Origin of the sequence: Pseudomonas tehranensis (assembly GCF_014268615.1) — a bacterium.
GTDB classification, from domain to species: Bacteria; Pseudomonadota; Gammaproteobacteria; order Pseudomonadales; family Pseudomonadaceae; genus Aquipseudomonas; species Aquipseudomonas tehranensis.
The window spans coordinates 1-41111 of the sequence record NZ_JABWQV010000024.1 but is presented as its reverse complement, the minus strand read 5'-3'; the positions used below and the strand labels follow the sequence as shown (position 1 = coordinate 41111).

General features: G+C 59.5%; 36 protein-coding genes, 2 tRNA genes and 2 pseudogenes. 21 read left to right on the top strand and 19 right to left on the bottom strand.

Translation table 11 applies throughout. The features are described 5' to 3' along the window. Window positions 1-36: 36 nt before the first annotated feature. Together hemH and HU811_RS07365 are read right to left on the bottom strand one after the other, a co-directional pair. Window positions 37-1062, bottom strand: a complete 1026-nt coding sequence (gene hemH / locus HU811_RS07370) for a ferrochelatase (protein WP_186654979.1) — start codon at window positions 1060-1062, stop codon at window positions 37-39. Window positions 1063-1075: 13 nt separating this feature from the next. Then, window positions 1076-1975, bottom strand: a complete 900-nt coding sequence (locus tag HU811_RS07365) for a TIGR01777 family oxidoreductase (protein WP_186654977.1) — start codon at window positions 1973-1975, stop codon at window positions 1076-1078. Window positions 1976-2171: 196 nt separating this feature from the next. Between HU811_RS07365 and HU811_RS07360 the strand changes: the two genes are divergently transcribed. The 6 genes from HU811_RS07360 to HU811_RS07335 all read left to right on the top strand — a co-directional run bounded on the left by HU811_RS07360 (window position 2172) and on the right by HU811_RS07335 (window position 7907). After that, complete coding sequence (locus HU811_RS07360) at window positions 2172-3158, top strand: NAD(P)/FAD-dependent oxidoreductase (RefSeq protein WP_186654975.1); 987 nt, start codon at window positions 2172-2174, stop codon at window positions 3156-3158. A gap of 171 nt (window positions 3159-3329) precedes the next feature. Beyond that, entirely contained in the window at window positions 3330-4292 is a 963-nt protein-coding gene (locus tag HU811_RS07355) for a 2-thiouracil desulfurase family protein (RefSeq protein WP_186654973.1), read from the top strand. Next, entirely contained in the window at window positions 4292-5230 is a 939-nt protein-coding gene (locus HU811_RS07350; RefSeq protein ID WP_186654971.1) for a MerR family transcriptional regulator, read from the top strand. Before HU811_RS07355 ends, HU811_RS07350 begins: the two co-directional genes overlap by 1 nt. After that, window positions 5231-6676, top strand: a complete 1446-nt coding sequence (gene phrB / locus HU811_RS07345) for a deoxyribodipyrimidine photo-lyase (RefSeq protein WP_186654970.1) — start codon at window positions 5231-5233, stop codon at window positions 6674-6676. Between the two features lie 123 nt (window positions 6677-6799). Further along, entirely contained in the window at window positions 6800-7573 is a 774-nt protein-coding gene (locus HU811_RS07340) for an SDR family oxidoreductase (protein ID WP_186654967.1), read from the top strand. 28 nt (window positions 7574-7601) lie between these two features. Next, window positions 7602-7907, top strand: a complete 306-nt coding sequence (locus HU811_RS07335; protein WP_092402501.1) for a YkgJ family cysteine cluster protein — start codon at window positions 7602-7604, stop codon at window positions 7905-7907. A 117-nt stretch (window positions 7908-8024) separates the two neighbouring features. On the opposite strand, the gene HU811_RS07330 is transcribed toward HU811_RS07335, so the two are convergent. The 6 genes from HU811_RS07330 to hemA all read right to left on the bottom strand — a co-directional run bounded on the left by HU811_RS07330 (window position 8025) and on the right by hemA (window position 13406). Next, complete coding sequence (locus HU811_RS07330; RefSeq protein WP_092402503.1) at window positions 8025-8543, bottom strand: acyloxyacyl hydrolase; 519 nt, start codon at window positions 8541-8543, stop codon at window positions 8025-8027. A 113-nt stretch (window positions 8544-8656) separates the two neighbouring features. Beyond that, entirely contained in the window at window positions 8657-9448 is a 792-nt protein-coding gene (gene murI / locus HU811_RS07325) for a glutamate racemase (protein WP_186654965.1), read from the bottom strand. Then, on the bottom strand, window positions 9441-10199 hold the full coding sequence (locus tag HU811_RS07320; RefSeq protein ID WP_186654962.1) for a molybdopterin-synthase adenylyltransferase MoeB: 759 nt from the start codon (window positions 10197-10199) through the stop codon (window positions 9441-9443). The genes murI and HU811_RS07320 overlap by 8 nt, the downstream gene beginning before the upstream one ends. Continuing rightward, a complete protein-coding gene (prmC, locus tag HU811_RS07315) occupies window positions 10193-11023 on the bottom strand; it encodes a peptide chain release factor N(5)-glutamine methyltransferase (protein WP_186654960.1) in 831 nt (276 codons plus the stop codon). The genes HU811_RS07320 and prmC overlap by 7 nt, the downstream gene beginning before the upstream one ends. Window positions 11024-11037: 14 nt before the next feature. Next, on the bottom strand, window positions 11038-12120 hold the full coding sequence (gene prfA / locus HU811_RS07310) for a peptide chain release factor 1 (RefSeq protein WP_047229398.1): 1083 nt from the start codon (window positions 12118-12120) through the stop codon (window positions 11038-11040). Then, a complete protein-coding gene (hemA, locus tag HU811_RS07305; RefSeq protein WP_092453938.1) occupies window positions 12117-13406 on the bottom strand; it encodes a glutamyl-tRNA reductase in 1290 nt (429 codons plus the stop codon). Before hemA ends, prfA begins: the two co-directional genes overlap by 4 nt. Before the next feature lie 172 nt (window positions 13407-13578). On the opposite strand from hemA, the gene HU811_RS07300 reads away from it, so the two are divergent. From HU811_RS07300 to ychF, 8 genes are all read left to right on the top strand, one after another. Further along, window positions 13579-15303, top strand: coding sequence for a tetratricopeptide repeat protein (locus tag HU811_RS07300; protein ID WP_186654958.1), 1725 nt, complete (start codon window positions 13579-13581; stop codon window positions 15301-15303). Between the two features lie 4 nt (window positions 15304-15307). Beyond that, window positions 15308-15925 carry a lipoprotein insertase outer membrane protein LolB gene (gene lolB, locus HU811_RS07295; RefSeq protein WP_186654956.1) on the top strand — a complete coding sequence of 206 codons (618 nt, stop codon included), beginning with the start codon at window positions 15308-15310 and terminating at the stop codon, window positions 15923-15925. Window position 15926: 1 nt separating this feature from the next. Further along, the gene (ispE, locus tag HU811_RS07290; protein ID WP_047229394.1) at window positions 15927-16778 is read left to right on the top strand and encodes a 4-(cytidine 5'-diphospho)-2-C-methyl-D-erythritol kinase; all 852 of its coding nucleotides are present in this window, start codon (window positions 15927-15929) and stop codon (window positions 16776-16778) included. Between the two features lie 37 nt (window positions 16779-16815). Then, window positions 16816-16890 (top strand) — tRNA-Gln (locus HU811_RS07285). 47 nt (window positions 16891-16937) lie between these two features. Then, on the top strand, window positions 16938-17879 hold the full coding sequence (locus tag HU811_RS07280; RefSeq protein ID WP_003171603.1) for a ribose-phosphate pyrophosphokinase: 942 nt from the start codon (window positions 16938-16940) through the stop codon (window positions 17877-17879). Between the two features lie 143 nt (window positions 17880-18022). Then, window positions 18023-18625, top strand: coding sequence for a 50S ribosomal protein L25/general stress protein Ctc (locus HU811_RS07275; RefSeq protein ID WP_092453932.1), 603 nt, complete (start codon window positions 18023-18025; stop codon window positions 18623-18625). 167 nt (window positions 18626-18792) lie between these two features. Continuing rightward, a complete protein-coding gene (gene pth / locus HU811_RS07270) occupies window positions 18793-19377 on the top strand; it encodes an aminoacyl-tRNA hydrolase (protein WP_003185374.1) in 585 nt (194 codons plus the stop codon). Window positions 19378-19399: 22 nt separating this feature from the next. Then, window positions 19400-20500, top strand: a complete 1101-nt coding sequence (ychF, locus tag HU811_RS07265) for a redox-regulated ATPase YchF (protein ID WP_092402520.1) — start codon at window positions 19400-19402, stop codon at window positions 20498-20500. A 97-nt stretch (window positions 20501-20597) separates the two neighbouring features. On the opposite strand, the gene HU811_RS07260 is transcribed toward ychF, so the two are convergent. The 6 genes from HU811_RS07260 to HU811_RS07235 form a co-directional block, all read right to left on the bottom strand. Continuing rightward, a complete protein-coding gene (locus HU811_RS07260; protein WP_186654953.1) occupies window positions 20598-22151 on the bottom strand; it encodes a TerC family protein in 1554 nt (517 codons plus the stop codon). Window positions 22152-22418: 267 nt separating this feature from the next. After that, window positions 22419-23444: a sensor histidine kinase gene (locus HU811_RS07255; RefSeq protein ID WP_186654952.1), complete on the bottom strand. Its 1026-nt coding sequence runs from the start codon at window positions 23442-23444 to the stop codon at window positions 22419-22421. Between the two features lie 9 nt (window positions 23445-23453). Then, window positions 23454-24914: an ATPase domain-containing protein gene (locus tag HU811_RS07250; protein WP_186654950.1), complete on the bottom strand. Its 1461-nt coding sequence runs from the start codon at window positions 24912-24914 to the stop codon at window positions 23454-23456. Further along, window positions 24911-25345 (bottom strand): hypothetical protein, encoded by a 435-nt coding sequence (locus HU811_RS07245; RefSeq protein ID WP_189674028.1) that lies wholly within the window; start codon window positions 25343-25345, stop codon window positions 24911-24913. The genes HU811_RS07250 and HU811_RS07245 overlap by 4 nt, the downstream gene beginning before the upstream one ends. A 176-nt stretch (window positions 25346-25521) precedes the next feature. Next, a complete protein-coding gene (locus tag HU811_RS07240; protein WP_092402524.1) occupies window positions 25522-27684 on the bottom strand; it encodes a methyl-accepting chemotaxis protein in 2163 nt (720 codons plus the stop codon). Window positions 27685-28217: 533 nt separating this feature from the next. Further along, on the bottom strand, window positions 28218-29435 hold the full coding sequence (locus HU811_RS07235) for an MFS transporter (RefSeq protein WP_186654948.1): 1218 nt from the start codon (window positions 29433-29435) through the stop codon (window positions 28218-28220). Between the two features lie 327 nt (window positions 29436-29762). Between HU811_RS07235 and HU811_RS07230 the strand changes: the two genes are divergently transcribed. The 3 genes from HU811_RS07230 (at window position 29763) to ggt (ending at window position 33985) form a co-directional block, all read left to right on the top strand. Beyond that, a complete protein-coding gene (locus HU811_RS07230; RefSeq protein ID WP_186654947.1) occupies window positions 29763-31820 on the top strand; it encodes a methyl-accepting chemotaxis protein in 2058 nt (685 codons plus the stop codon). Between the two features lie 103 nt (window positions 31821-31923). Next, window positions 31924-32000 (top strand) — tRNA-Met (locus tag HU811_RS07225). A 143-nt stretch (window positions 32001-32143) separates the two neighbouring features. Then, the gene (gene ggt / locus HU811_RS07220; RefSeq protein ID WP_186654946.1) at window positions 32144-33985 is read left to right on the top strand and encodes a gamma-glutamyltransferase; all 1842 of its coding nucleotides are present in this window, start codon (window positions 32144-32146) and stop codon (window positions 33983-33985) included. 72 nt (window positions 33986-34057) lie between these two features. Here ggt and HU811_RS07215 read toward each other — a convergent pair whose 3' ends face one another. From HU811_RS07215 to HU811_RS27740, 4 genes and pseudogenes are all read right to left on the bottom strand, one after another. After that, complete coding sequence (locus tag HU811_RS07215; RefSeq protein WP_186654944.1) at window positions 34058-34282, bottom strand: helix-turn-helix domain-containing protein; 225 nt, start codon at window positions 34280-34282, stop codon at window positions 34058-34060. Window positions 34283-34289: 7 nt separating this feature from the next. Further along, window positions 34290-34844: a DUF2975 domain-containing protein gene (locus HU811_RS07210; protein WP_092402534.1), complete on the bottom strand. Its 555-nt coding sequence runs from the start codon at window positions 34842-34844 to the stop codon at window positions 34290-34292. Between the two features lie 91 nt (window positions 34845-34935). Further along, window positions 34936-35367, bottom strand: a pseudogene (locus HU811_RS27745) (methyl-accepting chemotaxis protein); the annotation flags it as partial. 108 nt (window positions 35368-35475) lie between these two features. After that, window positions 35476-36162 (bottom strand): annotated as a pseudogene (locus HU811_RS27740) (PAS domain-containing protein); the annotation flags it as partial. 310 nt (window positions 36163-36472) lie between these two features. Here HU811_RS27740 and HU811_RS07200 point away from each other — a divergent pair. The 3 genes from HU811_RS07200 to HU811_RS07190 all read left to right on the top strand — a co-directional run bounded on the left by HU811_RS07200 (window position 36473) and on the right by HU811_RS07190 (window position 39867). Beyond that, window positions 36473-37891 carry a short-chain fatty acid transporter gene (locus HU811_RS07200; protein WP_076386741.1) on the top strand — a complete coding sequence of 473 codons (1419 nt, stop codon included), beginning with the start codon at window positions 36473-36475 and terminating at the stop codon, window positions 37889-37891. Window positions 37892-38002: 111 nt separating this feature from the next. Then, window positions 38003-39163, top strand: a complete 1161-nt coding sequence (locus HU811_RS07195; protein WP_186654942.1) for a hypothetical protein — start codon at window positions 38003-38005, stop codon at window positions 39161-39163. 176 nt (window positions 39164-39339) lie between these two features. Continuing rightward, window positions 39340-39867, top strand: a complete 528-nt coding sequence (locus tag HU811_RS07190; protein WP_092402540.1) for an SET domain-containing protein — start codon at window positions 39340-39342, stop codon at window positions 39865-39867. A gap of 10 nt (window positions 39868-39877) precedes the next feature. Here HU811_RS07190 and can read toward each other — a convergent pair whose 3' ends face one another. Beyond that, a complete protein-coding gene (can, locus tag HU811_RS07185) occupies window positions 39878-40522 on the bottom strand; it encodes a carbonate dehydratase (RefSeq protein ID WP_092402542.1) in 645 nt (214 codons plus the stop codon). Window positions 40523-40654: 132 nt separating this feature from the next. Between can and HU811_RS07180 the strand changes: the two genes are divergently transcribed. Further along, window positions 40655-41059, top strand: coding sequence for a serine kinase/phosphatase (locus HU811_RS07180; protein ID WP_186654941.1), 405 nt, complete (start codon window positions 40655-40657; stop codon window positions 41057-41059). Window positions 41060-41111 lie beyond the last annotated feature (52 nt).

Sequence of the window (41111 nt, the reverse complement as noted above, 5' to 3'; positions counted from 1 at the left end):
CCCAGCGGGAGCAAGCTCCCTCGCCACAGGCTGGTATTACAACGCGATCGGCGCCCGCTCGCACAGGGTGCTCAACGCCTGCGCCCACTGCGCATCATCATTGAGACACGGCACCAGCACTAACTCCTCCCCGCCCGCCTCACGAAATTGCTCGCGCCCGCGATCACCGATTTCTTCCAGGGTTTCGATGCAGTCGGCCACGAACGCCGGGCACATCACCAATACTTTTTTCACGCCACTTTTAGCCAGTTCATCCAGACGCGCTTCGGTGTAGGGTTCGATCCACTTGGCGCGCCCCAGTCGCGACTGGAACGACACCGACCACTGCCCATCCTTGAGTCCCATGCGCTGGGCGAACAGGTCGGCGGTGCGAATGCATTGTGCGCGGTAACACGTCGCCATGACCTCAGGCGGCGCATTTTTGCAGCAGTCGGCGTCCTTGAAGCAATGGAAACCCGTGGGGTCGAGCTTGGTCAGGTGCCGCTCCGGCAAGCCATGGAAGCTCAACAGCAGATGGTCGTAATCCTGCATCAGATACGGCTTGGCGCTGGCAACCAGGGCGTCGAGGTATTCCGGCTGATCGTAGAACGGCTGGAGAATCGAGAACTGCACATCAAGCTTCTTCTCGCGCACCACCCGCTTGGCTTCTTCGATCACCGTGGTGACCGTGCTGTCGGCAAATTGCGGATACAACGGCGCCAACGTGATCTTCTTGTGACCCTGGCTTGCCAGGCGCACCAGGGTCGACTCAATGGACGGCTCGCCATAACGCATCGCCAACTCAACCGGCCCCTGGGTCCATTGCGCAGTCATGGCTTGTTGCAAGCGACGGCTGAGCACCACCAGCGGCGAGCCTTCGTCCCACCAGATCGACGCATAGGCATGGGCCGATTGCTCGGGGCGCTTGATCAGGATCAGCGATACCAGCAAGCGCCGCACCGGCCACGGCAGGTCGATGACGTAAGGGTCCATCAGAAACTGATTGAGGTAGCGGCGCACATCGGCCACCGAAGTAGAAGCAGGCGAACCCAGATTCACCAGAAGCAACGCGTGATCGGTCATGCAACGTCCTATTTCAAAGGCGGTCCGACAAATCGTCGAGAGCCGCATGCAAATCAGTGAACCGGAAAGTGAAACCCGCCGCCTGTAATCGGGCCGGCGTTGCGCGCTGGCCGCCCAGCAACAACAGTGACAATTCGCCGAGTGCAACCTTCAGCACCAGCTCCGGCATCGGCACCACGGCCGGCCGATGCAACACGCCCCCCAGGGCCTTGGCAAAATCGCGATTACGCACCGGGTTCGGCGCGCAGGCATTATAAGGACCGCTGGCCTCATCGCGGTGTAGAAGAAAATCAATCAGAGCGATTTGATCGGCAATGTGAATCCACGGCATCCACTGCCGGCCATTGCCAATACGCCCGCCCAACCCCACTTTGAACGGCAGCAGCAGCCGCGACAAAAAGCCGCCCTCGGCCGACAGGACCAGACCGGTGCGAACCAGCACCACCCGTATGCCCATGGCCTCGGCGCGCTGCGCGGTCTCCTCCCAGGCAATGCACAACTGACTGGCAAAGTCCTCGCTCACCGGTCCCGAGTCCTCGCTCAGCTCACGCTCGCCACCGTCGCCGTACCACCCCACCGCAGAACCGGAAATCAATACCCCGGGTTTGTGCTCGCAACGCTCCAGCCATGCCAACAACACTTCTGTCAGGGTGATGCGACTGCTCCACAACAACATTTTGCGTTTGTGGCTCCAGGGTCGATCCGCAATCGGCGCCCCCGCGAGGTTGACCACCGCATCCACCGGCTCGGCAATCTCCTCGAGCCTGGCGATACCCCGCACTTGCGCGCCGCAGATCTTCGCCACTTCTTCGGGGCGACGACTCCACACCGTCAAGCGATGGCCCTGCTCCAACCAGTGGCGGCAGAGCTGACGTCCGATCAAACCAGTACCGCCGGTCAGCAATATGTGCATGAAGTGTTCCTCGCATCGCGTTTTACCCAGCCCATTAGTCTATTTTTATAAGCAGGGATTTTTCGTATCAGGCAGGGTCTGTGTTTAACAATAGGTCACCCTGTCAAAACGCGAACGGTAAAACTTATACCAAAAACCCTAATTGTACAGGTTTAAACGACGGCGTAGTCTGTACAGAAAGGTAAACGAGGCCCTCATGACTGTACCTATCGCAATCATCGGCACCGGCATCGCCGGACTTTCAGCCGCCCAGGCCCTGACGGAGGCCGGGCATGTCGTTCAACTCTTCGATAAAAGCCATGGCAGTGGCGGACGCATGTCCAGCAAGCGCAGTGATGCCGGCGCACTGGACATGGGCGCGCAGTATTTCACCGCCCGCGATCGCCGCTTCGTGATGGAAGTCCAGCGCTGGCAAGCCCAGGGCTGGGCGGCGGAATGGACACCTCAGCTTTATCATTTCAAGGATGGGCAACTGAGCCCGTCGCCGGATGAGCAGACTCGCTGGGTCGGCACCCCGCGCATGAGCGCCATCACCCGCGCCCTGCTTGGCGAGTTGCAGGTGCAGTTCTCCTGCCGCATCACCGAGGTGTACCGTGGTCAGGAACATTGGCACTTGCAGGACGCGGAAGGCTTCACCCACGGCCCCTTCGGCCAGGTGGTGATCGCCACGCCCGCGCCCCAGGCCACTGCATTGCTGGCGGCCGTGCCAAAGCTGGCCGCAGTGGCGGCGGGCGTGAAGATGGACCCCACCTGGGCCGTGGCCCTGGCCTTCGAAACAGCGCTGGATACCTCCATGGAAGGCTGCTTCGTCCAGGACAGCCCCCTCGACTGGCTGGCTCGCAACCGCAGCAAACCGGGGCGCGACAGCACGCTCGACACCTGGGTGCTGCACGCCACCAGCGACTGGAGTCGCCAACACATCGACATGGCCAAGGAGGCGGTGATCGAGCACCTGCACGGTGCCTTCGCCGAGTTGCTGCACAGTGCGATGCCTGCTCCCAGCTTCAGCGTGGCCCACCGTTGGCTTTACGCACGCCCCGCAGGCACCCACGAGTGGGGCGCCCTGGCCGATGCCGACCTGGGTATGTATGTCTGTGGCGACTGGTGCCTGTCCGGCCGCGTAGAAGGTGCTTGGCTAAGCGGTCAGGAAGCCGCCCGCCGTCTGCACGCCAGCCTGCAATAAAACCTGCGATCGCGCGTCACCCGCTGCTGTCGAACCAGGCAGCAGCCTGTCTGCGACAAAACCACATCGCCTCCACACGCAAAAGCGGTTGACTTGTGCTCGTTCGGATCTATGATGAAAATATTGTACACAAATGTTATTTTGTACAAGATTTGAAATCAGAGGTCGCCCATGCCCCAGGATGCCGTCGCCAAACCGAAAATCGCTATCAGCGCCTGCCTGATGGGCGCTGAAGTTCGCTTCAACGGCGGACACAAGCAATCGCAGCTATGCAGCCGCACCTTGGTCGAATACTTCGACTTCGTGCCGGTCTGCCCTGAAGTCGCCATTGGCCTGGGCATCCCTCGCGAGCCGATCCGACTGGTGGGCAATCCCGAACGACCCGACGCGGTTGGTACGGTCAGGCACACCCTCAATGTAACCCGGCCATTGGCCGACTACGGACACCAGATGGCCGAGGAACTGGATGACATCTGCGGCTACATCTTCATGCAGAAGTCGCCGTCCTGCGGACTGGAACGGGTCAAGGTCTACGATCACAACAGCGTGCCACAGGACGGCGGCGGACGCGGCATCTATGCCCAGGCGTTTTGCGAGCGCCATCCCGACTTGCCGGTGGAGGAAGACGGGCGCCTGAACGACCCGGTGCTGCGGGAAAATTTCCTGACCCGGGTATTTGCCTACGCGGCGTGGCAACCGCTACGCCGCCAAGGCCTGACACGCCATGACCTGATCCACTTCCACTCGCGCTACAAATATCTGTTGATGGCCCATAACCCGGTGCAATACAAGGCCTTGGGCAATCTGCTGGGTAATATGGGCAAGGCCGACCCTGACGAACTGGGCGCGCGCTACTTCAGCGCCCTGATGGCTGCCTTGAAGAAATGCGCCACCCGGCGCACTCACACCAATGTGCTGCAACACCTGAGCGGTTACCTCAAACGCGCCATCAACGCTGGGGACAAACAGGAAGTGCAGCACCTCATCGGGCAATACCGCCTCGGCATCGTACCGTTGGTGGTGCCACTGACCTTGCTCAAGCATCACTTGCGCCTGCATCCCGATCCCTATTTGGCGCAGCAGGTCTACCTGCAGCCGCACCCGGAAAACCTCAGTCTGCGAAATGCCATTTAATGAAAAGCGAACCTGATTCCAGCGCCAGCGAAGACCTGGGGGCCGACTTCGCCCAAGCCCTGGCGCAGGGCTGGCTGCCCATACGCGAAGTCGCCCGCCAAACCGGCGTCAATGCCGTCACGCTAAGAGCCTGGGAGCGCCGCTACGGCCTGATCGTGCCGCACCGTACACCCAAGGGCCACCGGCTGTTCAACGCCGAACATGTGCAACGCATTTTGAGCATCCTCACCTGGATTGATCGCGGGGTGGCGGTGAGCAAGATAAAACCGCTGCTCGACACGCCGCAGCCACCCAGCGAACCGTTGGAAAACGATTGGCAGCGCCAGCGCCACGCCCTGGTGCTGGCAGTCACGCAACTGGCCGAGCGTCAGGTCGATGACTTGGTCAACCAGGCCATGGCGCTTTATCCACCCTGGACGGTGTGCGAACAGTTGCTGCTGCCGTTGCTGGCCGAGCTGCAATTGCGCTGGCAAGGTCAGTTCGGTGCGCAGTTGGAGCGGGTGTTTTTATACTCCTGGCTGCGCAGCAAATTCGGCAGTCGGATCTACCACAACAATCGTCAGTTGCGCGGTGCGCCATTGCTTCTGGTCAACCATTCGGACCTGCCCCTGGAGCCCCAATTGTGGCTTAGCGCCTGGCTGGCCAGCAGCGCCGATTGCCCCGTGGAAGTGTTCGATGGGCCGATACCTGCAGGCGAACTGGCCTTGGCCGTCGAACGCCTCAAAGCCCGCGGGGTGCTGCTGTATTCCAGTAACGCGCTGAACCTGTCCCAACTGCCCAAGCTGATCAGTGGGGTGGATTGCCCGATCATCATCGCCGGTCCGGCCGCATCGATCCATCACGCTCGGTTATCCACAGGCATCTCGACCGATAACCTGACGTGGGCCGAAGATCCGTTATCGGCTTACCGCGAACTGAGTCGCAGAGAACTTATTTGAATGAAAAACCCCACGCAACTGATCTGGCTGCGCAGCGACCTGCGCCTGCACGACAACACCGCCCTCGCCACCGCAGCAGCCCGTGGGCCATGTGTGGCGGTGTACCTGCCGAGCCCGGAACAATGGCGGGCCCATGACGATGCGCCATGCAAGATCGATTTTTGGCTGCGTAACCTCACCTCGTTGAGCACTGCCCTGGGGGCGTTGAACATCCCGCTGCTGATCCGCCACGCTACGCGCTGGGATCAGGCACCGCAGATTCTGCTCTCGCTGTGTCGCGAACTGAAAATCGACGCCGTCCATGTCAATGAAGAATACGGCTTGAACGAAACCCACCGAGATGCCGAAGTTGCCCGGACGTTACAGGGCCAGGGCATCGAATTTCATAGCCATCTCGACCAGTTGCTGTTCAAGCCCGGCAGTGTGCTGACCAAAACCGGCACCTATTTCCAGGTGTTCAGCCAGTTCCGCAAGGTCTGTTACAACCGCTTGCACGTGTCCCTGCCAAGCCTGGTCGCCAAACCGGCCCGGCAGGCACCCACCGGCATTGTCAGCGACCCGGTGCCCACGCAAGTCGAAGGCTTCTCGCCAGCGAGTGAAGCGCTACGCGCCCTCTGGCCAGCCGGTGAAAACGAAGCCCAGCGGCGCCTGGACACCTTCGCTGAGCAACACCTCGATGATTACCAGAGCGAACGCGACTTTCCCGCCAGGCCTGGCACCAGCCAGCTCTCGGCGTATCTGGTGGCGGGTGTGATCTCGCCCCGCCAATGCCTGCACGCGGCGCTGCAGGCCAACCAGGGTGAATTCGAAAGCGGAAGCGTCGGAGTTGTGACATGGATCAACGAATTGCTCTGGCGTGAGTTCTATAAACACATTCTGGTGGGCTATCCACGTGTGTCTCGCCATCGCGCGTTCCGCCCGGAAACCGAAGCACTGGCCTGGCGCAACGCCCCCGAAGAACTGGAAGCCTGGAAACAGGCACGCACTGGCTTGCCAATCATCGACGCGGCCATGCGCCAATTGCTGGAAACCGGGTGGATGCACAACCGTTTGCGGATGGTGGTGGCAATGTTTCTGACCAAGAACCTGCTGATCGACTGGCGCGAGGGTGAGCGCTTTTTCATGCAACACCTGATCGACGGCGACCTGGCCGCCAACAACGGCGGCTGGCAGTGGAGCGCCTCGACCGGGACGGACGCGGCGCCCTGGTTCCGGATCTTCAACCCCTTGAGTCAATCGGAAAAATTCGACAGCCAGGGATTGTTCATCAAACGCTGGTTACCTGAACTGAACGATCTCGACAAGCAACAGGTCCATAACCCAAACATGCAGGGCGGATTGTTTGGTGTGGCGGATTATCCTCCCGCGATTGTCGACTTGAGTCAGTCCCGGGCGCGCGCACTGCAAGCGTTCAGAAACCTGCCAACCCGACAAGCATGCAATTGATCAGTTGAGCAGTTGGGCGATCAGCGAACATGAAATTACTGACCGCCCGATGCAATTTCAAACCTTCGGCCATACAGTCTTACATCATGCTCGCGCGCGTTACTCGGTCAAAAGGGGTGTGGAATGGGTCTAGAAACTCGAAAACGATACTGGCTGACCGGTGCCGGCAATGGCGTCGGCGCTTCATTGGCAGAAGCAATACTCAAAACCGGTGCATATCTGGCCGTGAGTTCGCGCTCAGTGCAATCGTGTGAAGACCTTTCGGCGCGTTATCCGGGACAAGTACTGGCGGTGCCTGGCAACTTGACCGACAGCCAGACCGTACGCGAGATCGGCGAACAGATTGCCCGGCAGTGGGGCTCGCTGGATACCGTGATTCTCAATGCCGGAACAGCCGAATACATCGACGGCCAACCCGCCGACCCGCTGATCATCGAACACATCGTGCGCAGCAACCTGATGGCGGCCAGCCTCTGCATTCGTACCGCCTTGCCACTGCTGCGCGCAGGCAACCTGTCCCATCTGGTGGGCATTGCCAGCCCGGTGACTTACCTGCCGCCGTCGTATACCGAAGCCGACGGCAAAGGGATGCGTTTTGTGTTCGAGTCGGCTCGCGTCGACCTGGCGGCCGAAGGCATCGACGTGACGCTGGTTCACCCCGGCTTGGACAGCCCTTCGCGCAGCCCCGACGATTGTTTTCCGGCCCCAGTCCAGTGGACGGCCGAAACGGCGGCACATCACGTGCTGACACAACTGGTCGAGCGCCCCCCTGAAGTGGCACTCGCCGTTTCATCCATGACCGCACTCTGGCCGCTACCTTCATCGACCGAGTCGATGCCCACTGACGTCGACTCGCATAAAGCGGGTAACGGGTGCCCGATCAAGGGACAACCCTGAGGGGCCCGGTTGACTTACACTGCGCGCCATGAAAACCATCCCTGTCCATCAAATCCCCCAGCCTGCCGTCACTTGTTCGACGTGCGCGGCGTGCTGTTGCCAGCTGGAAGTGATGCTGATCACTGACACTGGCGTGCCCGAACGCTTTATCGACACGGACGAATGGGGCGGGGAAGTGATGTTGCGGCTCGATGATGGCTGGTGCGCGGCGCTGGATCGCGACAGCATGATGTGCACGATCTACGAAAAGCGTCCGCTGATCTGCCGCGAGTTTGAGATGGGCGCACCGGAATGTATTGAGGAACGCAAAGGGATTGCGACGGCGTATCAGTAGCCAATCAAGGCACTGACTGTGGGAGCGGGCTTGCTCGCGAAAACGTTGGGTCAGGCACGTTCCTATTGACTGACCCACCGCTTTCGCGAGCAAGCCCGCTCTCACAGGACTTAGGTGTTACAGCGGCATCGTGTAGTGCAGCGCGTAACTTTCGACACCGTCGTTGGTCGACTTGATGCCAGCGTTGGAGTAATGAGTGGCGCGAATACCCACTTCATGTCCACCGTTGAAGCGCAGGCCCAGGCCAATGCGATCCTCGAACTGGAAAGCAGTCCCCAGTTGGTTGTTTTCCACTTGGGTGTTCTCGAATAACGCCACACCGATACCCGCTTCGATGTAGGGTCTTACGTTCTGACCGGCAAACTCATACACAAACACGGGCGAGAATGAGAGGCTGTGGTTGCTGGACGCCTCATCCCCTTCCCAGTACGTATAGGCACCACTCCAGTAGCCGGTCAGGCGACCGACGTCACTCTGCCACCAGCTCTTGTCCCAATCGAACTGCATGCCCAAGCGATAGGTCATGGTCGACTCGCCGGTCTGCCCTACCCCAAACTCCACACCTGCCGCTTGTGCGGTGTAAGTGTGCCCCAACAATGCAGCCGCAAGTGCAGCCAAACAGAATAAACGCTTCATTAGAAACATCCTTTTCCGAACAGACTTAGTTAGTTTTGTTACAAACAGACAAAGCTATAGAAATCCGCGTTAAAACAGAAGTTCAGCCCGATTTAGGCATTTTTTATGTTTTTTTACAGACTGAAGCTTCGCACAATGCCAGACGAATTCCATAGCGCGGGTAGGATATTTCTTAAATGTATCGGATCAGCGCTACTCCAGAACCGCGTTTCGCTGGCGGGCCCCGCAGCCAGGAGCCTGCGCTCAGCGAGCAGGCGTTGAAGTTGCCGGGCAACGGCGGCACCGGTGTCGATCAGACTGATGTGCGCGGGGACCATTTGCTTGAGCAATGGTTTGAGGAAGGGATAGTGCGTACAACCCAGGATCAACGTGTCGCAGCCGGCGGCCAGCAGCGGTTCGACATAGCTCAGCAGCAATTGACGCAGCGCCGGACTATCGAGATCGCCGGCTTCAATCAGCTCAACCAGCCCGGGACATGGTTGGGTGATCACCTGCACATCGGTGGCAAAGCGATCCAGTAATGCTGCGAATTTGGCGCTTTGTAATGTGCCGGTGGTCGCCAGCACACCGACAATGCCGCTACGGGTGGCGGCGGCCGCCGGTTTGACCGCCGGCTCCATGCCGACAATGGGCCAGTGGGGATAATCGCGACGCAAATCGGCGACGCCGGCGACCGTCGCGGTATTGCAAGCCACCACCAGCGCCTTGGCGCCTTGATGATGGAGAAAGTCGGCGATGATTGCACACCGCTGCCGGATGAACTCCGGGGTTTTCTCGCCGTAGGGAATATGCCCACAGTCTGCAACGTAGAGCAGTGACTCATTGGGTAACAACCGGCGGATCTCGCCCAGTACCGACAGGCCGCCGACACCCGAATCGAACACACCGACCGGCGCTTCACTCATGCTGGCTGCCACCACAGACGCTGCACCCCGGATCACGCTTGACCCTCAGCTCACGAAAACGGCTGCCCAGGGCGTCGATCAACAGCAGGCGGCCCACCAATGGCTCGCCGAAACCGGCCAACAGTTTCAAGGCTTCAAGGGCTTGCAGACTGCCTACCAACCCCACCAGCGGCCCGAGCACGCCGGCTTCGCTGCAGGTCAATTCGGCTTCACTGCCGTGGCCGTAGAGACAGTGATAGCAGGGGCTTTCCGAGCGGCGCGGATCAAACACGGATAACTGCCCTTCCAGGCGAATTGCCGCACCGCTGACCAGCGGTTTGCCCGCTGCGACACACGCCGCGTTTACCGCTTCGCGGGTGGAGAAATTGTCGGAACAGTCCAGCACCACATCCACCGCCGCGACGGCAGCAGTCAGGCTGTCTTCGTCCATGGCCTGTGGGTGAGGCACCAGCGTGATCTCGGGGTTGAGTGCCGTCAGGCGGCGCATCGCCGAATCGACCTTGCTCAGGCCCACACTGTCGGTGTCGTGGATGATCTGGCGTTGCAGGTTGGTCAGGTCGACCGTGTCGAAATCCGCCAGGTGCAACTCACCGACGCCAGCAGCAGCCAGGTACAGCGCCACCGGAGCGCCGAGTCCGCCGAGGCCGACGATCAATGCACGGCTGTGCTTGAGTCGCAGTTGCCCGTCGATGTCGACGTGCTGCAACAGAATTTGCCGGCTATAACGCAACAGCTCCTGATCGTTCAGCACGGCAGACGCCCCAGGCTGATACGCTCATGCCCGCCCAGGTCCTTGCGGCTGTGGACTTCAGTAAACCCTTGGGTTTGCAGCAGATCACGCACCGCGTCAGCCTGATCGTAACCGTGCTCGAGCATCAACCAGCCACCCGCTTTTAGATGATCGGGGGCCTGGGCGATGATCGTGCGCAAATCATCAAGCCCGTCGTGTCCTGCCACCAGGGCACTGGCCGGCTCGAACCGCACGTCGCCCTCGGCCAGGTGAGGATCGGTCGCGGCTATATAGGGTGGGTTGCTGATGATCAGCTCAAAACGCTCGCCGTCCAAAGCGCTGAACCAGTGGCTGCTCAGTACCGTGACGTTGCGCAGGTCCAGGCGCTGGCGATTGCGTTCAGCCAGGGCCACCGCCTCCAGCACACGGTCGACCGCGGTGACTGTCCAGGCCGGGCGCTCGCTGGCCAATGCCAGGGCAATCGCGCCGCTGCCGGTGCCCAAATCCAGAACCCTGGCCGGTGTGGCCGGCAGCAAGGCCAGCGCGGTTTCCACCAGCAGTTCGGTGTCGGGGCGCGGAATCAAGGTGTGGGGCGCCACTTCCAGGTCGAGGTTCCAGAAGCCTTGCTGCCCGAGGATATAAGCCACTGGTTCGCCAGAACGACGGCGGCGCAGGTATTCAGAGAACAACAACGCCGCTTCGCTTGGCACGATTCGCTCGGGCCAGGTGTGCAGGAAGCTGCGGGACTTGCCCAGTGCCGCGGCCAGCAGCAATTCGGAATCCAGTCGGGACGTGGGCGAATCCGGCAGCTCGGCGGCGCGTAACAAACTGGCGATGATGGTCATATGTTCACCTGTGCTTACTCGCCAATCGCGGCCAACTGGTCGGCCTGGTATTCGGCCAGCAACGGTTCGATGACCGCATCGACGCCGCCGGCGAGAATTTCGTCGAGCGAATACAACGTCAGATTGACGCGATGGTCGGTGACCCGGCCCTGGGCGAAGTTGTAGGTACGAATCCGCTCCGAGCGATCTCCCGAGCCCACCAATAGCTTGCGTTCGCTGGCGATGGCGTTGGCCGCAGCGCTGGTCTGTTGATCGTTGAGCTTGGCCGACAACCAGGACATGGCGCGCGCACGGTTCTTGTGCTGGGAACGTTCTTCCTGGCACTCGACCACAATGCCCGAAGGCAGGTGAGTGATACGGATCGCCGAATCGGTCTTGTTGACGTGTTGACCGCCCGCCCCCGAGGAACGGTAGGTGTCGACCCGCAGGTCCGCCGGGTTGATCTCGATGGCTTCCTGCTCGTCGGGCTCAGGCAAAACCGCCACGGTGCAGGCCGACGTGTGGATACGCCCTTGGGATTCAGTGGCCGGGACACGCTGCACGCGGTGGGCGCCGGATTCGAATTTCAGCTTGCCGTAGACGTTGTCACCTTCGACCCGGGCGATGACTTCTTTATAGCCGCCGTGTTCGCCTTCGTTCTCCGAGAGGATCTCCACCCGCCAACCGCGACGCTCGGCGTAACGCGAATACATGCGGAACAGGTCCCCGGAGAATATCGCCGCCTCGTCGCCGCCGGTGCCGGCACGGATCTCGAGAAACACATTGCGACCGTCATTCGGATCCTTGGGCAACAACATGCGTTGCAGGTTGCTTTCAAGCTCGAGCAACTGCTCCTTGGCTTCACGGACTTCCTCGACCGCCATTTCGCGCATGTCCGGATCGCTGTCCTTGAGCAGCGCCTGAGCGCCTTCAAGGTCGCCCTGCACTTTGAGCAACTGTTTATAGGTGGCGACGATCGGCTCGACTTCGGCGTATTCCTTGGAATACGTGCGGAACTTGTTCTGGTCGGAAATGACCTCACCATCGCCCAGCAAGGCGGTCAGTTCCTCGAAACGATCCTGGAGAATGTCCAGTTTATTGAGCAGTGACGCTTTCATTGCGATTTTTTATCCGAAAAGCTATCCGGTGAACCCTCACCGAGGGCAAAGAGTTCCTGGGCCATGGCCAACGCATCGAGGCGGCCTTCGGCGGTCAGCTTCTTGAGCTGGACACTGGGAGCGTGAAGCAATTTATTGGTCAAGCCACGAGCCAGCTGTACCAGCACCTCATCGGCACTGCCACCGTTTGCCAGCAGGCGCCGGGCCTTCTGCAGCTCTTCGTCGCGCAGGCGTTCGCTCTGCTGACGATAAGCCTTGAGCACGTCCACCGCCGCCAGCTCGCGCAGGCGGACCATGAAATCCTCGGCGCCGATGGTGATCATCTCTTCAGCTGCCTGGGCCGCGCCTTGCCGGCTCTTGAGGTTCTCGGCGACCACTTCGTGCAGGTCGTCGACACTGTAGAGATAAACATCGTCCAGCTCGCCCACTTCCGGCTCGATGTCTCGGGGAACGGCAATGTCCACCATGAAAATCGGTTTGTGCTTGCGCAGCTTCAAGGCGCTTTCCACCGCGCCTTTGCCCAGGATCGGCAACTGGCTGGCGGTGGAGCTGATGACAATGTCACTGTGCACCAGCTCGGCCGGGATGTCCGACAGCAGCACGGCATGGGCGCCGAACTGCTCGGCCAGGGTACTGGCGCGCTCCAGGGTACGGTTGGCGACGACGATACGCTTGACCCCCAGGTCGTGCAGGTGGCGGGCAACCAGGGTGATGGTCTCCCCCGCGCCGATCAGCAGCGCCTGGCTGCGTTGCAGATCGCTGAAAATCTGTTTCGCCAGGCTGACCGCGGCAAATGCCACGGACACCGGGTTTTCGCCGATGGCCGTGTCAGTGCGCACCTGTTTGGCGGCATTGAACGTGGCCTGGAACAGGCGCCCCAGTAGGGGCCCGACCGTGCCGGCTTCGCGGGCCACGGCGTAGGCCGACTTCATCTGGCCGAGAATCTGCGGCTCGCCCAGCACCAGCGAATCGAGCCCGGAGGCAACACGCATCATGTGACGAACGGCCGCATCATCTTCATGCACATAGGCACTGGCGCGCAGCTCTTCAAGACTCAGATCGTGATATTCGGCCAGCCAGCGCAGCACGGTATCGGCCGAAATGTGATCCTGCTCTATATAAAGCTCGCTGCGATTGCAGGTGGAGAGGATGGCAGCCTCGCGGCTCTCGGTGAGTCGGCAAAGCTGCTGCAGGGCCTCAACCAGTTGCTCAGGCGTAAAGGCCACGCGCTCGCGGACGTCTACGGAAGCAGTCTTGTGGTTAATACCAAGTGCAAGGAAGGCCATTCAAGGTCGCTGATAGTGACGTGAAGCCGGCAATTGTCCTACTTCGCCAGATTCAGAACAACCACTCGATATCTATCGCCCTGCCCCGTGCCGTAAATCGACGGGCCGGTTATGTTTGACCGAAGGCTTGTGTCATGATGATCCGACCGCAGGTTAGTCGTCCTTTTCCTATATGAATAGATCTTCCGCGTTGCTCCTCGCTTTTGCCTTGCTCGGCGGCTGTCAGTCCATGGCCCCCGTGTCGACAGACGGTACGCCGCCGGTCGAAGACAGCACCCAGGCCCCTGAAAAGCCCAAGGTCTACAGCTCATTCAGCGAAGAAACCATTTTCAGCCTGTTGAGCGCCGAACTGGCAGGCCAGCGCAATCGTTTCGACATTGCGCTGGACAACTATGTCACCCAGGCCATCAACACGCAGGACCCGGGCATTTCCGAGCGGGCGTTTCGCATTGCCGAATACCTGGGTGCCGACCAGCCCGCCCTGGATACCGCACTGATCTGGGCCAAAAACGCCCCGCAAGACCTCGAAGCGCAACGCGCCGCCGCAGTGCAACTGGCGCGGGCCGGACGCTACGACGACTCCATGGTGTATATGGAGAAAGTCCTGCTGGGCAAGGGCGACACCCATTTCGACTTCCTTGCGCTATCAGCGGCCGATACTGACCAGGAAACCCGCGACGGCCTGACTAAAAGCTTCGATCGACTGCTGCAGCGCCATCCCGATAACGGTCAGCTGATTTTCGGCAAGGCCCTGCTGCTACAGCAGGATGGTGACATCCAGGGCGCCCTCACCCTGCTGGAAGACAACCCGCCGCAAGCGGGCGAAGTGGCGCCGATTCTGCTACGCGCTCGCTTGCTGCAAGGCGCGAACCGCGGCGACGAAGCCCTGCCGTTGCTGGAAAAAGGCATCAGGCAATACCCGGACGACAAGCGCCTGCGTCTCACCTACGCGCGCATGCTGGTGGAAAACGACCGCATGGACGACGCCAAGGTGGAGTTTTCCAGCCTGGTCCAGCAGTACCCTGAAGACGATGAATTGCGCTATTCCCTGGCATTGGTATGCCTGGAAGCCAAAGCGTGGGAAGAAGCCAAGGGTCACCTGGAAGACCTGATTGCGCGGGGAACGCATGTCGACTCCGCCCACTTGAACCTGGGCCGCATCGCGGAAGAACGCAACGACCCCGAGAGCGCACTGCTCGAGTACGCCCAGGTCGGCCCAGGCAACGATTATCTGCCGGCCCAGTTGCGCCAGGCCGATATCCTGATGAACAACGGCAAAACGGCCGAGGCCCAGAGTCGCCTCGCCGTGCAGCGGGACACCCAGCCGGACTACGGCATCCAGTTGTATCTGATCGAGGCAGAAACCCTATCGGCCAATAATCAGGGCGACAAAGCCTGGACCGTGCTCGATCGGGCGTTGAAGCAGTACCCGGACGACCTGAACCTGTTGTATACCCGCGCCATGCTGGCGGAAAAACGCAATGACCTGGCACAGATGGAGAAAGACCTGCGCCTGATCATCCAGCGCGATCCCAACAATGCCATGGCCCTCAATGCCCTGGGATACACCTTGTCCGATCGCACCACCCGATACGCCGAAGCCAAGGTGCTGATCGAACAGGCCCACCAGCTCAACCCGGAAGACCCGGCGGTGCTCGACAGTCTTGGCTGGGTGCATTTCCGCCTGGGCAACCTCGACGAGGCCGAACGCCTGCTGCGCCAGGCCCTGGAGCGCTTTCCCGACCAGGAAGTCGCCGCGCACCTGGGCGAAGTCCTGTGGGCCAACGGCAAACAGCGCGAAGCCCGGCAGATCTGGAGCAAATTCCTCAAGGAACAGCCCGACAGCCCCATCCTGCGCAGCACCATCAAACGCCTGACCGGATCAGAGACCCTTTAAAATTATGTTTTTGCGCCACTTCATCGTTTTCAGCTTTATCGCCCTGCTCGCCGGTTGCGCCGGCTTCGGCTCCCGAGAATCCGTCCAGGGCCACGGCAACACGGCCCAATGGCGAGAGCACAAGGAACAACTGAGCGGTCTCGACGGCTGGCAAATCGACGGCAAGATCGGCATACGCGCACCGAAAGACTCGGGCAGCGGCACGCTGTTCTGGCTGCAACGCCAGGACTACTACGACATTCGCCTGTCCGGCCCGCTGGGACGTGGCGCGGCGCGCCTGACCGGCCGCCCAGGCCAGGTTTCGCTGGAAGTGGCCAATCAGGGTCGCTACGAGTCACCCTCGCCGGAAGCCTTGCTGGAAGAACAACTGGGCTGGAAGCTGCCCGTATCCCATCTGACCTGGTGGGTTCGGGGCCTGCCGGCACCGGACAGCAAAAGCCGCCTGACCCTCGATGCCGACAGTCGCCTGTCCAACCTGGAGCAGGACGACTGGCAGATCGAATACTTAAGTTATGCCCAGCAAAACGGTTACTGGCTGCCCGAGCGCATCAAACTGCATGGCAGCAACCTGGACGTCACGCTGGTGATCAAGCAATGGCAGCCGCGCAAGCTGGGGCAATGACATGACCGCTGCACGCCTGACCCTGCCCTCCCCGGCCAAGCTCAACCTGATGTTGCACATCCTGGGCCGTCGCCCGGATGGTTATCACGAGCTGCAAACGATTTTTCAGTTTCTCGACTACGGCGATGAAATCACCTTTGCCGTGCGTGACGACGGTGTGATTCATCTGCACACCGAATTCGAAGGCGTTCCTCACGACAGCAACCTGATCGTCAAAGCCGCGAAAAAACTTCAGGAGCAATCCGGGTGTTCGCTGGGCATTGATATCTGGATCGAAAAAATCCTGCCCATGGGCGGCGGCATCGGCGGCGGCAGCTCAAACGCGGCGACGACTTTGCTGGGGCTCAACCATCTGTGGCAGCTGGGTTGGGACGCCGATCGCCTGGCCGCATTGGGCCTGACGCTGGGCGCCGACGTGCCGGTTTTCGTACGGGGCCACGCGGCTTTTGCCGAGGGCGTCGGGGAAAAACTCACACCGGTAGAGCCCGAGGAACCCTGGTACTTGGTGCTGGTGCCGCAAGTATCTGTAAGTACAGCAGAAATTTTTTCAGATCCACTGTTGACACGTAACTCTCCTCCCATTAAAGTGCGCCCCGTTCCCAAGGGAAACAGTCGAAATGACTGCTTACCGGTGGTAGCAAGGCGTTATCCAGATGTACGTAACGCTTTGAATTTGTTAGGTAAATTTACCGAAGCAAAACTCACCGGAACTGGAAGTTGTGTGTTTGGGGGCTTCCCAAGCAAAGCTGAAGCTGATAAAGTCTCGGCCCTTCTGACAGAGACCCTTACAGGGTTTGTAGCGAAAGGAAGCAACGTTTCGATGTTGCATCGCAAGCTGCAAAGTCTGCTCTAAAAGGAATCGAGTGCTGGGCACTCGCAGCAACAAATACAGGGGCGTCGCCAAGCGGTAAGGCAGCAGGTTTTGATCCTGCCATGCGTTGGTTCGAATCCAGCCGCCCCTGCCATTTTCCTATACTCATCCAGGTATACCCTCAGCCTTCAGGTACTGCGCGTGTCCAAGATGATGGTCTTTACGGGGAACGCTAACCCCGATCTGGCTCGGCGTGTTGTACGTCAGCTGCATATCCCTCTCGGTGACATCTCTGTCGGTAAGTTTTCCGACGGCGAAATCACTGCCGAGATCAATGAAAACGTTCGCGGTAAAGACGTCTTCATTATTCAGCCGACTTGCGCTCCGACCAACGATAACCTGATGGAACTCGTCGTGATGGCTGATGCCTTCCGTCGCTCCTCAGCTACTCGTATTACTGCTGTTATTCCTTACTTTGGTTATGCCCGTCAGGATCGCCGTCCGCGTTCCGCACGTGTGGCAATCAGCGCGAAAGTCGTGGCTGACATGCTTACCGTAGTCGGCATCGATCGTGTACTCACGGTCGATCTGCATGCTGACCAGATTCAGGGCTTCTTCGATATTCCCGTGGATAACATCTACGGCTCCCCGGTTCTGGTGGATGACATTGAAGATCAGCGCTTCGAAAACCTGATGATCGTGTCCCCGGACATTGGCGGCGTCGTGCGTGCACGGGCCGTTGCCAAATCCCTGGGCGTTGATCTGGGTATCATCGACAAACGCCGTGAGAAAGCCAATCACTCCGAAGTGATGCATATCATCGGCGACGTCGAAGGGCGTACCTGTATTCTGGTCGACGACATGGTCGATACCGCCGGCACCCTGTGCCACGCGGCCAAGGCCCTGAAAGAGCATGGCGCTGCCAAGGTCTTTGCCTACTGCACACACCCTGTGCTGTCGGGCCGAGCGATCGAAAACATTGAAAATTCCGTGCTGGACGAGCTGGTGGTCACTAACACCATCCCGCTGTCCGCTGCAGCACAAGCCTGTGCGCGTATCCGCCAACTGGATATCGCACCGGTTGTTGCCGAGGCGGTTCGCCGCATCAGCAATGAAGAATCGATCAGTGCGATGTTCCGTTAAGGGCCCTGCCCTTTCCATTACATCTCGTTGACGAAAAGCGCCCCGCCCCGACATTACCTGCCGGGGCGGGGCTTTTTTGCCCATATCGCCTTTAGCGCTGGTCGCAAACGCTGGGGCGAATGTGGTTATTTTGGAGATACAACATGAACGATTTTACTCTGAATGCTGAAGTGCGTTCCGACCTGGGGAAAGGTGCGAGCCGCCGCCTGCGTCGTCTCGCAAGCCTGGTTCCAGCTGTAGTCTACGGTGGCGACAAAGCCCCTGAGTCCATCAGCATGCTGGCCAAAGAAGTTGCCAAACTGCTCGAAAACGAAGCGGCCTACAGCCACATCATCGAGCTGAACGTTGGCGGCACCAAGCAAAACGTCGTGATCAAAGCCCTGCAGCGTCACCCGGCCAAAGGCCACGTGATGCACGCTGACTTCGTACGCGTTATTGCCGGTCAGAAGCTGACTGCTGTTGTTCCAGTGCACTTCATCAACGAAGCTGCTCCGGTCAAGAAAGGCGGCGAAATCTCGCACGTGACTTCCGAGCTGGAAGTTTCCTGCCTGCCGAAAGACCTGCCTGAATTCATCGAAGTCGACCTGGCTGACGCCGAAATCGGCACGATCATTCACCTGTCCGACCTCAAGGCTCCTAAAGGCGTTGAGTTTGTTGCCCTGGCGCACGGCGATGACAAGGCTGTTGCCAACGTCCACGCTCCACGTGTTGCTCCAGAAGCGACTGAAGAAGAAGCTGCAGAGTAATTTCACTCTGTCGCCGGAGTGACCGGAAACATCGCGGACTGGAACGTAGCGAGACAGCGGGCGAGAACGCGAAGTTTACTTAACGGTAGATCCGCCATTTTCGTCCCACTGTCGCCACACCGTTTGAGCGCGACGTTGTTATCCACACTCCAGGAAGGGCCCCTATCGTGACTGCCATTAAACTGATCGTTGGCCTGGGAAATCCAGGCGCTGAATACGAACAGACCCGGCATAACGCAGGGGCCCTTTTTGTTGAGCGCATCGCGCACGCACAAGGCGTCAGCCTGGCGGCCGATCGCAAATATTTCGGCCTGACCGGGCGTTTTTCACATCAGGGTCAGGATGTTCGTCTGTTGATTCCCACCACCTACATGAACCGCAGCGGCCAGGCCGTAGCGGCGTTGGCCGGTTTCTTTCGCATCAAACCTGAAGAAATCCTGGTGGCCCACGACGAACTCGATCTGCCTCCGGGCGTCGCCAAACTCAAGCAGGGCGGCGGCCATGGCGGTCACAACGGGTTGCGCGACATCATCGCGCAACTGGGTAATCAGAATACCTTTCACCGCCTGCGGCTCGGCATCGGCCACCCGGGCGTTGCCAGCATGGTTTCAAATTTTGTCCTGGGTCGTGCGCCTCGCGCCGAACAGGAAAAACTCGATGCCAGCATCGACTTTGCCCTCGGCGTGCTGCCGGATATCCTCGCCGGTGAATGGAACCGCGCGATGAAAAACCTGCACAGCCAGAAGGCCTGACTCTACTCCGAGGGGAAACACCATGGGATTCAATTGCGGCATCGTCGGCCTGCCTAACGTCGGCAAGTCCACCCTGTTCAACGCCCTGACCAAGTCCGGTATCGCGGCCGAGAACTTCCCCTTCTGCACCATCGAGCCGAACACCGGCATCGTACCGATGCCCGACCCACGCCTGGATGCCCTGGCGGCCATCGTGATCCCGGAGCGCGTACTGCCGACCACCATGGAGTTCGTCGACATCGCCGGCCTGGTGGCCGGCGCATCGAAAGGTGAAGGCCTGGGCAACAAGTTCCTGGCCAACATCCGCGAAACCGATGCCATCGCCCACGTGGTGCGCTGCTTCGAAGACGAAAACGTGATTCACGTCTCCAACAGCGTCGATCCGAAACGCGATATCGAGATCATCGACCTGGAACTGATCTTTGCCGACCTCGACAGCTGCGAGAAGCAACTGCAAAAAGTCGCTCGCAATGCCAAGGGTGGTGACAAAGACGCCGTAGCCCAGAAAGCCTTGCTCGAGCAGTTGATCGCCCACTTCACCTTAGGCAAGCCGGCACGCAGCCTGATCAAGAACATGGGCGCAGATGAGAAGCAGATCATTCGCGGCTTCCACCTGCTGACCACCAAACCGGTCATGTACATCGCCAACGTGGCCGAAGATGGCTTCGAGAACAACCCGCTGCTGGACGTGGTAAAGGCCATCGCTGAAGAAGAAGGCGCAATGGTCGTACCGGTCTGCAACAAGATCGAAGCGGAAATCGCCGAGCTTGAAGACGGCGAAGAAAAGGACATGTTCTTGGAGGCCCTGGGTCTGGAAGAGCCTGGTCTGAACCGTGTAATCCGTGCGGGCTATGAAATGCTCAACTTGCAGACTTACTTCACCGCTGGCGTAAAAGAAGTCCGCGCCTGGACCGTTCGCGTCGGTGCCACCGCGCCGCAAGCCGCGGCCGTGATCCACACCGACTTCGAAAAAGGTTTCATCCGCGCCGAAGTCATTGCCTACGACGATTTCATCCAGTTCAAGGGCGAAGCCGGCGCCAAGGAAGCCGGTAAATGGCGCCTGGAAGGCAAGGAATACATCGTCAAGGATGGCGACGTGATGCACTTCCGCTTTAACGTCTAACGAATCCCACGGATCTCGACAGATAAAAAAATCCCCGTAATCATTAGCTGATACGGGGATTTTTTTCGTCTTGAGACGGGTGTTGCGCCGGCACTTTCTACGTTTGAGCTTTACGCAACAACACCCTCGTCACCCGACGTTCTTCAACCTCGACAACGGTCATGCTCCACTCCTGCCAATCGAGTTTGTCTCCGATGATCGGCAAGCGGTCCAGCAAGCTCATGACCAACCCGGCGAGCGTCTGATAGTCATCCGTCGCTTTTGCCTGGAAGCCGATGTGTTCGCGAACCTGGCTGAGATTCAGCGCACCGCTGACCAGAAAGCCGTCATCCTGGGCCACGATGTTCGGACCTTCTATTTCACTGGCATCGGGCAGTTCACCGGCGATGGATTCGAGAATATCGGTCATGGTGAGAAGACCAATGAAATCACCGAACTCGTTCACCACGAAGGCGATGTGGGTCGACTCTTTGCGCATCTGTTCCAGCGCGTTGAGAATCGTGAAGTTGTCCAGCAGGTTGATGGCCGTGCGCGCCATGGCTTCCAGATTCGGCTGGTTGCCCGCCAACAGCTCCTTGAGCAACTCCTTCTTGTGGATGAACCCCAAGGGTTCATCCACCCGGCCTTCGCGGATCAACGGCAACCTGGAATACGACGAGTGCATCAGCCTGGTGCGGATCTCGTCTGGGGAATCGGCCAGGTCGATGTGATCGATTTCTGCACGATGAGTCATGACACTGCGTATCGGACGCTCCGCCAACTGCAGCACGCCACTGATCATGACCCGTTCGCGTCGATGGAAGACCTGTTCGGCTTCATCGCCTGACAGCATGTCAGCGATCTCTTCACCGACTTCATCAGCCCCCAGCTTTTGGCCACCCAGCAAGCGCAAAACCGCATGGGCGGTACGCTCACGCATGGGTCGATGACCTTGCACGCTCTTCTTGCGGCGAGAGCGCGCCAGTTGGTTGAACAGTTCGATCAGGATCGAGAAACCGATCGCGGCATAGAGGTAGCCTTTCGGAATGTGGAAGCCCAGGCCCTCGGCCGTGAGGCTGAAGCCAATCATCATCAAAAAGCCCAGGCAGAGCATGATGACGGTGGGGTGCCCGTTGACGAAGTTGGTCAGAGGCTTGCTCGCGATGATCATCAAGCCGATGGAGAAGATCACCGCGATCATCATGACCGACAGGTGTTCCACCATGCCCACGGCAGTGATCACAGCGTCCAGCGAGAAGACCGCATCCAGCACCACAATCTGCGCGACGATCGGCCAGAACATCGCATAGGCCGCATTGCCCGAACGTTCTGTCACATGGCCCTCGAGTCGCTCATGCAACTCCATGGTGGCCTTGAACAACAGGAACACGCCACCGAACAGCATGATCAGGTCCCGGCCCGAGAACGTCTTGTCGAAGACCTCGAACAACGGCTCGGTCAGGGTGACCATCCAGGAAATACTGGCCAGCAGGCCAAGACGCATCAGCAACGCGAGGGACAGGCCAATGATACGGGCACGATCGCGCTGCTCCGGCGGCAGCTTGTCAGCCAGGATGGCGATGAACACAAGGTTATCAATGCCGAGCACCAGCTCCAGCACGATCAGGGTCAGCAGGCCGAGCCATGCCGTCGGATCAACAATCCATTCCATAAGGTTATTTAACCTCTCGTAGAGTCGGAGCGAAAGGCGCGAGGGGGAAAAGCGCTATCGGGCGGGTGGCGCGAGGCATGACTTGGCAGAGCGGAGGGGTACAGGGCGCGGGAGGGGAAAAACGACTGGGAGGCTCCTGAAGGGTGTTCATATAGACCTGAAAATAATTGGGGAGGTGATCCTATAATGTTTCCGAACGCGTCATACAGATCGAATTATTACAGAATCTGACACCCACGACGCTGGATGGGACCATCGCTTTCAACCTCATCGGCTCGCCAACGGCAACCTCACCACGAACTCGCTGCCCTTACCATCTCCCTCACTCTTGCCGACCACTGTGCCACCGTGGCTTTCGACCAACTCGCGCACCACTGTCAGACCAATGCCCAGGCCAGCGCCGTTGAAGCCGATGGCGTGAACATCCTGCACAAAGGGTTCAAAGATAAAGGGCAGCGCCTTGGCCGAAACACCTATGCCGGTATCGCGGATGCTGACCTGCAGGACACTGCCTTCGACGGTGACCGACAGTTCGACGGTGCCGCCCACGGGGGTGTATTTGGCCGCATTACCCAGCAGGTTGCCGAGAATCTGAGCAAGCCGCACCGGATCGCCATACACCAGCAGGGAACACTCGGGCAGTGTGGCGCTGAACAGCAAATTGCCGTTGATCATGACCGGTTTACAGATATCGATGGCCTCACGAATGATCTGAACCATATCGACAATTTGGCAATCGAGACGAAACTTGCCGGTGCTGACGCGGGAGACATCGAGCAAGTCCTCGACTAATCGAGACATGTGCCGGACCTGACCTTCGATCAGCTTCTGCATGCGCGGCAGCTCATCACTGGGCACCCGCACCAGTCGCCCGGCAATCATGCTGATGGGCGTCAGTGGATGGCGCAGTTCGTGGGCAACCAAGGCGAGAACGCTACGCTGGCGCTCCAGCGCCCGTTCGGCCGAGTCTTGCAGGTGTTGCGCGCTGATGGCGGCAATGACCAATTGCTCATTGGCTTCGCGCATCTGTCGATACAGTTGTTGTTCTGCCTGCGTGGAAGGTGGCTTTTGCGCCTCGGACTGGGCCGACAGAATCGCCAGGACCAGTTGCTGATTGGCCTCGATCAGTTGCTCGACATGTTGCTTGTCGGCAAGTTGGGTGTTGGCATCGTTCAGCTCCTTGCGCAGCGCGGCCAGCACCGCGCGCGCCTCGACGGTTTTCTGGCCGAGCAGGAACAGCTCGCGAGCGGCCATCGCCTTCGCCTGCTCATTCCCGCCATTGGCCTCATTCATGATGATGCCTCATCCAGTACCTTTGCCAGACAGCTGCCGGGTAGGCCGGCCTCCCAGCAAACCTTCCTGATCCGGCAACATTTCACCGATCTGCAAACCGCTATCGTCAATGCTGTAAAGGCGTAACTCATCGGAGTGAGCACTGGCCCGCACCTTGACCACGGCCATGATGCGCAATAGACGACTTTGCACTTCAATGTAGCGCTGAACGATGATCGCGTCGGTGAGAAAAGCCGTGCCGTAAGGACTGAAACGCAGATCCGTGTAGCGATCCTCCAGCTCCGACGTCAGCAATACACTGACACCGGTGCTGGTCAATGCGGTGACCATGCGCGACAGCGACTCGCGAAAGTCTTCGCGAAAGGTCGGCGCCAGGGCCAGTTCGAACCCCGACAGTGAGTCAATGACCACCCGCGTGGCGTTAAGGCGAGCAATCTCGCTCAACAGCAACTGCACGATCTCGTCGATGGACAGGTCTGGCGCGCGGCTATCCACCAGCCCGACTTTGCCGCTTTTAATCAGGGTTGAGAGGGTGGCGTTCTGGGAGTGATTAGGGCGCTGCTCGAACACGGCGATGACGCCGTTTTCACCGTTTCGCGCGCCTTCAGCGAGAAAAGATGCCGCGAGAATGCTTTTTCCAGAACCCGACGGGCCAGCGACCAACAGGGAGTACCCGCGCGGCAGTCCCCCGCCGAGCATGTCGTCAAGCTGCGGCACACCCATTCCCAAGCGTTTGATGGGAAACTCCAACGCTGCTTCGGCAGGATTGAGAGGCGCAGGGGCAAATACCTTGATCCCCGACGAGGCGATACGGAAAGTGTGCAACCCCGGCAGCGTCGGCTGGCCGCGCATTTTCATGATTTCCATCTTGCGCACCATGGAATTGCGCTGAACGCTCTGGCGCAGCCAGATCAGTCCGTCGGCCACGGTGAAAATCGGGTTGGTATCGGTTTCGGTGAAATACTCGCCGATCAGGAACGTCGTGGCCTGCCAAGTCGTCATCAACATGCCCAATTGCTGAACGAACTGCGGCAGGTTGTTATTCGGGTTGTCCTGGGTCTGGCTGGCCAGCACCACCGAGCGGAACGAGTCAACGAACACCAGCGCCGGGGAGTGCGCCTCCACCTCGCTGACAATGCGCCGCAGCACTTCGTCCAGATCCCCGGCCAGGGTATCGTCAGCCAGGTTGACGTAGCGGATCGAATGATTGATCGCATCGCTGTCAAAAAAGTCGAATTGCTGTTGATAACGCAGCATTTTTAGCGGCGGCTCGCCCAGCACGGTAAAAAACAGTGCCGGACGCTCGGGGGTCGCCAGGGCAAACATCATCTGGTGCGCGAGGGTGGTCTTGCCGCAACCGGGCGGGCCGGCGATCAGGTTGAACGAAAACTCCGGCAACCCTCCGCCCAAAACCTCGTCCAGTCCTGGCACGCCGGTGGCCAAGCGGTTGATAGTCACTTTGCTGCTCATGGCGAATTTTCCTGCGAAGGGGTGTCGCTCAAAGAACAATCCCACACGCCACGAAGCAAACGTGCGGTGAGCGAGGGTCCGATCAGCGTGGTCAGCAACTCATAGAAGATGGTCAGCAGCATTTCACCGAAAAACAGCGCATCGGCTTCGCTTTGCTCGACAAGCACTGAATTCAGCGCGGTCAGAACCATGCCGGGCGGCACCTTGTTGCAGGTGCTGGTCAGGCGCGGATGAGCGGCCCCACACAGATGCAGGCTGCGGCGATACAACGCGACAACCCCTTGCTGACCAATAACAGGCGTCAGGGCTGCTTCTATCTCCTGCAAGATAGAAACGATCGCGTGGGCAGTCTTTGCAATGTCAGCGTTGGGACCAACGCGGTGCGCCAGAGAAGCTACGATCTGACGGCTCTCTTCGCTTAGCGTGGACATGGCTAACTGATATCCGATGGGCAGGTATCGATAGTACACCCTCGGGGGCGTTATCGAGTCCCTATTGGAAACAAAGCAATGCAAATGCGGTCATTCAAGAACTGGATTGAACCGTGGCGAGGGCGCTGGGTCCCTCGCACAATAAATCTTGAATCACAGCGTGACCAGGAAATCCACTACCCCCTTTTGACTTTGAAGCGCCCCAGCACGCGCTGCATCAAAGATGCTCGCTCCGAAAGATCCTTGGCCGCCACCGCACACTCTTGTGAGTTGGACTGGTTTTTCTGCGTCACTTCATCGATCTGTTCCAACCCGATGCTGGCCTGCTGCAAACCTGACGCTTGCTCGCTGGAAGCTTGATAGATCAATGAAACCAGGTTGGATACCGCACTGGTTCCGCTGACGATGTTTTTCAGCGATTCGGCTGTCCGGCCTGCGATGATCATGCCGCGTTGCGTTTTGCTCGAAGAGTCGGCGATCAGTGCAGCCGTCTGCTGGGCGGCCTCGGCACTGCGGGCGGCCAGGCTGCGTACCTCATCCGCCACCACAGCAAAACCACGCCCCAGCTCACCTGCCCTGGCGGCTTCGATAGCCGCGTTCAACGCCAACAGGTTGGTTTGTGCGGCGATGTTATCGATGGTGGTGATGATTGCAGTAATGTCCTTGCCCGAATTGTCGATTTCGGCCATGGCGGCAATCAGCTCGCTCATCAATTTGTCGCTTTCCCCCGCGTCGGCCCGTGAGGCCTGGGATTGCTCGTCGGCTTTCTTGGCGTTTTCGGCGTTGTCCCGGGTCTGTGCGGCCATTTGCGTCATCACCGCGCTGATTTCAGTGATGGACGAGGCAGAATTGGAAGCCCCATCGGACAATGACTGGCTCAGGTCGGTAACCTGCGCCGAGCTGCCTGTGATCTGGGTGGCGCTGGCCTGAACTTCGCCAATCAGTTGGTTCAGATTACCCACCATCTTCTCCAGTGACTTGCCAAGGGTATCGTGGGGCGAGGACAACCGGACCTCCAGGTCCAGATCACCTTCGGAGATGCGCTCGGCCACCCTGACCTGCCGTTGCAGGCTTTCAGACATGTCGTTGAGCGCGACAGACAACTGGCCTACTTCGTCCTCGGATTTCTGCACCAGGCGACGCGAGAAATCCCCCAGGCTGATGTTGGCTGCCAAGGCGGCGGCTTCGCGAATCGGCCCAACGATTTTTGCGGCGGCAAACCACAGGGCAACCAGCGCCAACAACGAAATGCCCAGGCCGACCGACACCTGCCAAATGCTGTTGCTGATACTGCGCGCCTGTAGCTCTTGCTCCAGGGCGATGGCCTGAGTCATGACCACAGCCTTTGGCAGACGAATCAGCACCGCCCAGGGTTTGCCTGTGCGCCCCAGCTCAATGGGCATCAGCACTTCGATATGCTGGGTTTGTGGATTGAGCAGGCCGTCACCACGACCACTCTGGATATCGCGCAGCACTTTCTCCCAAGAGTCAGGCAACAAGGCCTTGATGGGCTGACCAATCAGGTCGGTACGCTGACTGTCCGCGACCACCAGCCCCTGGTTACTCAGGATTGACACGGTGCCCTTGCCACCGTAGAGATCGGCCGACATCTGCTCGCTGAGTTTCTGGATAAAGTCGATGTCGAAGTCAGCTCCGACCACACCGTAGAACTTGCCGTTGGATACGATCGGAACCGACAACGTGGTCAACCATACGTTTTTACCCTGAACCACATAAGGAATGGGGTCCAGCACGCTTTCCTTCAGCGTGTCACGAGGGCCGCTGTACCACCCCCCTTTGGGTACACCGTTGGGATGACGATCCGGAGAGTCATACTCGACCAAGGGTTGTACCGCCACATGTCCGCCAGCGCTGCGCGTCCAGTAAGGTGTGAAGCGCCCGGTCAACGGATTACTGCCGTCCGGTACATTGCGGAACACAAGATCCTGGCCATCCAGCGCGTCCGGCTCCCAGCAGGAATAAGTGCCATTGAAGTCCGGGTTATCTTTGAGAACGCTGAGCAATACCGTGTTGATCTGTTCACGCCCCAACGCCAAAGGGCTTTGCGCGGCCTTGCTGGAGGCAAAGGTATTGGCCATGGTGCGGGCCGCATCCAGCGCATTTTGCAACTTGGCCTGAATGGCGTTGGCACGCGATTCGGCCAGGTTCTGAATCTCCCGGATCGTTGATTTTTCAACCAATGCCGAGACTTCGGTCGCCACATATTGCTCATTGGCCCTGGCGGTAAAGAGCCCGTAAATCACCAGGCTGGTTGATGAAACAAACAGGCATACGCCTGCCGTGACACAAATGCGTGCCTGCAACGACTTGAACTTCATATCTTCCCCTGCCTGATTCTTTTTATTGCCAACGTTTAAGACGACCGCCTCAAACTTGTGCACGACACGGCAAATAACAATCGATCACGGCTGTTTCCACCGTCCATGGGGCAATCGCCTTCACGGGCACGGCGATACAGCTACTTTTATAAGTATTTGAAGCGTGGCAGGTTGGGGCGTGAGTCACTTCACCAGAAGGGTGAAGGTCTTCAGATCAAGAGCCGAAGGCCTTATGTCCCAGGACAATAAGAGCGGCGGGTGGAAAGAATGTGGAAAGCTGCTTTCCGGTCACCCCAGCGGACTCCCTTGAAGATTGCCGCTGCGTCCATTCAATCCATCAACCACAGCAGCAAATTAACATGGCCGACTTTTATCCAAAATCAAACTTAAGACTTATACAAAACGGTACTTTAGTCGCGACTCCAAGCAACTGATCAAATCGCTCTGGTTGGCGGGTATTTTTCAATGCTTTGAAATTCAGTTGTTTTGCAACGACCGGCGGGGCGAACTCGCCTCCGCCGGCTGGGTACACGTCAGTTTTTTCTGCTTTTGGGCAGAAAGATCGCCAGGACCCCAAACAACGGCAAAAACGAGCACAACCAATACACATACTCGATGCCACGGATGTCGGCCAGATGCCCCAGCAGCGCAGCGCCAATCCCGCCGAAGCCGAACATCAAACCAAAGAACACGCCGGCAATCATGCCGACGTTGCCCGGCACCAGTTCCTGGGCATACACCACGATGGCCGAGAATGCCGAAGCCAGGATGAAGCCGATGACCACGCTGAGAATGCTGGTCCACAGCAGGTCAACGTGAGGCAGGATCAGCGTGAACGGTGCCACGCCAAGGATCGAGAACCAGATCACCGCCTTACGCCCGATCCTGTCGCCTATCGGACCGCCAAAGAAGGTCCCCGCCGCCACAGCACCGAGGAACAGGAACAGATACAACTGCGACGACGCCACCGACAGGTCGAACTTCTCGATCAGGTAGAAGGTGAAGTAGCTGGTGAAACTGGCCATGTAGAAATACTTGGAGAACACCAGCAAACCCAGCACCGCCAATGCACTCAAGACCCGGCCCCTGGATAAACCGTGAGTAGCCGCCTGGCCTTGCTTGAGCTTGAACAGGTTCAGGTGATTGGCGTACCAGCGGCTGATGCGGTACAGCACGAACAGCGCAAACAGTGCGAACAGCCCGAACCAGGCCACATTGCCTTGCCCGTAAGGAACGATGATCGCCGCCGCCAGCAACGGGCCGAAAGCAGAGCCGGCGTTACCGCCGACCTGGAACGTCGACTGCGCCAACCCATAACGCCCGCCCGACGCCAAGCGTGCGACTCGCGAAGCTTCAGGGTGAAAGGTCGAGGAGCCAATACCGATCAGACCGGCGGCCAGCAGAATCATGGCAAAACTGCCAACCATCGACATCATCACGATCCCGATCAGCGTGCATACCGTACCGGCCGGCAACAGCCAGGGCTTGGGGTGTCGGTCCGTGTGATAACCCACCCAGGGCTGCAGCAGAGATGCCGTCAACTGGAAGGTCAGCGTAATCAAGCCAACCTGGGTGAAGGTCAGCCCATAACTGGCCTTGAGCATCGGGTAAATAGACGGCAGTACCGCCTGGATCAGGTCGTTGATCAAATGCGCCAACGCCACGGCACCGATGATGCGCATGACCAACGGACTGCTTTGGGGTGTGGCAGGGATAGACGCGGTATCGACCTGGGTATCGCTGATAGCCATGGGAGTTTCCATACGGGGTTTGCACGGGAAGCGGGTTCATCAATGTGCCATTTTTCGGTGCAGCAAGGCTATCCCCTTAGCTTGCTATCGACTTGAAATATTGTCAGCGAGCCCGGTAATAGCGCAAAGCCATGGTCTGAATCTTGCCTTGTTAACGGTCTACAACGCGGCCCCTCACAAAGGGGACCGAGAATGGGAAGTTTCGCTACAGAGCCAGCCTACAGAGCGGGCCTGGACAAACTTTCGAGGCCTTTTAAAGGGGCACCCGTTTCGGCACTGTGTCGAAACGCACAAAAATAGTGCAAGGGTGTTCAGGGGAGTATGGGCATGCAGGCTTTTCTATCACCGGGAATCAGATTGCTGGGGCGGTTCGGCTTTGCCCGCAAATTTCAGTTGCTGTTCCTGCTTTTCATCCTGCCACTGATGGGCAGCCTGTGGATCATCGGCCAGGACTATCGCGACAAACTCAGCCTGATTTCCGAAGAACGTGCCGGGGTTCGCCAGTTGCTGGCCCTGGATAACCTGGACAACCTGCTCGCCGCCCAGCGCAACCGCGCGGCCCGTTGGCGAGCCACGGAAACCAATCGCCAGGCAACACCGGCGACGCTTGCCGCGATGGCGGCTTTCGATGCCGTGCAGCCGGCCCTCAACCAGGCCGCCAATGACCTGGGTAGCACCTTGCAAACCGAAGGTGCCGGAGCCGACACCCTCGCCCGCTTCCAAACGCTGCAAACCAGTCTCAATGGTCTTGATTCGAAAAGCCTCGGCACCGTCGGTTGGTGGCCGGACGGCTATGACCGCTTCACCGCGGCCTTGAGTGCCTTGCAAGCCTTGCGCGAACAGATCGTCATGGACAATCGCCTGACCCTCGCCTCCTGGCTGGAAACCTACCTGCTGATCCAGATCTCGACCCAGCAGACACCGGACCTGATCGAACGGGTCGGTCGCTTGGCCAGCGTTGGCCAGGCCTCTGTTGTGTCGGGTCAATTCACCCTGCAAAGCCGCCTGCAATTGCGCGACCTGCGCAGCCGGATCGGCGATGCCCGGGATCAACTGGTCAAAACCGGCGGGGTGCTGCAAGCCCGCCTGCCCAGCGAACTGCAAACCTGGGCCGGGCAATTCCAGGACAGCCTCAAGCATCTGGATTCCGGCCTGAAAGTCTTGGATGAAGGGGTCTTCGCCGGCTCCATCAGCCTCAAGCCGGAAGAATTCGAGAAACACATGGATGCGCTCCTGGCGGACTTGGCGACATTGCGCCAGCAGTCTCTGATGGCACTGGATGCGCGACTGGACCACTACCACTCCTCAGCCATCCGCCAGTTCACCCTGGTGGCCGTGGTGCTGGGTTGTCTGCTACTGGCCGCGCTTTACCTCTTCGTCTGCCTGCAAGCGTCCATCCGCCGCAGCGCCAGTGGTATCACATTACTGGCCGAAGCCCTGCGTGACGGCAACCTCAGCCTGCAAGTACCCGTGCAAGGACGCGACGAACTGGCGGCCATCAGTACCGCTCTCAATGTCGCGGTGGTGCAGTTGCGCAACAGCCTGTTGGGTGTGGACCACGAAACGTTGCAGTTGAGCAATGCCGTGCGCACCCTCAACACTCACTCCAGCGGCGCCCTGGGGGAAGTCGAAGCCCAACAGATGCAAATCAGCCAGATCGCGGCCGCCGCTACGCAACTGGCCGCCACCTCGCAAGGGGTCGCGAGAAGCTGTGAGCAGGCCTCTGACAGCGCCCAGCAGACCCGGCGTATCGCCGCCGACAGCAGCCGCGACAGTCAACGCACCACGGCGAGCATCCAGCAACTCAACCAGCGCCTCAACGAAACCGCCGCCGCATTGGGCCGGGTCAGCGAACAGGGACAACAGATCCAGATGGTGGTCGACACCATCCGTGGCGTGGCCGAGCAGACCAACCTGCTGGCCCTCAATGCGGCCATCGAAGCCGCTCGCGCTGGGGAACAAGGCCGTGGTTTCGCGGTGGTGGCCGATGAGGTACGCAGCCTGTCGCAACGCACCCAGTCCTCCACCCAACAGATTGCTGGCACCGTCGACAGCCTGCGCGCTACGGTCAACGAAGCGGTCAGCCTGATGGAAGCCGCGTGCGGCCAGGCCCAGACCGACGCGCAAGCCGTCACCGGCCTTGGCGAGCGACTGGGAGAAATTGCCAGCGCCGTGCAGAGCGTCACCGACACCCTGGCACAAATCGCCACCGCGGTGGACGAACAAGCCAGCACCGCCGACGAGGTCAGCGGCAATATCCAGCAGGTCGACCAGGCGGCCATGCGATTGCTTGAAGGGGCACGAGCCGTGAACCTCGCAGCGGATACGTTGAGCCAGGGCAGCCAGGCCCTGAGCGCCAACACAGGGAGATTTCAACTCGGTTGACGGGTATTTGCAGCGAGGATGGATAAGCGGTTGAAAGCGCTGAGAAATATTTCAGATTTACGCTTGACACATCTTCGTTACCGGCGAATAATGCGCGCCACTTGGCTACATAGCTCAGTTGGTTAGAGCATAGCATTCATAATGCTGGGGTCCGGGGTTCAAGTCCCTGTGTAGCCACCAAGTACTAAAAACGGCTTATCGAAAGATAAGCCGTTTTTTTATGCCTCGATAAAAGCCTTCTCTCAAGTCCGCGCTGATTTGCGCCAGACGCCTCCCATCGCTACAGTCGTTCCCTATCCCCTGGCCCACGGATGGAGCGACACATGCTTGCAGATCTGAAACCCAATCTTCATCGCCTGTCAGCCGTTTCGCTGCTGGCTGTCGCCCTGGCCCTGGTTGCCTGTAAAGCCCCGCCCTCCTCCACAACCCCAGCATTGCCCATTGCACCGGAGATCGCCTCCGGCTACCGCACAGACTTGCAGACCCGCCACGCCGACAAGCACATGGCCGCGGCGGCCAACCCGCTGGCAGCCGAAGCCGGACGGCAGATGTTGCGGCGCGGCGGTTCGGCCATCGACGCGGCGATTGCCATGCAGGCGGTGCTGACCCTGGTGGAACCGCAGTCCTCCGGAATCGGTGGCGGTGCATTCATTGTGTTGTGGGACGGCAAGGCCGTACGCACTTACGACGGTCGCGAAACGGCACCGGCCGGCGCCACCGAGAGACTTTTCCTGCAAGCAGATGGCAAACCCATGCCGTTTACCGACGCGCAGATAGGCGGCCGTTCCGTGGGTACACCAGGCGTGTTGCGCGCGCTGGAACTGGCCCATCGCAAACATGGCCGACTTGAATGGGACACGCTGTTCGAACCGGCCATCGCGTTGGCCGAACAGGGTTTTGCGATCTCGCCCAGATTGCACTCGATGATTGCGGCCGACGCATCCTTGCCGGGGTCGCTGGACATGGCCGCCTATTTCCTGAACGCCGATGGCAGCCCGAAAGCGGTCGGTACGCGGCTGAAAAATCCCGCTTTGGCCGACGTGCTCAAGCGCATCGCCCGCGAAGGCCCCGACGCCTTGTACAAAGGGCCGATTGCCGAAGAAATCGTCGCCAAGGTGCAGGAGCATGCCAACCCCGGCAGCCTGTCATTGAATGATCTTCAGGGCTACGCCGCCCGGGAACGTGCGCCGCTTTGCACTGACTACAAGCGCTGGCAAGTCTGTGGCATGGCGCCCCCGTCTTCGGGCGGGATCGCCGTGGCGCAGATCCTCGGAACCTTGCAGGCATTGGAGCAGCGCGACAGCCGCACCGCCCTAGCCCCCATGAAACCCGTCAAGACCGAGAAACCCGCCGGCATTGAACCGACGCCCGAAGCAGTGCATCTGATCGCCGAAGCCGAACGCCTGACCTACGCCGACCGTGCGCTGTATGTCGCTGACTCGGACTTCGTCCCCGTGCCGGTCAAAGGGCTAATCGATCCCGGTTATCTGGCCAGCCGCGCGAGCCTGATCGGCCCACGCAGCATGGGCATCGCCAAACCCGGCACACCGCCGGGCGTCCAGGTGGCCTACGCCCCGGACCGTTCGCCCCTGCGCATCTCCACCTCGCAAGTGGTGGCAGTGGATGACCAGGGTGGCGCCGTGTCGATGACCACCACGGTGGAGTCAGCGTTCGGCTCACACCTGATGGTCCGGGGCTTCATGCTCAACAACCAGATGACCGACTTCTCGTTCATACCCGAAGAAAATGGGCAAAAGGTCGCCAACCGCGTCGAACCCGGCAAACGCCCCCGCTCGTCCATGGCGCCGACCCTGATCTTCGATCGCCAGAGCGGTGAACTGCTGGCCGCTGTCGGCTCACCGGGCGGCTCCCAAATCATCGAATATGTCGCCAAGTCAGTGATCGGCCTGCTGGACTGGGACTTGGACGCGCAAACCGCCATCAATCTTCCCAACTTCGGCAGCCGCAACGGCCCCACCGAACTGGAACAAGGTCAGTTCAGCCCGACGCTGATCCAGGCGTTGAAAAACAAAGGCCATGCCGTGAGCGAAATCGACATGACCAGTGGGACCCAGGCGATTGTCCGAGTCCGCGATGCCCAGGGCAAAACCTCACTGGCCGGTGGGGCGGACCCGCGGCGTGAGGGTCAGGCCCTGGGGGATTGAGCGTCGCGGCTATCCGGACGGTCTGCGAAGTCGCGTCGCCGGCCATCGCGAGCAGGCTCGCTCCCCCAGGAGTCAGGCCTTGGGGGCGTCGCTCTGCGGTTGGTAAATCAGCAGATCGGCAGGCTGACATTGCAGATGGCTGCAAATGGCTTCGAGGGTAGCCAGGCGAATACCCTTGACCTTTCCTTGCTTCAATAAGGAAAGGTTGGCTTCAGTAATGCCTATCGCGGCGGCAAGGTCCTTGGATTTAACCTTGCGCGTCGCCAACATCACATCAAGTTGAATAACGATCGGCATAGGGTTCTCAAACGAAAGTTCGGTTTTCTGAATCGACTTCACTGGCCCGGGACAATATCCGGGCAATGATTGCAATGCAGGCTGCAAGAAACAACGCGACAAACGACGGGGCGGTAACACTGAAGGTAAGCAAACGCTGACCGACCGGTGCGTTGATCGTCACCAGCAGGCTGAGAAACGGCTCACACAGGAAATCCAGCAGCACCCACAGCGCCACAGCGCGACCTACCTTCCCCAGGCAAACGGCTGCGTCGCTGGAAAAGTACTCACCTTGGGCATATCGCTGGAACAACTGCCGCAAATGGCCCAGCCCGAACGCCAGTGCCAGCAGCGGTATGCTCGACAACAGCATTGCGCCAAGGCATTGCCAGCCAGTCAAGCGCATAGCCTCTGCTGACAAGCTCGACAGCTGTCGCTCGGTCAGGGCAAAGCCCAGACCGTATTCTGAAGCAACGTCAGGAAACAGCCAGACCCCGGCGTTGAGGACCATCATCGTGATAATGAAGAGAAGTGTGATGACAGCCATGCGCTGGCTGTACAGGGCGAGACGATTCGAAGACATAGGAGGCTCCACAGAACAAAGGAAGCGCAAACCATAGCGTCTAAATTATCGCCAAACAATAATTAATATGTAAAAAACGATAATATCGAACTCAAGTCGACAACTGATTGGCAAACAGGCTCACGGCATCGACCACCTTCTTCGCCCCATCCTGAATCTCGACGATCACCGTCCCCGCCTCCGCTGCCAGGGCCAGGCCCTGTTCGGCCTGGTGCTGGCCGTCGGTCATCAGTGCCACGGCGTTGCGGGCCATGTCCTGGTTCTGGCGAACCACGCCGACGATCTCATCAGTGGCCTGACTGGTACGCGACGCCAGTTGCCGCACTTCATCAGCCACCACCGCGAAGCCCCGGCCCTGCTCACCAGCCCGGGCGGCTTCGATGGCCGCATTGAGCGCCAGCAGGTTGGTCTGTTCGGCAATACCGCTGATGGTCTTGACGATGGTGCCGATCACCAGCGATTGCTCATTCAGGGCCTCGATGCCTTCGCCGGCGGATTGCATGTGCCGGGCCAGGTCGCGCATCACATCCACGGCCTGGGTCACCACGGTGGTGCCGCGCTGGGCGCTGCTGTCGGTTTGCAACGAGGTGCTGTAGGCAATGCTGGCCGCCTCGGCGACGGCCTTTTCCTGGTTGACCTGATCGGTGATGTCCGTGGCGAACTTGACCACTTTGTACAGTCGTTCGTTGGAGTCGAGCACCGGGTTATAGGAGGCTTCCAGCCAGACCTCACGACCGTTGCTGTCCAGGCGTTTGAAGCGACCGGCCACGAACTCGCCGCAATTGAGACGCTGCCAGAACTGCTGGTAGGTGGCGCTGTTGTACTCCTCCGGTTCGCAAAACATGCGGTGATGCTTGCCCTTGATCTGCGCCAGGCTGTAACCCATGGCATTGAGGAAACGATCATTGGCTGTCAGGACATGACCGCCCAGGTCGAATTCGATCACCGCCGTGGAACGCACCAGCGCACCAATGAGGTTTTCATGCTCGCGCGACGCCTCGATGGTACGAGTCAGGTCGCTGGAATACATCGAGAAATAGCGGATTCGCCCATCAGTCGCCCGTACCGGTTGGAGGATCGAACGCAACCAGGCTTCCTTACCGTTGCCCCGGAGCAGCCGTACGGCGCCGGAGAAATGCTCGCCTCGAGTCAGCGCCGTCTTGAAACGCAACTGGAACTCATTGGACTTCAGGTAAGCCGGCACCAGCTCTTCGACAGACCGGCCGATGAGGTCCTGGGTCTTGTAGTGCATTTCGTCGAGGAAATTCTGATTGACCGTTTGCACCCGCCCTTCGGCATCCAGAGTGAGGGCCAGCATCTCACGGTCCAAACTCTCCTTCACCTGCATAAGGCTGGACAGTTCCTGGCGAAGAGCCGAAAGCTCCTGCTTCAAGCGCTTATTGAACATGGCATGCTCCGGGAGCAGGAGAGTTAGGTGGCCTGTTCTCATGCCATCGGCTCGCCGATTTTTTTCTGAAGAGCGCCACAGGCCGCTTCTGAAAATAATCCTGCGCGCTCGCGAACCCGGATTAACCTCCATGGTCACTGGAGTGTTCCAGTGTTGGCGGCTGACCGCCAATACCATTCCGCACCCAATACCTATAACCATAAAAACCGAGGTAATTGCCGTGACCACCGACATACAAGACAGCCGTTCCGCCCGTTTTGCCCTGCGCTGTTCCAGTTTTGCCGAGCGCTGGTTCCCTGACTCCTGGGTGTTTGCCGCACTGGCGGTACTGGTAGTAGCGGTGGCGACACTGTTCATCGGCGCCAAACCTACGGCCGCTGCCATGGCGTTCGGCGATGGCTTCTGGAGCCTGATACCGTTCACCATGCAAATGGCCTTCGTGGTGATCGGCGGTTACGTGGTCGCCAGCTCGCCGCCCGCTGTCAAACTGATCGATCGCCTGGCCCGCATCCCGAAGAATGGCCGCTCTGCGGTGGCCTGGGTCGCGCTGATCTCCATGGTCGCGTCGCTGCTCAACTGGGGTCTTTCCCTGGTATTTGGCGGTTTATTGGTACGTGCCCTGGCCCGTCGCACGGATCTGAAAATGGACTATCGCGCCGCCGGCGCCGCCGCTTACCTGGGCCTGGGCGCGGTTTGGGCACTGGGTTTGTCTTCGTCGGCGGCGCAATTGCAGGCCAACCCGGCCAGCCTGCCACCGTCGATCCTGTCGATTACTGGGGTCATTCCGTTCACCCAGACCATTTTTCTCTGGCAATCCGGAGTGATGTTGCTGGCGTTGATCGTGATCTCGCTGATCGTGGCCTATGCCACCGCTCCCGGCCCGAACAGTGCCCGTGACGCCGCCGCCTGCGGGATAGACCCTAGCTTCAGCATGCCGGCGTTGCAGCCTCGCACCCGCCCGGGAGAGTGGCTGGAACATAGCCCGCTGCTGACCATTGCCCTGGCGCTGCTGGCCGCCGGCTGGTTGTTCCACGAGTTCTCGACCAAACCTGCGATAAGCGCCATCTCCGGGCTTAACACTTACAATTTCCTGTTCCTGATGCTTGGCGCGCTGCTGCATTGGCGGCCGCGCAGCTTTCTCGATGCCGTGGCGCGCGCGGTGCCGACCACCACCGGCGTACTGATCCAGTTCCCGCTGTATGGCTCGATTGCCGCGCTGCTGACCACGGTCAAGGGTAGCGACGCCCAGACACTTGCCCATCACATATCCACCTTTTTCGTACAGATCGCGTCCCACGATACCTACGCCGTGTTGATGGGCGCCTACTCGGCGGTGCTGGGCTTTTTCATTCCATCGGGAGGCGGCAAATGGATCATCGAAGCCCCCTATGTCATGCAGGTGGCCAATGATCTGAACTATCACCTGGGGTGGGCGGTACAAATCTATAACGCCGCCGAAGCGCTGCCAAACCTGATCAATCCGTTCTACATGCTGCCGCTGCTGGGCGTGTTGGGGCTCAAGGCCCGGGACCTGATCGGTTTCTCCTTCGTGCAATTACTGGTTCACACGCCATTGGTGCTGGTGCTGCTGTGGGCGCTGGGGACGACATTGTCTTATCTGCCGCCAGTGATGCCATAAAGCCATAAAAAAGGGCCGATATTTTCGTCGGCCCACTTTTTCTTCGCTCCGGTCTGTTTCAGTATGGCTACACCCTGTTCGAGGGGTCCACACGCTGAAAAGGATCTGAGCATGTCCAAACTCGCCGTACTTTCTTTTGCCACCCTGGCCTTCAGTACCGCCGCCCACGCCGCCGACATCGACGTATACCTTGGCAGTACCGAACGCGTCACCCGTCTCTTCGCTTATCCCAATAACTGCAACGTCATTTGCTTTCGCGACTGGACGCTGGAGCAGACTGTCGAGCATTACCTAAGCCAAAGTGTGCAACGCGATGGCTATAGCAAGGCCAAGGTCAGCGTCAAACGCGATAACGATAAAGTCTATGCCAGCATCAGCGGGGTGCCGAAGGGTTACGGTCAACCACTGGCTGCGCTGCTCGACGCCGGTGACCTGGCATACAACGGGGCCAGCAAACTCAACAGCGATAACAAATGGGCCTACGACTGGTACCTGTTCCTGCCACTGGGCATGGCTCTGGAGAACCGCAAGAGCATCGAGTTGCTGCACTTCCCGCCGGATTACTCCCTGACCCAGGCGCAGGACTACCTGGAATCGGCCACCACCGATCGCTGGGCCACGCTATTGACCGCCAACGGCATCGCCGCCGAACAGACCCCGGCCTACCAGACCATCATCGACATCGCGCCCATCGCCGCCCCATCCGATGCCGGTCAGGCGCTGGGCGGGGTCTACGACTATTTCAACGATTACCAGACCACCATGGTCAAGGAGGTCAGCCAAAACACCAGCGGAGAAACGCTGCCGATGGTGGCCTTCGGCGCTCCCGTGCGGAACTGGATCAAGACACAGTACGGCCAGACCGTGAACGTGCTGGGCCTGGCGACCATTACTCCGTCTGCGGGCGTCAAGGTTCCGGTCCTGGGTTCCAACCACCCGAGCTACATCTGGTACGCCGCCGATCCTGACAGCTACGACGGTGACCAGGCCAAGGCGGATGCGGCCGGTTTGAAGGTCATGGGCCAGGACCTGAGCGCTGCATGCTGGCAAGCCGGCATGGGCAGCAAACCGGGCACCGATCCGACGGCGCAATTGAACCAATGCACACAAACGTGGCAGGTCACGCAAAAAGAAGAAACCTGTGAGCTGTTCTATACCTCGATCCGCAAGTTGTCTGCGGACGAAGCAGCGAAAAAATGCGCGGAGCCGGCGATCAAATCACAACTTCCACAATTGAAAGTCCCCATGCCAGCGCTGCCTGACGCGGTGTAAATCCCCAAAGGGCTTTCCTGCGTAAGCCTGCGCTCACGCGGGAAAGCGCCTTTGGCTCCTGTCAGAGTCGACAGTAGATGTCGTTTCAAGGTTGCGCGAAGCTAAGCAGGTTTCAACGACCGCTGGCAGGATCGCCAGCGCCAGAAGGCCGAGCGTCCTACGCGACAGGGACCGTCATGACCACCTTCCTTGCAGACAACGCTTTCTCAGCGAACCGGGACGGCATCTATCCCGAGAAACAACTCAGCACGCGCATGGGTTATCCATCCAGGCGCGATTTCGAAGTGCGCCAGACGACTAACGGCCGCGGCAATGGCATCGTCGCCCGCAGGCGGTTTGCGCCGTTGGAAAGGATGTGCAGGGTATCGGGGCTGATCGTGAGCCGACGACGCCTGCATACACTGCAGATCCTGCCGGACATCCACATGTATGACCCGCGCTTCGCCGGATTGCTGCAGCACTCCTGCAGCCCGAATGTGTTCCTGGACATGAGCGAACTGTGGTTATGGGCGCTGACCACCATCGAGGAAGGTGACTGCCTGACGATGGATTACGCCAGTACCGAACAGAAATTGTATCGACAGTTCGCCTGCCGGTGCGGTTCGTCCAACTGTCATGGCTGGATCACAGGCTATGACGAACCGCCCAACGAGCGAGGGATGAAATTTCTGCGGCACTGGCGTCGCCGCTGTCATCGCGACTGAATGAACCGAATCAGGGCGCGTCGACCGGACGCAACCGATACTGCGGCGGCAACTGCTCGAAACCGCTGATCGTCGTATCCAGGCTTTTCCAGCGGCCGTCCTTGATCCCGTAGATACAGCCGTGGATCGACAGTTTCTGCCCGCGATGCCAAGCGTTCTGCACGATGCTGGTATGGCCGACGTTGGCCACCTGCTGGATCACGTTGAGCTCGCACAAGCGATCCACGCGCTCTTCTTCGGTCGGCAATTGGGCCAACGTTTCGCGGTGCTCGTAGTAGAGGTCGCGAATCGAACGCAGCCAACCGTCGATCAGACCCAGTTGACGATCCTGCATCGAGGCACGCACGCCGCCACAGCCGTAATGCCCGGTGACCAGGATATGTTTGACCTTGAGCACGTCCACCGCGTACTGGATCACCGACAGGCAGTTGAGGTCGGTGTGCAGCACCACGTTGGCCACGTTACGGTGCACGAACAGATCGCCGGGCAGCATGCCGACGATCTCGTTGGCCGGCACCCGCGCATCGGAACAGCCGATCCACAGATACTCAGGGGTTTGCTGACGGGCCAGCTTGGAAAAGAAGTCAGGATCTTCCTGCTTGATCGCATCGGCCCAGCGTGCGTTGTTATCAATCAGATCTTGTAATTCGTTCATGCTATCTAGCCCTCGAGAATAGTGCGCAACTTTGACAGACGACCGCCTGTCGAGGTCACGTCCAGAATGCCGTTGGAATTCTCGCCACGGCTGTGGGTCCACCCAGTAAGCCCCACAGTATGAGGAATTGCCATGAATGATTCACGACGTCCTTTCGACGCGGTTCAACCGGAACCCATCGACGATAACGAAGACCGCATGGGCTCGATGCATGAACTGGAATTCGACGAACAAGAGCCCAGCGCGAAAATCGGTGACGAACTGCCGGAAAACGAACGCGAGCAGTTGATGCCTCGTGAACGCGTGCGTGAAGCCGGGCTGACAGGGGCCTCGACGGATGATCACGAATCCACCGACGACGACATGAGCCCGGAAACACTGATCCGCGAAGACGGTGCCCGGGACGCCCATGAGGCCGGTGACGATGGGCAGGCCGACTGGGACCTCAGCGTTGTGGATGAAGATGATATTGGCGGGGGCGACGGGCTGGATGAAGCGGAAATGGCCGATATCGACCCGCTGGATGGCAAGCGCTGATCGCAAGCCCCGAGTTCACCGCAGATCCACTGTGGGAGCGGGCTTGCTCGCG

Excerpts from the sequence above, each read along its gene's own strand:
- hemH (WP_186654979.1), bottom strand. The coding sequence starts at position 1,062 with ATGACCGATCACGCGTTGCTTCTGGTGAATCTGGGTTCGCCTGCTTCT.
- HU811_RS07365 (WP_186654977.1), bottom strand. The coding sequence starts at position 1,975 with ATGCACATATTGCTGACCGGCGGTACTGGTTTGATCGGACGTCAGCTC.
- HU811_RS07360 (WP_186654975.1), top strand. The coding sequence starts at position 2,172 with ATGACTGTACCTATCGCAATCATCGGCACCGGCATCGCCGGACTTTCA.
- HU811_RS07355 (WP_186654973.1), top strand. The coding sequence starts at position 3,330 with ATGCCCCAGGATGCCGTCGCCAAACCGAAAATCGCTATCAGCGCCTGC.
- HU811_RS07350 (WP_186654971.1), top strand. The coding sequence starts at position 4,292 with ATGAAAAGCGAACCTGATTCCAGCGCCAGCGAAGACCTGGGGGCCGAC.
- phrB (WP_186654970.1), top strand. The coding sequence starts at position 5,231 with ATGAAAAACCCCACGCAACTGATCTGGCTGCGCAGCGACCTGCGCCTG.
- HU811_RS07340 (WP_186654967.1), top strand. The coding sequence starts at position 6,800 with ATGGGTCTAGAAACTCGAAAACGATACTGGCTGACCGGTGCCGGCAAT.
- HU811_RS07335 (WP_092402501.1), top strand. The coding sequence starts at position 7,602 with ATGAAAACCATCCCTGTCCATCAAATCCCCCAGCCTGCCGTCACTTGT.
- HU811_RS07330 (WP_092402503.1), bottom strand. The coding sequence starts at position 8,543 with ATGAAGCGTTTATTCTGTTTGGCTGCACTTGCGGCTGCATTGTTGGGG.
- murI (WP_186654965.1), bottom strand. The coding sequence starts at position 9,448 with ATGAGTGAAGCGCCGGTCGGTGTGTTCGATTCGGGTGTCGGCGGCCTG.
- prmC (WP_186654960.1), bottom strand. The coding sequence starts at position 11,023 with ATGACCATCATCGCCAGTTTGTTACGCGCCGCCGAGCTGCCGGATTCG.
- prfA (WP_047229398.1), bottom strand. The coding sequence starts at position 12,120 with ATGAAAGCGTCACTGCTCAATAAACTGGACATTCTCCAGGATCGTTTC.
- hemA (WP_092453938.1), bottom strand. The coding sequence starts at position 13,406 with ATGGCCTTCCTTGCACTTGGTATTAACCACAAGACTGCTTCCGTAGAC.
- HU811_RS07300 (WP_186654958.1), top strand. The coding sequence starts at position 13,579 with ATGAATAGATCTTCCGCGTTGCTCCTCGCTTTTGCCTTGCTCGGCGGC.
- lolB (WP_186654956.1), top strand. The coding sequence starts at position 15,308 with ATGTTTTTGCGCCACTTCATCGTTTTCAGCTTTATCGCCCTGCTCGCC.
- ispE (WP_047229394.1), top strand. The coding sequence starts at position 15,927 with ATGACCGCTGCACGCCTGACCCTGCCCTCCCCGGCCAAGCTCAACCTG.
- HU811_RS07275 (WP_092453932.1), top strand. The coding sequence starts at position 18,023 with ATGAACGATTTTACTCTGAATGCTGAAGTGCGTTCCGACCTGGGGAAA.
- ychF (WP_092402520.1), top strand. The coding sequence starts at position 19,400 with ATGGGATTCAATTGCGGCATCGTCGGCCTGCCTAACGTCGGCAAGTCC.
- HU811_RS07260 (WP_186654953.1), bottom strand. The coding sequence starts at position 22,151 with ATGGAATGGATTGTTGATCCGACGGCATGGCTCGGCCTGCTGACCCTG.
- HU811_RS07255 (WP_186654952.1), bottom strand. The coding sequence starts at position 23,444 with ATGAATGAGGCCAATGGCGGGAATGAGCAGGCGAAGGCGATGGCCGCT.
- HU811_RS07250 (WP_186654950.1), bottom strand. The coding sequence starts at position 24,914 with ATGAGCAGCAAAGTGACTATCAACCGCTTGGCCACCGGCGTGCCAGGA.
- HU811_RS07245 (WP_189674028.1), bottom strand. The coding sequence starts at position 25,345 with ATGTCCACGCTAAGCGAAGAGAGCCGTCAGATCGTAGCTTCTCTGGCG.
- HU811_RS07240 (WP_092402524.1), bottom strand. The coding sequence starts at position 27,684 with ATGAAGTTCAAGTCGTTGCAGGCACGCATTTGTGTCACGGCAGGCGTA.
- HU811_RS07235 (WP_186654948.1), bottom strand. The coding sequence starts at position 29,435 with ATGGCTATCAGCGATACCCAGGTCGATACCGCGTCTATCCCTGCCACA.
- HU811_RS07230 (WP_186654947.1), top strand. The coding sequence starts at position 29,763 with ATGCAGGCTTTTCTATCACCGGGAATCAGATTGCTGGGGCGGTTCGGC.
- ggt (WP_186654946.1), top strand. The coding sequence starts at position 32,144 with ATGCTTGCAGATCTGAAACCCAATCTTCATCGCCTGTCAGCCGTTTCG.
- HU811_RS07215 (WP_186654944.1), bottom strand. The coding sequence starts at position 34,282 with ATGCCGATCGTTATTCAACTTGATGTGATGTTGGCGACGCGCAAGGTT.
- HU811_RS07210 (WP_092402534.1), bottom strand. The coding sequence starts at position 34,844 with ATGTCTTCGAATCGTCTCGCCCTGTACAGCCAGCGCATGGCTGTCATC.
- HU811_RS07195 (WP_186654942.1), top strand. The coding sequence starts at position 38,003 with ATGTCCAAACTCGCCGTACTTTCTTTTGCCACCCTGGCCTTCAGTACC.
- HU811_RS07190 (WP_092402540.1), top strand. The coding sequence starts at position 39,340 with ATGACCACCTTCCTTGCAGACAACGCTTTCTCAGCGAACCGGGACGGC.
- can (WP_092402542.1), bottom strand. The coding sequence starts at position 40,522 with ATGAACGAATTACAAGATCTGATTGATAACAACGCACGCTGGGCCGAT.
- HU811_RS07180 (WP_186654941.1), top strand. The coding sequence starts at position 40,655 with ATGAATGATTCACGACGTCCTTTCGACGCGGTTCAACCGGAACCCATC.